Genomic DNA, 57,180 nt, shown 5'->3' on the forward strand with positions numbered 1-57,180 from the left:
GCCGAGTCGGCCCCGGCCGTAGCGGTAGCGGCTGCTGAGTCGGCCCGGCCAGTCCGGGCGACCGGTCGGGTGCCGGACGCGGCCCGCAGCACCCGACCGACCCGCACTGCCGACGAGCTGCTGAACGAGGCCCGCTCGGTCACCGCCGACTGGCCCGATACCGACCTGACGGCGGAGCGCATCCGTAAGGCGCTGCGGACGTCGGCGGAGAAGGCCCGGGGGCTCCGGGACACGCTGCGGGCTGAGCGGGCCGCCGACTGTGAGTCGGAGGCGGTGGCATGACGACCGCGACAACGCCGGTCAAGGCGTTCAGCTTCGGTGGCGGCTGGCAGTCCATGGCCGCGCTCGTCATGGCCGCCACAGGCGACTTGGACTACCGCACGTTCCTGATGGCCAACGTCGGGGACGACTCCGAGCACCCCGGCACGCTGCGCTATCTGCGCCAGTACGCGATGCCGTATGCCGAAGAGCACGGCATCGAGCTGGTGGTCTTGGACCGCGTCATGAAGCGCACCCGCATGGTCCGCACGCTGTACCAGGATCTGACGCGGGAAGGGTCGCGGTCGCTGAAGATCCCGGTGCGGATGTTGAACGGGGCTCCGGGCACCCGCTCGTGCACAGTCAGCTTCAAAATCGAGGTCGTCGGCGACGAGCTCAAGCGCCGGGGCGCCAGCAAGAGCAACCCGGCAACCGTCGGGATCGGCATCAACTTGGACGAGATCGGCCGGGCGAATAAGAGGCGCTGCGAGCCGCATGAGGAGATCGAGTATCCGCTCCTCGAACGCGGTATCCGCCGTATCGACTGCGCGCGCATCATCCGCAGCGCCGGACTGCCCGTGCCACCTAAGTCGTCGTGCTGGTTCTGTCCCTTCCACCGGCCCGAGACCTGGCATGACATGCGCCGCAACGAGCCTGATCTCTTCGAGAAGGCATGTCGGCTCGAAGACCTGCTGAACCGCCGGCGCGATGAGCTCGGCAAGGACCACGTCTACCTGATCCGCTTCGCACGGCCCTTGCGCAACGCCATCCCCGACGGCGTCGACACCCTGCCCTTCGACGACGAGGACACCGGCTGTGACTCCGGCTGGTGCATGACCTGAAGGAGCCACCCATGGACTCCCAGCCCGAGATCGCGCGTGTGGTGCAGCTCCCAGACGGCCGATACGTCTACGCCGACCCGGCCAGCATCGTCCCTGCCCAGCAGACCGGCCCGCAGATCGTGCACCAGCACATCCACCAGGCCGCCCCGGACCGCACGGTCCAGCGCATCGCACTCGGCTCCGGAGTGGGCGCCGGGGCGGTGGCGGCCGGCGTGTACTTCGGCCCGCTGCTCGTCGGCGCCCTGACCGCCATCGCCGCAAACCTGGCCATCCTCGCCTTCCTGGCCGTCGCCCTGACCTGGGGTGTCGTGACGGTCGTGCGCACGGTGGGCGGGGCAGAGGGTGCGGCCGCCGTCAGGAACGTGCGCCGGTCCCGTCGCCGTCGCTGACGTGCTGCCCGATCCGCCCGACTGCTCGGGCGGTGAGGGGAGCCGGACAGACCGGCCCCGGAAAGGCACCCGCCATGGGCAAGCACGAGCCGGAACCCAAGCTGACCGCCGGTGAGAAGGCCAAGGTCACGTACTACGTGGCCCGGATGTGCAAGCGCAGCATCGCCGGCGAGGACGTCCACCAGGCCGACCTGAAGCGCAAGGTCGACCGCGTCATCGAGAACGCCCGCAAGCGCGGAACGAAGAACCGCAGCAAGTAACCCGACCCGAAGGGACCACCGCCATGAACAACATCTTCCGCACCCGGCACCGGATCAGCATCGACGGCATTTACGGCAACTACACCGGCTGGCGCTGCACCTGTGGCGTCCGGGGCCGCGTCTACGGCGGCGCGTACGAGGCCAAGCGGCGCGGTGAGGAGCACGTGCGCAAGTACCGCGCCTGACTTTGCCCCGGGGCGGCCGTCACCCGGCCAAGGAAGCCGGCCGCCCCGGGCCCATCCACGTCCAGCAACAAGGCCAGACAGGAGTACACCAAGCATGGCCGACTCTTCCCGCCCCGTGCACCTGCACCCGGTGCCCGACATCGACGATGCGCCGGCCGCGCCGGTGCCGGTGGACAACCCGAACCTTCCCGAGCCGAAGGTGACCGTCGAGAAGCGCAAGCCGGTGCTCGCCGGGTGGCTGACCAACCGGCGTGACTTCCTGGCCACCGCCCGCCACGCCGGCGCCAACCTCGGATACGCCAGCCTGTACCACGGGGTGCGGCTGCCGGTGTATGCCGGACGGCTGGCCCTAATGTCCCCGCGGGGCGCTTGCCGGTTCATCGCCTCCACCAACCGGTGGGTGTGGGACCGAGAAGCCGCACCGCTTCGGGAGTTCGCCGTCCGTACGGAGGATGTTGAGGAGTACATGCGTCTGGCCCGGTTGCGGTCCGGTCGCATCCGGCTGCGCGGCTTGGTCACCCTTGTGGCGGCCGTCTTCGGGTTCGGGTTCGCCCTGTGGCTCTACGTCCTGGCCCCGGCCTACTTGTACGCGTTCGCCGCCGGCGGCGTGCTGCTGCTCGGGTGCGCCGGCCAGCAGCCCGACGCGCCGGTCGTCGGCCCTGCCGTGCTGAAAACCGAAGTGCAGAAGCTCACCGGGTCGATCGTGCTGCGCGGGCTGGACTCGATCGGCAACGCGAAGATTTCCGCCGCGATCAAGAAGGGCGGGGAGATGAACGGGCTGCGGTTCGTCTCCGAAATCGTCCGCGACGGGCCCGGCTACCGCGCCGACCTCGACCTCCCCTACGGGGTGACGCCGGAGGACATCATGGAGGCCCGCAAGCCCCTGGCCTCCGGTCTGCGCCGCAAGGTCGGCTGCGTGTGGCCCTCCCCCGACCCCAGCGAGCATGAGGGTCGGCTGATCCTGTGGGTGGGGGACAAGCCGATGAACGAGACGACCAAACCGGCCTGGCCGCTGCTGAAGTCGGGGCAGGTCGACCTGTTCAAGCCGGTCGTCTTCGGCAACGACCAGCGCATGCGCGACGTCGCAGTGACGCTGATGTTCGCGGCCGTCGTCGTCGGCTCCATCCCCCGCATGGGTAAGACGTTCCTTATCCGGCTTCTCTTGCTCATCGCCGCCCTGGACCCGCGGGCGGAGCTGCACGCGTTCGACTTCAAGGGCACCGGCGACTTCGGCGCCCTGGAACCGGTCTGCCACCGCTACCGCGCCGGCGAAGACCCCGAAGACATCGCCTACGTCCTGGACGCCCTGCGAGAGTTGAAGGGGGAGCTGCGGCGCCGGGCGAAGGTGATCCGGGAGCTCCCGCGCACGCGCTGCCCGGAGTCCAAGGTCACGCCGGAGCTGGCGAGTGACAAGAGTCTGGGGCTGCACCCGATCGTGGTCGGGCTGGATGAATGCCAGGTCGCGTTCGAGCACGACGAGCACGGCGGCGAGATCGAGGCGATCTGCACCGACCTGGTCAAGCGCGGCCCCGCGCTCGGCATTGTCGCCATGTTCGGCACCCAGCGCCCCGACGCCAAGTCCCTGCCCACCGGGATCAGCGCGAACGCGGTGCTGCGGTTCTGCCTGAAGGTCATGGGACAGCCGGCTAACGACATGGTGCTGGGAACGTCGATGTACAAGGCCGGATACCGGGCCACCATGTTCTCCCGCTCCGACCGGGGCATCTGCTGGATGGCCGGCGAAGGCGACGACCCCAAGATCGTGGCCTCCGCCTTCGTCGACGCGGTCGCCGCCGGGCAGGTCGTGGCCCGGGCGCGGAAGCTCCGCGAGGAGTACGGCAACGTCACCGGTCACGCCATCGGCAAGGGCCCGGAGAAGACCAGCACCACAGACATCCTCGCCGACGTCTTGGACGTCATCCCCGCCGGGGAGAAGGCCGTGTGGTGTGAGCGGATCGCCACCCGGCTCGCGGAGCTGCGGCCGGAGACCTATGGCGGGTGGAAGGGCGAGAACGTCACCGCCGCACTCAAGCCCTGGGGCATCAAGCCCGGACAGGTCTGGGGCCAGACCGACACCGGCGAGGGCAAGAACCGGCGCGGCATCGAACGCACGGCGATCACCGCTGCCATCACACGGCGTGACGCCGACCGGGCCGCTGCCTGACCCGAGCAGCGCTGCTAGACCTAGCACCCACCGCCGCTAGGTCTAGCAGCCCCACTAGCAACCAAAATGCCGCTGATCAGCGAACTAGCGTCTAGCGTCCACCTGCAGCAACCCCCGAAACCCGCCCTTCACCGGGAGGTCACCCCGTCATGCTCACCGCTAGCGTCCTCATCCTGGCCACGCTCGCCGGTTACGCACTGTTGTGCGCGGTCAAGCCGTTCGGGCCCTGCCGCAAGTGCCGCGGCAGCGGCATCCGGGAGGTCCGCAAGGGCTTCAAGATGTGCCGCCGCTGCCACGGTCAGTGCTACCGGCTGCGCGTCGGCCGCCGGCTGCTCAACACCAGCCGCGAGATCCACCGCACTGGCAGCCGCTGATCAAAGTCATGGGACCGGTGATCACCCGCCTAACGGCAGCCTCGCCGTGCAAGGGCTCGCCAGCGCAACCACCGGTCCGTGTCCCCAAGCTTGCGAGCACCCGGGGCCCACGCAGCCTACCCAGCCGCCTCACCCAGCCGTCAAAGGAGCTTCGACATGGCCGTGACCGTCTCCCTCGTCGCCCTCTTCGGACTCGTCCTGTTCTTCCTGTTCCGCTCCCACAGCCTCAGCGCCGGCAGCGCCTTCACCGCCGGCGGGTTCGGCTTCTTCCTCGCCTCCACCGGAGCCGCCGAACCCATCAACCAACTCGTCGCCGCGTTCGTGGACGCCATCCCGGTCCTGTAAGACGGGACAGCATCGCGAAGTCCGCTTACGGCTGGCTGCTCAGGAGCGGCCAGCCGGCAAAGCCTTCGTCGGCCTGGTAGACCAGCTCCACGTTCACCTCGTCGAGGAGGTCCTTCACGTCCGCGGTGGGCTCGCTCGGCAACAGGACAGCGGCGCGCAGAGTCTTGCCGTTCGGGATGTGCCGGCGGTAGTCGGCCAACTGGCCGATCGCCATGCGGACGTTGGCCCGCGTCGTCAGTCCCTTTGCTTCGTACAGGACGTGGTCGGTCGCGTCGTACAGGTCCGGGGTCAGCGCCCCGGGCTCGCCCTTGATGGTGATCTGGAAGCTGTGCGTCTCATGCCCGGCTGCGGCCAGGTGGGCGGCGAACGCCTTCACGAGTTCGCCTTCGCGGCGCAGCACCTTCCGCTGTCCCGCGGGGATGTCTGCGACCGTCTCCGGGGTGCTGTGCTGCTCGGCCTTCTTGACCTTAGTTCCGCTCTGCTTCGGCAGGACGACCGGTGCCGGCACGTCCGCTACAGGGGCGGTGACCTCGATCGCCGTCTGTCCGGCGGCCGGCACCTTGTCGGCCTCCGTCCATGCCGGCGTCGTTCCCTCCGCCGGACGGAAGCGGAAAACGAGCACGTCGCGCATCACGCCGTTCTGGCCGGGCGCGCGCCGCACGTCATACGGCTTGATCGGGTCCAGCACCATCTGGCCGATGTAGCGCTGCTGCATCGCACCGCCGCCCGGAACCCTGCCATGCGCGACGAACAGATGCAGCTCACGCTGCTTCTCCACGTGCGTCAGGATCGACCCATTACGGCCGGACGGCTTCTGGTCCCCGTTCGCCCCGGCACCGGTGTACAGGTACAGCGGCCCGAACTCATCGTCTTCGGCGCGGCCGTCGAAGGTGTAGCCGTACTCCTCGCCCGCGGACGGGTCGGAGTACACGAACACCTTGCCGGCATCGTCCGCGGGTTCGATGCCCTGGAACGTCCCACAGCCGTAGGCCGCCGCGATCGCTTCGCGCGTCGTAATCAGGCCCGGCACAAGATCAACGGTCGTCGTCATGCCGCGACCCTAACCGCCCCCACTGACACCCGCCCCGGAGATTTCCGCGGCATGGCAGAGGGCGGCCCGCGTCTCGCCAAAGCCTCGGGCCGCCCTCATATCCAGCATCCGATCAGAGAACTGGAGACCTCCAGCATGACTCAACGTGCCCTCATCCGGCGAGACCACCGTGCGGTGGCGCTCGAACTGGCTGCGGCCGGTGTGCCGGTCCTGCCTCTGCGAGCCGGAAAGGCCCCCTTCGGCAACTGCCGCCGCTGCCAGGACAACGCCTGCGGCGGCCGGCCGAACATGAAGAACTCCGGACCGTGCAAGTGCCCCGGGCCTTGCCACGGCTGGGCCGCCGCCACCACCGACCCGCACGTCCTCACCTCCGGGCCCTGGCGCCGCGCCTGGCTGCGAGCCGAGGCGGTCGCCTACCACCCGGGCGGGGCCGGTCTGACGGTTGTAGACCTGGACAACGCCGACGCGATCGCCTGGGCCCGCGAGACCCTGCCCACCACACAGACCGTGCCGACCACGCGCGGCGAGCACTGGCTCTACCTCGGTGCCATGCAGTCCGCGAACGCGGTACGGCCGGGCGTGGACATCAAATCCACAATGGCCTACGCCCGGTGGCTCGGGTTCGGCGCCGGCACCATGGCCTACCTGCCGGACGCCGTTCGCGCGCTGGCCGTGAAGAAGCCGTCCACGGTCCGACCAGCGCCGCGTGCCCTCGCCATGCCCGCACGGGCGGACGCCGGGGAATGCCGCCACCGCTCGCCCGCCTATCTGGAGCGTGGCATCGCCATGGCCGAGCAGCGGATCACCCAGGCGTCCAGCGCGGTGCACGTGACCGTGTATCGGACGTTTCTCGCGGTGCTGTCCAGGCATGGCCGGTGCGGCTGCCTGACCGATGCCCACGTCGGGCGGCTCTTCACCGCCGCGCAGGCCAAGGGCGAGACCGCCCGGCACTGCACCGACGCGTGGGCCAACGCCCGCACCGCCCTGGGGATGTGAGCCATGTCCGACGACGAAAAGAACCCCGCTCGCGAGGTCATCACCGACTATGCACAGGCGCACTTCCGGTACTTCCGCACCGCCGACGGCACCGTCTACGCGCAGAGGAACGGCCACCCCGTGGCCCGGCCGATCCGCTCCCAGGGCACCACGGGCAGCCACCGGCAGGAACTCATGGTCGGTCTCTTCCGCGACGGGGTGGGGGTGTTCAACGGCACAGCGCTCAAGGAAGCGCTGGACCTGATTGAAGCGCTCGCGCTCACCGAGGACGTACAGCCGGTTCACATCCGCGTGGCCCCCGGGTTCGACGGCGCCACGTGGCTGGACCTGGGCCGCAACGACGGGCGATCAGTCCGTATCCACCCCACCGGGTGGGACATCGCCGTCCCGGACCCGCGCGAGGTGTGCTGGCGGCGCACCCAGCTCACCGGGGAACTGCCCCTGCCGGCCAAGGACACTGATGGCAAGGGCATCGATCTGCTGCTGAGGCTGTGCAACTTCGCCAACGCGGAGACCGAGTGCCTGGCCATCGCCTGGCTCATCGGCTGCCTCGGCCCCTCCGTTCCCGTCCCCGCCCCGTTCCTCACCGGCCCCCAGGGGGCGGGCAAGTCCACCGCCGGGCGGATGCTCGTGCGGATCATCGAGGGCATGAGCGGCGACCTGCGCCGCGCCCCGAAGGACGAGGAGAACCTGACGGCAGCCGTCGCCGCCGGTTGGGTCACCGCCCTAGACAACCTCTCCCACATGACCCCGGACCTCTCGGACGCCATGTGCTGCATCGTCACCGGCGCCGAAAACGTCAAGCGAGCCCTGTTCACCGATGGGGACGTCTTCCGCGCCCGCTACCGCCGCCCGATGCTGCTGACCGGCATCGACGTCGGCGTCATCCGGCCCGACCTTGCCGAACGTCTCCTTCCGCTGCGTCTGGAGCGTCCGCGTGTGCGACGTACCGAGGCGGAGCTGTGGGTGGAGTACGAACAGGTGCTGCCCGTCATCCTCGGCTCGCTCCTGGACCTGACGGTGAAGGTGCGGGCCGCCGAGGCAGACATCCCGACCGATCTGCGGATGGCCGACTTTGCGCACCTGTGCGCGCAGCTCGACGCCGCGACCGGCTTTGGCTCGCTGGGCGCCTACCGGGCCAGCCTGGACGACCTCAACGACGACGTCATCGAAGGCGACCTCCTCGCACAGACCGTGCTTAAGCACGCCGCCGGCATGACGCCGGGCGCAGAGACGCGGATGACGTCCTCGGAGTGGCTGCACGCCCTCACCGGCCTCTACAGCGGCGAGGAGTGCCGTCCCCTGCCCAAAGGCTGGCCCACCACCGGCAAAGTCCTCTCCGACCGCCTCAAGCGCCTCCAACCCACCCTCGCCGCCCGGGGCGTCCTCATCGACTGGGGCCGCACCGGCACCTCCCGCTACATCGCCATGACCCGCCCACCCACACCCGTCGCACACCAGCAGGAAGCACTGCACTGACCTGCCGCGCCATAACCGTGCGGCGCGGGACAAGCAAGAAGAGCACCGGGCGCCACGCGGTCGTGCTCTTCTTGCAGTTCGGCGGCTCGCCGCCGCCCGATGGTCGCGCCGCGAAGCGGCTCCGCATTCCCTCCCTGAGCCGCACCGCACCACAACAGACACCCCCCTTTGTCCTAAGGGAAGAGACGCTGCGTCATCTGCGTCACCCTGGGGCAGGAAACGGCCCCTGACCAGCCGCAATAAGAGTGACGCAGACGGCGACGGCTGCGTCATCCCGCGTCATCTGCGTCATCGGTGACACAGGCCGTGCGTCACCGATGACGCACCCCACCTCCCGCCGCGTCACAAGAAACCGCAGCTCAGACGCATGACGTGACGCAGATGACGCAGTGACGCAGAAATCCCCACCTCGGACAGGTGCACGCGCGAGCCACCTAATACCGCTTCCGGAGGAGACGCCAGTGCCACCCGACACCGACCCCCGGACCACGCTCCGGGCAGGACTCCCGGACCGCTACCTCACCCCCGACGACATCGCCGAACTCTTCGACGTGCCCAAAGAGACCGTCTACCAGTGGCGCAAGAAGCGCACCGGCCCCCCAGGCTTCCGCGTCGGCAAGCACATCCGCTACGACCCCGCCGCCGTCCATCGCTGGGCCGCCGAGCGCATGGCCGCCGACCAGGCCGCCTGACACCCCCAACTACCGATACGCCACGAGGGCGGGCTGCCCAGCAGCCCGCCCTTTCGCGCCCACGAAGGGACCACCCCTCCATGGCAGGCCACATCCAAGACCGATGGTTCAAGACCGTCACCGGCCCCGACGGCAAGCCCGTCAAGGTCAAGACCGATCGCCACGGATCGGGCCTCCGGTACCGTGCCCGGTACGTCGGCCCGGACGGCACCGAGAAGAGCAAGTCGTTCCGCGACAGGGAATTGCGGCTCGCCAAACAGTGGCTCACGCAGATCGAAGCCGACATGTCGCGCGGCCAGTACATCGACCCGCGCGCCGCGCGGACCACGTTCCGGCAGTACGCGGAACGCTGGGTCAAGACGCACACCGGAGAGATCAACAGTCGAGAGGCTGCGGAGCGTCGTCTGCGGCTGCACGCCTATCCCCATATCGGCTCGCGCCCGCTCGGCTCCTTCAAGCCCGAGCACATCCGCGCCTGGATCGCCGACCTGGAAGCGACCGTGCCGGCCGAGTCGCACCGCCGCATCATCGTCGGCACCGTCTCCGCAGCGCTGAGCGCGGCGGTCGACGACGGGCTGCTCAGCAAGAACCCGTGCCGCGCCCGCACGGTGCAGCTCCCGAAACCGGGCAAGCCGCGCGTCGTCCCGTGGACGGCAGAGCAGGTCTTCGGCGTACGCGCTGCCCTCCCCCGGCGCTACCAGGCCGCCGTGGACGCTGGGGCAGGATGCGGGCTTCGACAGGGTGAGATCTTCGGTCTGGCTGTCGACGAACTCGACTACGTGGGTGGGTGGCTGGCTGTGGGCCATCAACTCAAGCGCATTCGAGGCAAGTACGTCTTCGCCCTACCCAAGGGTGGAAAGGTCCGAAACGTACCGCTGCCGAAGGCGGTGGCCGCCGCCCTTCGGGACCATGTGAAGGAGTTCGAGCCGATCGACGTGACGCTTCCGTGGCGCACGCCTGACGGACCCCTCGTGACTAAGCGGCTCATCTTCAGCGGAGTCGAGGGGAGGCATGTACGCGTGAGCCACTTCAACGATCACCGTTGGAAGCCTGCCTTGGCCGCCGCAGGCATCATCCCCAACCCGGAAGCGGACGAGCGGTACGCGTCGGCACGCGAGCACGGCATGCACGCGCTCAGGCACTTCTACGCGTCCGTCCTGCTGGACGCCGGCGAGAACATCCGGGCCCTGAGTCAGTACCTCGGTCACAGCGATCCCGGGTTCACGCTCAGGACGTACACGCACCTGATGCCGAGCAGTGAGGGGCGGACCCGGAAGGCCGTCGACAGCCTCTATCTGGCGTCGAATCCTCAAGATCACGGCCCAGAGACGGCCCAAGCCGCATGATCCGGCCCCGCCCAGAGCTATACGCCCTGGTCGGGGCCCCGTCACATTAAATCGCGCGGACTTCATCTACAACTGGCCCCTTTCGGGAAACAAGGGCTCCCTCCAGGAGGGCGGCATCCGGGTGCCGACCATCGTGCGCTGGCCCGCCCGCCTCGAAGGACGGCAGGTGAGCGACGAGCCGGTGTTCTCGCCGGACTGGACGGCCACCCTCCTGGAGCTGGCCGGGGCCCGCCCCCACCCCGCGTACCCCCTCGACGGCACCAGCCTCGCCGGCCACCTGCTGCGCGGCGAGACGGTTCCGGACCGGCCGCTGTTCTGGCGGGTGCGCGGGGAGCGGGCGCTGCGGCGGGGCGACTGGAAGTACTACCGCGGCAAGGACGGCCGCGACCGGCTGTTCCACCTCCCGTCCGACCAGCGGGAGCAGGCGGACAGGGCGGCGGCCGAACCGGCCCTGCTCGGCGAGCTGAGGGCCGCGTGGGAGCGGATCGACGCCGGACTGCTCCCGTACCCCGCCGAACGCTGACCCCGCCGCGCCGGGCCGCCGGCCTCCTCCCCAGGGGGTCGGCGCGGCGCCCTTAAGGCACCCCGTCCGCCCCGTCCCGCCGCCCCCACTGCACCGCCAGCACCACCAGGCCCACCGCCAGCCACAGCGCACCCACCAGCAGGGCGGAGGTGGCCGCCTCCGCGACGACCGCGAGCAGCACCACCGCGCCCACCACCGGCAACACCAGGTGCCGCAGCCAGTGCGGCGGCGCCCCCGTCCCCGCCCTCCGCACCACGAACCACCCCACCACGCTCGCGTGCAGCAGGACGAACGCCGTCAGCGCCCCGATGTTCACCACCGACACCAGGTGGTCCATCCCGTCGCCGCGCCGCGCCGCCCACACGGCCGCCACCATGGTGACCGCGGCGGCCAGCAGCAGCGCCACGCGCGGCACCCCCGCGTCCGTACGCGCCAGCACGCGCGGCAGCCGCCGGTCGCGGGCCATCGCGAACAGCAGCCGGCCCGCCGCGGCCTGCCCCGCCAGCGCCGCGAACGCCGCCCCGATCGCCTTGCTCGCCGCCACCAGGTCGTGCAGCCACGCCCCGACCGAGGCGTTGACGGCGTCGTAGAACGCCGAGCCCTGCCGTGCCGGCTCCGCCGCCAGCCGCGCCGACGAGACCGGCTCCAGCAGCGCCACCAGATACGTCTGCGCCATGAACAGCAGCCCCGTGAGAGCCAGGCAGAACAGCACCGCCCGCGCCACCTTCGCCGGCTCCCCGACCACCTCCTCCGCGAACGACGCGATCGCGTCGAAGCCCAGGTACGACAGCACCGCCACGGACACGGCCCCCAGCACCGCGCCCAGGGAGAAGCCCACGTCCCCGGTGAACGGCGACAGCCACCCGCGCTGCGCCCCGTCCCGTACCAGCACCACGACCGCCGACACCACGAACACCAGCAGTACGGCGATCTCCACCGCCAGCACCGCGAACCCGACCCGCGCGGCCGCCCGCACGCCCCACAGGTTGAGCAGCGTGGTGACCACCACCGCGAGCGCCGTCCACACCCACCGGTTCACGGCGGGCACCAGCGCCTCCATGGCGATGCCCGCGAAGAGGTACGCGACGGCCGGGATCAGCAGGTAGTCGAGCATCGCCATCCACCCGGCGAGGAAACCCGGCCCCTCACCCAGCCCCTTGCGCGCGTACGCGAACACCGACCCCGCCCGGGGGGCCACCCGGACCATCTGCGCGTAGCTGAATGCGGTGAACGCCATCGCCACCGTCGCCACCAGGTACACCAGCGCCACGGCACCGTGCGACCGGGCGTCCAGAGTGCCGAAGATGCCGACCGGCGCCATGGGGGCGATGAACAGCAACCCGTAGACCACGAGGTCCCGGAAGCCGAGCTCCCGCCGCAGCCAGGTGTGCCCGCCCGTCCCCCGCGTACTGGTGACCTTGGACATGCGCCCAGTCTCAGCCACCTGGCGGATCTTCGGCCGCTCATACACGCCCTTACGATGGGGGACATGACTGCTACGCCTGCCAGCCCGTCGTCCGACAAGCGCGTCCTCCTCGCCGCTCCGCGTGGCTACTGCGCGGGCGTGGACCGTGCCGTGATCGCCGTGGAGAAGGCTCTGGAGCAGTACGGCTCGCCGATCTACGTCCGGCACGAGATCGTGCACAACAAGTACGTCGTCCAGACCCTGGAGAAGAAGGGCGCCATCTTCGTCGACGAGACGGCGGAGGTCCCCGAGGGGTCCATCGTCATGTTCTCCGCGCACGGCGTGGCACCGACCGTCCACCAGGAGGCCGCCGAGCGCAAGCTCGCGACGATCGACGCGACCTGCCCCCTGGTCACCAAGGTCCACAAGGAGGCGGTCCGGTTCGCGAACGAGGACTTCGACATCCTCCTGATCGGCCACGAGGGCCACGAGGAGGTCATCGGCACCTCCGGTGAGGCCCCGGACCACATCACGCTGGTCGACGGCCCCGAGGACGTCGAGAACGTCACCGTGCGCGACGAGAGCAAGGTCGTGTGGCTCTCCCAGACCACCCTGTCGGTCGACGAGACCATGGAGACGGTCGACAAGCTGAAGGAGAAGTTCCCCAAGCTGATCTCGCCGCCGAGCGACGACATCTGCTACGCCACGCAGAACCGCCAGACCGCCGTCAAGCAGATGGGCGCCGAGGCGGACCTGGTCATCGTCGTCGGCTCGAAGAACTCCTCCAACTCCGTCCGGCTCGTCGAGGTCGCCCTGGGCGCGGGCGCGAAGGACGCCCACCTGGTGGACTTCGCCGACGAGATCGACGAGGCGTGGCTGGAAGGCGTCTCCACGGTCGGCGTCACCTCCGGTGCCTCCGTGCCCGAGGTGCTGGTCGAGGGCGTACTGGAGTGGCTGGCGGGGCACGGCTTCGAGGACGTGGAGATCGTGAAGGCCGCCGAGGAGTCGATCACCTTCTCGCTGCCCAAGGAACTGCGCCGGGACCTGCGCGCCGAGGCAGCCGCCCTCCACAAGAAGCAGTGATCGCCGACGAGAAGCAGTGACCGTCAGCGGCTCCCCGTAACGTTGAGTCCATGAACGTCTTCGGAGTGGACATCGGCGGGTCGGGGATCAAGGGCGCTCCCGTGGACCTGGAGCGCGGGGATCTGGCCGAGCCCCGCCACAAAGTACTGACACCGCAGCCCGCCACACCCGAGGGTGTCGCGGGCTGCGTCGCCGAGGTCGTCGAGCACTTCGGCTGGTCGGGCCCCATCGGCGTCACCTTCCCCGGTGTCGTCACGGGCTCCACCATCCGTACGGCGGCGAACGTGGACAAGGGCTGGGTCGGCGTCGACGCCGCCGCGCTGCTCGGCGACCGCCTGGGCGGCCTGCCGGTCACGGTCCTCAACGACGCCGACGCGGCCGGGGTGGCGGAGATGACCTTCGGCGCGGGACGGGGCCGCAAGGGCACGGTGATCCTGCTGACCTTCGGCACGGGCATCGGGAGCGCGGTCTTCACCGACGGCAGGCTGGTGCCCAACACCGAGCTCGGCCATCTGGAGCTGGACGGCCACGAGGCGGAGAAGCGGGCGTCGACGAAGGTCAAGGACGACAAGGACCTGAGCTGGGAGGACTGGGCCCACCGGGTGAAGAAGTACCTGGACCACGTCGAGATGCTGTTCTCGCCCGAGCTGTTCATCGTGGGCGGCGGCGTGAGCCGCAAGGCGGAGAAGTTCCTGCCGCTGATCAAGGGCATCCGTGCCGAGATCGTCCCGGCGGAGCTCCAGAACAACGCGGGCATCGTGGGCGCGGCGATGGCGGCCGTCCCCCGCTGACCGCCCGCCCCTGGCGCCCTGCCGGCGCCGGGTGGCGCGTCAGCGCTGAGTGACGCGGGCGGCGGCGGTCCGCTGCCGCCGCCCCATGTGCCGCACCTTGCGTACGGAGGTGAGGAGGCCGGCCACCAGCGTGCCGCCGTACAGCCAGCCGGCGTGCACGGCCAGCGCGGTCACCACGGCCATCGTCCGGCCGCCGAAGCCGCCGGTGCCCCCGGCGATCGGTACGACCCCGACGGCGAACGCGATGGGCACGCTGATCGGCGCGGTGACCAGGTCGGCGGCCCGCACCCACAGCGCGGTCAGGGCGCTGACGGGCAGGAACAGCAGCCCGTACACCAGCGGGGAGCCGTCGAACAGCAGCCAGTCCAGGCAGCCGAGCAGGAACATGGTCGCGCAGGCGAACAGCCCGGCGCCGAGACCGGTCAGCCGGGGGCCGGGCAGCCGGCGCAGCGCGAGCACCACGGGCGGCACCGCCCGCCGCCCCGGCCCGCCCCCCGGCCGCCTGGGGCCGCTGCCGGGCTTGCCCCCGGGCCCGCCACCACCGGGGCCGCCCGGGCCGCCGGAGCCGCCACCGGCCCCGCCGGCGGGCCGGCCGCCACCGCTCGGCGCCGGCTTGCCACCCGTCCTGACCGGTGGGCGCGCCGGACGGGTCCCGACGGGGCGGACGGCCGCGCCGTCGACGAGCGCACCCTGGGGCACGGCGCCCGGGGCGGGCGGGGCGGACGGCGGCGCCGACGCGGCCGGGCCCACTGGACCGGCCGGGCCGGGGCCCGGCGGGGACTGGGCCCGCCGCCTGCGCTGAGGGGGGCTGTTCCTGTGCTGCTCCACCTGGACAACGTAGGTCGCCGGGGGCCGGGAATCCGGCATCGGACACGCCCTTTGGGCGACCTTGGCCGAGAGTTCGCCCCGTGGCCGTCACCCGGCCGCCGTCGCTGCCCGCTCCGCCACGCCCGTAAACTGGGGGGTCGGCCCACCATCCTCACTTCTAGGGAAGTCGCCAACGTGTCGCTCACGATCGGAATCGTCGGCCTGCCGAATGTCGGCAAGTCGACCCTGTTCAACGCCCTGACCAAGAACGACGTGCTGGCGGCCAACTACCCGTTCGCCACCATCGAGCCGAACGTCGGCGTCGTCGGCGTCCCCGACGCCCGCCTCACCAAGCTGGCGGAGATCTTCAGCTCGCAGCGCGTCCTGCCGGCCACGGTCGACTTCGTCGACATCGCGGGCATCGTGCGCGGCGCGAGCGAGGGCGAGGGCCTGGGCAACAAGTTCCTGGCGAACATCCGTGAGTCCGACGCGATCTGCCAGGTCATCCGCGCCTTCAAGGACGAGAACGTCGTCCACGTCGACGGCAAGGTCTCGCCCAAGGACGACATCGAGACGATCAACACCGAGCTGATCCTCGCCGACCTCCAGACCATCGAGAAGGTCCTGCCGCGCCTCCAGAAGGAGTCCCGGATCAAGAAGGACGTCGCCCCCAAGGTGGCGGCGGTCGAGGCGGCCAAGGAGATCCTGGAGAAGGGCGACACGCTCTTCTCGCAGGGCATCGTCCAGGGCTCCGAGAAGGCCGAGCTGCTGCACGACCTGCACCTGCTCACCACCAAGCCGTTCCTCTACGTCTTCAACGTCGACGAGGACGAGCTGACGGACGACGCCTTCAAGGACGAGCAGCGCGCCCTGGTCGCCCCGGCCGAGGCGATCTTCCTGAACGCCAAGCTGGAGGCCGACCTCGCCGAGCTGGACGAGGAGGACGCCATGGAGCTCCTCCAGTCCGTCGGCGCCGAGGAGCCGGGCCTCGCGACCCTGGCCCGCGTCGGCTTCGACACCCTGGGCCTCCAGACCTACCTGACGGCCGGCCCCAAGGAGTCCCGCGCCTGGACGATCAAGAAGGGCGCGACGGCCCCCGAGGCGGCCGGTGTGATCCACACCGACTTCCAGAAGGGCTTCATCAAGGCCGAGGTCATCTCCTTCGCCGACCTCGTCGAAACCGGCTCGGTCGCCGAGGCCCGCTCGGCGGGCAAGGCCCGCATGGAGGGCAAGGACTACGTCATGCAGGACGGCGACGTGGTGGAGTTCCGCTTCAACGTCTAACGCCATGGCAACACCTGTGCCCGATTCGCCTGTTGGCGGGTCGGGCACGGCTGTGTGTCCGCGGTGAGTCCTCGATCCCGCGATGCGGTGACATCGTGTGGCAGGACGGCGTGGCGGCGACACGGTCTCAGACCTTGACGACCTCCACGGGAGGGCCGCACAGGAGTGTCAGATCCTCGGGGTCGTCACAAGTACGCCATCGTTGCCGCTCTCGCCGCCATCGCACGGCGCGCCCCAACCGGTCACCGTCGTCACCTGCCTGGACCAGGCCCACGACGGTGCGGTCCTTGCGGTAGAGCTTCGAGAGCCCTTCGCTGTCGGGCAGGGCGGCGTCGGAGGAAGGCGTCCGCGTCGCCACCAGCGCCATGACCACGCTCGAGGCCGACTACGAACGCGTTCACCCGGCCCGCATCACGTGGGTCCTCGTCGGTCTCGAAGTCGGCGACGATCTCCCGCACCTTGTCCATGGCGACCCTCTGTTCGAGAGCCTCGGCGACGGGGGTGTGCATGACGGACCCGAAATTCGTTCGGTCCGCTGGGAGCGAGGCCCGGTGCGGGCGGTGGGAAGATGCGGGGAGAGGCGGGTGAAGCGGGAGTTCGACGCCCTTCCCGTCGCCCGGCTGCAGGACGTCATGCGTCTCGACACGACCTTCTGAGGCCCGCGATCGCACGTGCGGCCAAGGAGAGGCCGGACTCCGGCGAGTCCGGCCCCTTCCATGTTCAGGAGCTGTCCTTTCAGGCGCTCCGGGGAGGCGTGAGCTTGTCGAGGTCGACACTGATGTCGAAGGGCACCGGTCGCTGGAGGACGCCCCGGAAGATGCCGGCGGGCGCGTAGGCACCCGTGGGTTCGTCGAGCTCATACACGTGGACGACGGGTGCGCCATTCTCGTCCTCGATGCACCAGTAGTGCGGGATGCCGGCCTCCGCGTATTTACGGAGCTTGACCGTGCGGTCGCGGTGGGCGGACTCGGGGGAGACGACTTCCACGACGAGCTTCACGTCATCGGGGGCGTACCAGGTGCGGTCGGGATCGTAGGGCAGGTCCGTCAGCAAGAGGTCCGGCTCGGGGCGGTTGCGGGCATCGAGGCGGATCGTCATCTCCCGCTCGACCTCGACGCCGGCCGGTGCCTGCGCCATGAGCGTGGTGGTCAGGGCAGTGAGGAGACGGCCGTGCCAGGACCGCTGGGGCGACATCATGAATACGAGGGCTCCGTCGATCAGCTCCGTGTGGCGCGGCGCCTCGGGGAGGTGATCCAGGTCCTCCGCGAACCAGCCTTCCGCGCGGGGCGGGCGCATCCAGTCGGGTAGTGCGGTCATGGCTTCACGGTAGCGGCTGCTGCGGCGGCGAGCCGGGTGCTGCCCCGGAGCCTGCGAATCACGCCTCGCCGCGGCCGCGCGTGCCTACGGCGCGGGGATGATGCCTCCGTCCAGCGCGTCATGACGGATGCGTTGCGTCAGGGCGAGCTGTTCGCGCAGCAGGCGCTCGTTCTCGTCCAGCCGCTTCATCGTGTCGGCAATGACCTGCTGGGTGGCAAGATCGGGCAACACCACGGGCAGGTCGCCGAGGACATCGAGGGAGATGGTCTTCATCTTCATGCTTCCCGTGGAGTGGGCTTCCAGCCACGTACGTGCCTCCGAACCCCGCAGGTAGGCGGCGAAGTAGTCGGCGTCGAGCTCGGCGGGGGGACGCAGCAGGAAGCACCCTGTGCCGCACACCCAGCCATGTTGTTCCTCACGGACGACGGCGGCTCGGCCCAGTTCTCCCCGGCGCGCCAGGACGACATCGCCGGGGCGGAGGTGGAAGCGCTCCAGCCCCAGGGCCTGTCGCTCGCTGATGCACCGGATGCTCGACGTGCTGAAGCCGCTTCCCGTCAGGTCTTTCGGCATCACGACAGGGACGCCGCCGGCGTCGACGTAGTGGTCGGCGCGAATCAGACTTCCCGACGGTCCCGCCAGCAGCAGGCCCCGGGCCTCGCGTAGCCCTTCTGCGGTGCCCTCCACCAGGCGTCGGAGCGGCACACGCGGGGCCTCCCTCTCGCCGCGCGCCACCCGCTCGCTCCGGTCGAAGCTCTTGCTGAGGCGGGCCGTCGCGCCCGCTGTCGATGCGGCCAGCTCCGCCAGCCCGTCGAGCAGGCGGCGTGTGTCCAGCGCCGCAGCCGGCTGCTCCTGGGCGGGCGCCACGTACAGCCGGGGGTCGAGGAGGCAGCCGTCGTTCTCCAGGATCTCGTCGTGCGAGACCGAGCAGGAGAATCCGGGTTCGTCCGGGGTCGCACGGGGAGACCGCAGCCAGGCGTGGAACCGGCCGCTGATGCGGTCCCTGTCCGCCGGGCCGAGCTCACACGCTCGGCGCGGAGCCTGGGTGCCGAGTCGGCTCGCGTCGATGAAGAGGACGGACTGGGTTTCATCGACGGGGACGTGGCGGGATTTGTCACGGGCGAGTAGCCAGAGGTGCACGGGGACCGTCGTGTGGGAGAAGAGATCGGCCGGTAGTGCGACAACGGCGAGAAGCGCGCCTTCGGCCAGTAGCGCCTTGCGGATCTCCGCTGAGCGACCGCGTGCGGAGGCGGCGCCCGACGGCATGATCACGGCCGCCTTGCCTTTCTCGCTGAGTCGCGTCCACGCGAGTTGGATCCAGGCGAAGTTCGCGTTCGACTCGGGCGGCGGTCCGAAGGGCCAGTCGAGGTGTTCCACACCCTGGACGCGCTGGTTGAAGGGTGGATTGCACAGCACGAATTCGGCCATGCCGTTGCCCGGACTCCGGAAGAGTGACCCGGGATCGGAGGCACGTACCAGGGGCCGGTCGATCCCGTGCAGGGCCAGGTTCAGCATGGCCACGTGGGGATTGCGGTGATCCATGGCGTAGCCCTCGAACGAGGCGCCGTCAACGTGACCCTGCTGTGCGATGTGCCGCGCTGCGGCGGCGAGGAAGCCCCCGGTGCCGCAGGCGGGGTCGAGTACACGATCGCCGGGCTGGGGAGACAGGGATTCCGCGAGCAGTCGCGTGAGCGTGCGCGGGGTGTGGTACTCGCCCGACGGAGCGGCGCTCTCCGCGACGTACCTCTCCAGGAGCAGGTCGGCGACCTCTTCAAGTCCGGCCTCGGCGGCTGTAGGGGGCTGGTGAAGGGCGGCGAGGAAGGCCGCCACCCATGGCAGGTCCTCCGCCTCGCCCTTGTGGGCAAATACGCTCTCCGGATTCCAGGGGCCGAGCACGGGAAAGCGGTCGTGCCGGGAGGCGAGGAAGAGCGCGTCATTCAGGTCCCTCAGCGGTGGATACCCGGTCTGTGCCTCGGCAACGGCTCTCGACCACCGTTTGACCAGTTCCTGACCCGGGTCGTCCGCAGAGTCGAGGAACCTCGCGAGCATCAGGACGGTGAGCATCGCGGTGAGGTCGCGGTCCGTGCTCCGGCCCCGCTGAAAGGGTGCGTACGCCCGCCACAGTCGGTCGACGACCTCTGCGGCGGGTCCACTCACGTCCGTGGTCTCCACTGGGAACTCCTCGCTTGGGCGTTTCACTTCGCTCGGAAGTCATGCACGCGGCTGCCGGGTACCAAGTGAGTGGTACTGCGCAGTGAGGCTGCGCGATCCGATGTCGCCGGAGCCGCGCCAACCGTCCGGCGTTGCCTTCCGATGATTCGTCACCAAGCTAGCAGTGCAAGCCATGTGATGCGTGGCCCTCACGGGCGCTCATCGCTGCGTGCATGGTCAGTGCGCAGCCAGACTGCGCGATAAGGGGCTCGCCTTCTGGCTGCTGGAGGGGTTCGCGGATGAGTCGCTGTGCGGGGGAGGTGGCCGCACGGAAGCCCCTGGGGAGTGACTCACGTCACATCGTCGTGGTGTGTCGTCCCTGTGAGGCGTGGTTACCGACGCCGGCGGCTTTGGGGCGCGGCCGGCCGACGAGTTCGCTGTGCTGTGGGTGCCACGTGCTGAGGAGCGGCTGCGGGGCCGACGTGGAATCGCGATGACGGCGAGGGCGGTCGAGGGTTATGCGGCGGCGCTCCGGCCGATTCGAGGCTCACGATGCCCGCCTGAGTGAGCCATCGGTTCGGCTGGTCGACGAGCAACCGGCGTAGGGCCTGTGGCCCCTCCCCTTGAGGGGGCCGGCAGTCGGCGCGAGTCCGCCGGATGCTCGTACGCACTCGTCGGTGGCGGACACTGCAAAACGGCTGGATTACTGGTCAGCGGTCCGAGGGTGGCTCCGCCGCAGACCAGGGCCATGGGCGGAGCTCCGGCTTCCGACCGGCGTCCGGCCGGCGGCACGCGGGAAGGGGCCGGGCTCCGTGGGGGTCCGGCCCCTGGTCGTGCCGCGGGGCGGCGGGTGACGGGCCGGGCCGGGGTCGGGCCGGGCCGGGGTGCCGGGTGGCGTGCTGGTGGTGGCTTCGGCGGGGCGGCGTCAGACCGAGAGCGGCACCTCGTGGATCTCGTCGGCGGCGTGGCCGGTGCGCTCGTGGATGCGCTGGACGGCTTCGGCCGAGGGGCCGGTGGACAGGCAGTACACCGTGCCCGACTGTGGGTCGGCCCAGGCCCGCTCGAAGTGGACCCCTTCTTCCTTCTCTATGGCGAGGTCCGCCCGGTGCGCCTCGCTGAGCTGCTCGGACGTGATGCCCTTCATTCCTCGGTGGACGTCCATGTAGGTGCCCATGGCTCCCGTACCTCCGCCTGTTCGGTTGCAGCCCCCCTTCCATGCTGCACCCATGGGCGTCCGGCGTCGCGGTGGCCGCTCAGGCCGGGGCCAGACCCGTCTTGGCGCCCGCCCCGCACAGCGGCACCACCGCGCTGCCCTGCCGTGGCGCGGCGGTGAGGGCCGCCCAGCAGGCCACGCCCGTGGGCTCGACGAACAGTCCGCGGGCGGCCAAGTCGCGCTGCGCGTCACGGATCTGGTCCTCCGTCACCGTGAGGAAGGTGCCCCCCGAGTCGCGTACCGCCCGGAGGATCTGCCGGGCGCGCGGGGGGTACGGGATGGCGATGCCCTCCGCGAGGGTGGGCGCCACCGGGGCCGGGCCCGGTACGTCGTCGGCGCCCGCCCGGAACGCCTCCGCGAGCGGTGCCACGGCCTCGGCCTGTACGGCCACCAGGGCCGGGCGTGCGGGGATGAGGCCGTGCGCGTACAGCTCGGCGGTGGCGAGGTCGGCGCCCAGGAGGAGGGTGCCGTTGCCGGCCGGGACGACGAGCGTGTCGGGCAGCCGCCCGCCGAGGTCCTCCCACAGCTCGTACACGTACGTCTTCGTACCGTGCAGGAAGTACGGGTTGAACACGTGCGAGGCGTAGAAGGTGCCCGGCTCGTCGGCGGCCTCCCGGGCGGCCCGCGCGGTCGCCTCCCGGTCCCCGGGGACGACCGCGAGCCGGGCCCCGTGCGCGCGGATCTGCTCCAGCTTCTTCGGCGAGGTGCCCTCGGGGACGTACACCGTGCAGTCCAGGCCCGCGCGGGCGCAGTACGCGGCGACGGCCGTGCCCGCGTTGCCGCTGCTGTCGGCGATCACGCGGCGCGGCGCGAGGCGGCGGGCGAGTTCGGCGAGCATGACGGCACCGCGGTCCTTGAACGACAGGGTGGGCATCAGGAAGTCGAGCTTGGCCGAGACCGTGTCCGTGAGCGGGACGAGCGGGGTGCGGCCCTCGCCGAGGCTGCAGGACGGGCCGGAGAGCGGAAGGGCCTCCTCGTACCGCCACAAGGAGCCGGTCCGGCCGGCGAGCGCGCCCAGGGGGACGGGGGCGGCCGTGTAATCCAGGTCCCAGGGGCCCCGGCATTCGGGACAGCACCAGGTCAGTGACGAAACGGATGATCGGATACCGCACCGGGGGCACACGTAGGCCGTCGTGATCGTCATGGCGGCCAGCATGTCACTTGTATGGCAGGCGTGTTACCGGAGCGTCAGGACCCTTGTGGGATTCCTATGGATCGGTCAACCTTTCGCTCGGTAGCGGTATTTCGGCAACGCCGCGTACACGGCGGCGCTGTTTGTCATGCCTCTGTCAAAACCCCCACAGCAACGCACCACCTATGAGGAGGACCCCTCACATGTCAGTGATGCGTACCCCGCGGCGAAGACTGGCCGCAGCCGGCGCCACCGTCGTCGCCGCCCTCGCGCTCGGCACCCTTTCCGCCCTCCCGGCCACCGCGGCCGCGGCCGCCCCGGAAGGTGTGATCGAGAACGCCGGAGCCCCCGGCGCCATCGCGGGCAGCTACATCGTCACCCTCGACGAGTCGGCCGCCGACGCCGAGTCCAAGGCGGGCAAGGCGGTCGCCGCCCGCTACGGCGCCAAGATCGAGAAGACGTACACCTCCGCCCTCAACGGCTACGCCGTCGCGCTCTCCGAGGCCCAGGCCAAGAAGCTGGCCGCCGACCCGGCCGTCGACTCGGTCGTGCAGAACCGTGTCTTCACCATCAACGGCACCCAGCCGTCGCCGCCGTCCTGGGGCCTGGACCGGATCGACCAGCGCGCCCTGCCCCTCAACCAGAGCTACACCTACCCCGAGCCGGCGGGTGAGGGCGTCACCGCGTACATCATCGACACCGGCGTACGCATCACGCACAGCGACTTCGGCGGACGGGCCTCCTACGGCTACGACGCCATCGACAACGACAACACCGCGCAGGACGGCCACGGTCACGGCACGCACGTCGCCGGCACGGTCGCCGGGTCCGCCTACGGTGTGGCCAAGAAGGCCAGGGTCGTCGGCGTCCGCGTGCTCAACAACTCGGGCTCCGGCACCACCGCGCAGGTCGTCGCCGGCATCGACTGGGTGACCAGGAACGCCGTCAAGCCGGCCGTCGCCAACATGAGCCTGGGTGGCGGCGTGGACTCGGCGCTCGACACCGCCGTGCGCAACTCCATAGCCTCCGGCGTCACGTACGCCATCGCGGCGGGCAACGACGGCCGTGACGCCTCCAGCACCTCGCCGGCGCGTGTCACCGAGGCCATCACGGTCGGCTCGACCACCAGCTCGGACGCGCGCTCCAGCTTCTCCAACTACGGCAGCGTGGTGGACATCTTCGCGCCCGGCTCCTCCATCACCTCCGCGTGGAACAACAGCGACACCGCCACCAGCACCATCTCCGGTACGTCGATGGCGACTCCGCACGTCGCGGGTGCCGCGGCCCTCTACCTGGCGAACAACCGCACGGCCACCCCGTCGCAGGTCGCCACCGCCCTCACCTCCGCCGCCACCACCGGCGTGGTGGGCAACCCGGGCACCGGCTCCCCGAACCGCCTGCTGTACGTGGGTGACGGCGGCACCACGCCGCCGCCCGGCAAGCGCTTCGAGAACACCGCCGACTACGCGATCAGCGACAACTCCACCACCGAATCGCCCATCACCGTCAGCGGTGTCACGGGTAACGCCCCGTCAACTCTCCAGGTGCCCGTGAACATCGTTCACACCTACATCGGTGACCTCCAGGTGCAGCTCATCGCGCCGGACGGAACGGCGTACACGCTCAAGGGCTACGGCACGGGCGGCAGCGCCGACAACATCAACACCACGTACACCGTCAACGCCTCCTCCGAGGTCGCGAACGGCACGTGGAAGCTGCGGGTGAGCGACAACGCGAACTACGACACCGGCAAGATCGACTCCTGGGCCCTCCAGTTCTGAGGCGCCTGAGCGGATGAGGGGAGGCGGTCGTCACCCGGACGACCGCCTCTCCGTTTTCCGCTGATTGACCGTTATGCCCTATTCGACGCCCGCATTCCGCCTCCTGCCGCCGACCGCGTACGATGCGCCAGCCGCGCGCGCATTCGATTCGTCCCGCCCCGACAGGAGCACCGAGAACCGTGGAACCGTCCTCCCAGGGATCGCCCCAGGGATCGCCTCAGGGATCGCCCCAGGGCTGGCCCCCGCCCCAGCAGTCACACCCCGCGGTGCCTCCGCCGTTCTACGGCGCGCCCGGAGCGCCGCAGCCCCCGGCCAACGTCAACGGGCTGGCCATCGCCGCACTCGTCACCGGCATCGTGTGCCTGCTCCCGCCGCTCGGCCTGGTCCTGGGCGCCGTCGCGCTCGGCCGGATCAGGAAGCGGGGCGAGCGCGGCACGGGTATGGCGGTCACCGGCATGATCCTCTCCCTGGTCAGCACGCTGCTGGTGGTGGCCGGTCTGACCACCGGGGCGTTCCGCGACTTCTACGACGGTATGCGGGACGCCGCGGACGAGGTCTCCCGTACCCGCTCGACCTTCGACCTGCGCAAGGGGCAGTGCTTCAACAGCCCCGGTGGCGCCATCGAGGCGGAGGCCGCCAACGTCACGATCGTCGACTGCGCCAAGCCGCACGACGGTGAGATAACCGGCAGCTTCAAGATCACCGAGTTCCGCAAGTGGCCCGGCGACAAGCCGATCGAACCGATCGCCGAGAGGCGCTGCGAGGCGCTGAACACGGCGTACGCGCTGGACACCTGGGCCGTTCCCGACACCGCGTGGCTGTACTACTACCAGCCGAGCAAGGAGAGCTGGGCGATCGGGGACCGCTCGGTGACCTGCGCCTTCGCCGCCGAGAAGGGCAAGCTCACGGGGTCGGTGCGCACGGACGGGACGACCCTGGACCAGCACCAGCTCGCCTTCCTGCAGTCGCTCAACCCGATCGACGCGGCCCTCCTGGAGGAGCCCGAGGCCGATGTCGAGGAGGACCAGCCGGGCAACGTGGCGTGGGCGCAGACGGTCTCGGCGACCGTCACCGGGGCGGCCGCGAAGCTGAAGGCGCACCCGTGGCCGGCCGCCGCGGACAAGCCGGTGGCCGATCTGGTGGAGGACCTGGAGGCGGCCGGCGAGCACTGGGCGAAGATGGCCGCCGCCACGGACCCGGACACCTTCTGGGAGCACTACGAGCCCGCGTACGACGGTCTGCCCACCGACATGGGCCTGGAGGCGCGCGGCGCCCTGAAGCTGGACGTCACGCCGCCGCCGACGGAGGACGGCGGCACGTCCTGAGCGGAGGGCCTCCGGCGCCGACCCGGGGGCCATGCCCACCTTGACCTGGTACTCAAACGGCGGTCATCACTTCGAGTGAAACTCTGGCCCATGCTTGCGGAGTGCAACCCACGGTTGCCAGGCTGTTGCTGTCTGTCAACCTGATGGGAGTGGCCCGTGACCTTCGGTGAGCAGCCCGCTTATCTGCGCGTTGCGAGCGATCTCCGGGAAAAGATCGTGAACGGCTCGCTCCCGCCCCACACCCGGCTCCCCTCGCAGGCGCGCATCCGGGAGGAGTACGGGGTCTCGGACACCGTGGCCCTGGAGGCCCGCAAGGTCCTGATGGCCGAGGGCCTCGTCGAGGGCCGCTCCGGCTCGGGGACGTACGTCCGCGAGCGGCCGGTGCCCCGCCGGATCGCCCGGTCCGGCTACGGGCTGACGAGCGGCGCCAACCCCTTCCGCCAGGAGCAGGCCGCCGACGGGGCGCGCGGCACCTGGGAGTCCAGCAGCGAGCAGGAGCCGGCGAGCGCCACGGTCGCCGAGCGGCTCGGCATCGCGCCGGGCGAGCGGGTCATGCGCACGCGATACGTGTTCCGGGACGCGGGGGAGCCGATGATGCTCTCCACCTCCTGGGAGCCGCTCGCCGTCACCGGGCGGACGCCCGTGATGCTGCCCGAGGAGGGGCCGCTGGGCGGCTGCGGGGTGGTGGAGCGGATGGCCGCGATCGACGTCGTCGTGGACAACGTGGTGGAGGAGGTCGGTGCGCGGCCGGGCCTGGCGGAGGAGCTGCTCACGCTCGGGGGCGTCCCGGGGCATGTGGTGATGGTGGTGGAGCGCACCTACTACGCCTCGGGGCGGGCGGTCGAGACGGCCGATGTGGTGGTGCCGGCCGACCGGTACCGGATCGCCTATCACCTGCCGGTCCGGTGACCCGGGCTGCCGAGCGGGCGTATTGACGGGCAATCAGATCGATGCGGTCCCGCGCAAGGGGGCGCACCCGGCCGGGTGCGCCCCCTTGCCGCACCGGTTTCCTGGCCGGATGCGTACCTCTTTGTGAAAACACGTATCCGCTCAGTGAAGGTCAGGCGTAAGCTCAGGCATATGCGGAGTGCGGTTTCGTGGGGATGGTTAGAAGCGTGCAGGCCGGCGGAGGGTGAGGCGTGATGAGTGAGAGCGGCGCGGTCCTTCCCTGGCTGGTGATCCGGCAGGACGACAACGGCAACCACTACCGGGTGGGCAGGTACGCGACCAGGGACGAGGCGCAGAAGATCGCCGACAGTCTCGATACGCGCGGCAACGAGCAGCTCTACTGGGTGGAGCACGTGGGTCAGCCCGCGAGCTGACCTCGGGCGAGGACGCCGGTCCGGCGCGCGTTACGCTCCGGCGCATGACAGATCGTGTGGTGGTGGCCGGGGCCGTCCTCGACGCGGGGCGGCTGCTGGCCGCACGCCGTAGCGCGCCTGTGGAACTGGCCGGGCGCTGGGAGCTGCCCGGCGGCAAGCTGGAGCCGGGTGAGACCGCGCGGCAGGCGCTCGTGCGCGAGCTGCGCGAGGAGCTGGGCGTGGAGGTGGAGCCGGGCGAGCGCATCCCCGGCGAGTGGCCGCTGGCGCCCGGTTACGTACTCCAGGTGTGGACCGCCCGGCTGGTGTCCGGTGAGCCGCGCCCCTTGGAGGATCACGACGATCTGCGCTGGCTGTTCCGCCACGAACTGGACACCGTCGACTGGCTGGATCAGGACCGTCCCGCCGTGGCCGAGGTGGCCCGCCTCCTCCCCACCGGCACGGCCACCGGCCCCGCCTGACACCGGGTCCGCCCTCCGGCTCTGTAGGGCACCGGGTTCACCCACGGCCCGCCCCGGCGCGGGGTGCGCGGCGAGGCAGCACCTCGGGCGGCCCGCCCGGTCGGGCCCGGCCCGGTCCGGGCCGGGGCCGGTCCGGACCGGGCCGGGCTCCGGGGCCAGGACGGCCCGTTCCCCGGGCGCCGGCCGGGACACCGGCCATGACGCCGATCGTTGCTCCAGTCGTGAACCCCGCGGTGACCCCTGCCGCGACCCTCGGCGTGCCCCCGGCCCCGGCGCGTTCCCGTCCATTCCCCGGGCCCGGCGTCCGGCTGTGACCGGAGGAGCGCGTGGTCACGGTGTACGCCGTTCGTGCCACGATGCGCCCACCGTGGCGATAGCCCGTCCCCAATATCGGGTATGTGCTGATTAACCCACCGAAATTGGACGTGGGTCCTGCCGCTGGGTCTGGGAAGTGGTCGGCGTGATCGACACCGAAGGCGAGTGCGCCGAGTGGACCTTTCCTGCTGAGCTGGACACCGTACGCGCCGCCCGCCACGCGGTCCGCGACACGCTGCGCACCTGGGGGCTGGACGCCACGATCGGCGATGTGACGGTGCTGCTGGTGAGCGAGCTGGTGACCAACTCGCTGCGGTACGCCTCCGGTCCCATCGGCGTCCGGCTGATCCGGCTCCACCCCGGCGAGGAGCCGTTTCCCGCCCAGCCCGCCCTGCTCGTGGAGGTCTCCGATCCGCTTCCGGACGCGCCCTTGGAACGGGCCGCTGGGCCGGACGACGAAGGCGGACGAGGGCTGCAATTGGTCGCCTGTTCCGCCCGCCGCTGGGGGACCCGAAAGGGCAGGTCGGGCAAGACCGTGTGGTTCGAGCTGGCCCTGCCTGGTTAGAAGAGTGAAGGGACAACGATCACCTGCGGGCTCGGCTCAAAACGAACGAGACCACCCTGTGATCGTGAACGTCGTGCCGCCGGGGGCCGTAGTGCTGAATACTGCGGGGATGGCCGGTCCGGTGCGGTGAGCTGGAGGGGACGGTCGCGTGAGCGAGATACCTGAGACGGCGAACAGCGTCATGTGGCAGAGCAGTCCGCCTGGCTCGATCTATGACTACATCAGAGTCGCCTCCTTCTCGATAGGCCCCGACGGGCTGGTCGACCAGTGGAGTCTGCGTGCCACCGACCTGTTCGGCCTCACCGCCGACGAGGTCAGGGGCAAGGACCCGGTCGAGGCCTTCATGCCGGCGGAACTGCGGCCGCGCGGTCACCGCAAGGTGTCCGAGATCCTCGACGGCAAGGAATGGACCGGCCTCGTCCCCTTCCGGATGCCGGGGGAGCGGCGGGCGCGCGGGCTCGCCGAGGTCTATGTGATGCCGAGCGAGACCGAGAGCGGTGAGAAGGCGGCGCTCTGCATCGTCGTCGACGTCCGCGCCCTCCGGCGGATTGAGACGGATCTCGCCGCTTCAGAGGCCATTTTCGGCCAATCGCCCTTTGGCTTTCTGTTGTTCGGTACGGACCTGACGGTCAAGCGCGCCAACCAGCGTTTCGCGACCGTGTTCGGCGGCTCCGCCGACGACCACCGCGGCCGTACCGTCCACGACTACCTCACGCACGCCGAGGCCGAGCGGATGACCGCCGCGCTCAGGCGCGTACTGGAGACCGGCGACTCCGTCACCGACCTCCAGATCGCCGGCGTGGTGCCGGGCGGCACCGAGCGCCGTCACTGGTCGATCAACCTCTACCGGGTGCACAGCGGGTCGGGCCGGCCCGTCGGCGTCGCCGGGCTCGGCATAGACGTCACCCGACGCCAGATCGCCGCCCGCGAGGCCGCCAGCGCCCGCCGCAACCTGGCCCTCCTCAACGACGCCGGCGCCCGCATCGGCAACTCCCTCGACCTGGAGACCACCGCCCGCGAACTCCTCGACGTCGCCGTACCCGGCTTCTGCGACCTCGCCTCCGTGGACCTCCACCAAGGGCTGCTCACCGGCGACGAGGCACCACCGGGCCGGGCCGACGGCGCCAGCGCCGAACTGCGCCGGGTCGCCTTCGCCAGCGCCGTCTCCGACGCCCCGCTGGTGAACCCGGCCGCCACCGCCGGGTGCTGCGAGACCACCCCCATAGACGTCGGCGCCGTCCACCGCTACCCGTTCAACTCGCCCTGCGCGAGCGCCCTGCGCACGGGCCGGCCGCACACCCTGCCCGGTGCCGAGGGGAGTCTCGTGCAGTCCACCCTCGTCGTGCCGATGGTCGCTCACGACACCGTCGTCGGACTCGTGCAGTTCTCCCGCACCAAGGGCAGCGAGCCCTTCGGCGAACGGGACCGGGCGCTCGCCGTCGAGCTGGCCGCCCGCGCCGCCGTCTGCATCGACAACGCCCGCCTCTACCGCCGCGAGCACGAACGGGCCCTGATCCTCCAGCGCAGCCTCCTCCCGCCCGGCGACCCGGAGGCGGCCGGCCTGGACATCGCCTGCCGTTACCTGCCCGGCAACACCGCCACCGAGGTCGGCGGCGACTGGTTCGACGTCATCCAGTTGCCCGGCCACCGCACCGCCCTCGTCGTGGGCGACGTCATGGGGCGGGGCCTGCGGGCCGCCGTCGCCATGGGGGAACTGCGCACCGCCGTACGCACCCTGGCCCAGCTCGACCTGGAACCGGCCGAGGTCCTCTCCCACCTCGACGAGATCGCACGGGGCCTCGGCACCCCCACGGGCGGCGGACAGGCGTCCCGCGTCGCCACCAAGGAACACGGCCCGGAGCTGTCGGAGGTCTACCTCGCGACCTGCCTCTACGCCGTGTACGACTCGGTCACCCGCCGCTGCACGTTCGCCAACGCCGGCCACCTGCCGCCGGTGCTCGTCGAGCCGGGCGAGGCGGCGCTGCTGCTGGACGTGCCGCCCGGGATGCCCCTGGGTGTCGGTGGCGAACCCTTCGAGGAGGTGGAGGTCGACCTCCCCGAGGGCGCGCTGCTCGCCCTCTACACCGACGGGCTCGTCGAATCACGCGACCACCCCCTCGACGAGGGCATGCAGGCCTTCCGCAGCGCGCTGACCGACGCGGGCCGGCCGCTGGAGGACGTCTGCGACCACGTCCTCAACACCCTCGACACCCGGCACGGCGAGGACGACATCGCGCTGCTGATGGCCCGTATCCAGGGACTGCCCGCCGAGGCCGTGGGCGACTGGCGGCTGCCCCGCGAGCCCCGCTCGGTGGGGCGCGCGCGAGAGCTCGCCCGCGCCCAGCTCATCGCCTGGGACCTCGAACCCCTCGTCGACACGGTCGAACTCCTCGTGAGCGAGCTCGTCACCAACGCGCTCCGGTACGGCGAGGGCGAGATACGGCTGCGGCTGCTGCTCGACCGCACCCTCGTCTGCGAGGTGTGGGACGCGGGCCTCGTCCAGCCCCGGCGGCGCCGGGCCCGCGACACCGACGAGGGCGGCCGCGGCCTCCAGCTCGTCGGCCTGCTCAGCGCGGGCTGGGGCTCCCGCCGTACGCCCCGGGGCAAGACGGTCTGGTTCGAACTGGCCCTCCCGGACGGCGAGGCCACGACCGAGCCGACCGTCGACCAGCTCCTGAGCATGTTCTGACGGAACCCCTCCAGGACCGGTGAGCAGGCCACCCGGTAGCGGTCCGGCCCACCGGTGCCGGACCGTGCGGGTCAGGCGGCCGCTTTGAGCGCTGCCAGGCGCGCTTCGATCTCCGCGCGGTCGCCGAGCCCCTCGAGCTGCTCGAACTGGGCGTCCAGCGAGGACGCGGCCAGTTCCTGCTTGCCCAGGGCCTTCGCCTCCTCGCGTCGTACCTTGTCCTCGAAGCGGCTCAGTTCGCTCGTCGGGTCCATCAGGTCGATGCTCCTGACCGCGTCCAGCATGCGGTTGTGAGCACGGGCGGACGTGGCGCGGGCCACCAGCTCGTCGCGCTTCGCCCGCAACTGGGTCAGCCTCCCCTTCATCTCCTCCAGTCCGGACCTGAGCTTCTCCACCACCTCCCGCTGGGAGGCGATGGTCGGCTCGGCCGCCCTCGCCTCCTTCTCCGACTGGAGCTGCCGGCCCAGGGCCACCTTCGCCAGGTTGTCGAACTTGTCCGCGAGGGCGGGCCGGTCCGAGCCGCGCAGCTCGTCCGCCTTCCTGCTGGCCGCCCTCGCCTTCTCGCCCCACTCCCGGGCCGCGTCCACGTCCTCCTGGTGGTCCTGCTCCAGCAGGCGCAGATTCCCGATGGTGGCCGCCACCGCCTGCTCGGCCTCGGTGATGTGCGAGGAGTAGTCGCGGATGAGCTGGTCCAGCATCTCCTGCGGGTCCTCGGCCTGGTCCAGCACGGCGTTGACATTGGCCTTCGCGAGCTGGGCGACCCGCCCGAGGATGGTCTGCTTGGTCATGGCACGTCTCCTTGTGCGTCCGATACGAGAAAGGGAGCGGGTCAGAACCGGCCGCCACCGCCCAGCCGCCCGCGAGTGCCCCCGCCACCGAAGCGGCCGGGCCCGCCGCCTCCGGCCGCACCCCCGCCCGACCCGCCACCGAAACCCCCGCCATGGCCCAGCCCTCCCCGTCCTCCGCCACCGAACAGTCCGCCGAGGAGGATGCCGCCGAGCACCGCGCCACCCAGCCCGCCGCCACCTCCTACCTCTGATACACCGCCCGGCCCCATCGCGTTCCCGTACCCGCCCACGTCCTGCTCGGCCAGACTCCGCGCCTGCCGGGCGAGGACGTCCGCCCGCCGCGCCTCCGCCAGCGCGCCCCGCGCGTCACCCGGCCCGCCCGCCGGCCCGCCCTCCGTGCCCTCCGCCGCAAGCTCCCGCGCCCGCTCCAGCCGGCGGTGGGCCTCGGCCAGCCGGGTCCGGGCCTGGGCGCCCACCGCCCCGCGGTGCGTGGCGATGTAGTCCGCCGCTGCCTCGACGGCCGAACCAGCCGTGAGCATCACCCGGTCGAGGAGCGCGCGTGCCCGCCGGGCGCCCTGCTCGTGCTCCCGCGCGCCGGCCAGGGCCTCGTCCAGCGCGGCGTCCGCCTCCTCGACCCGCCGCAGCGCGTCGACCGGGTCGTACCGCCCGCTCTCCACCGCGCTCCGGACGTCCGCGACGACCGACTCCGCGCGGGCCGACCGGCCCCGCAGCCCGGCGGTCGGCACACCGTCCGCCGCGCCCTCCAGCAGACCGCCGGCGTCGGCCAGATCCGCCTCCGTGTCGGCGAGCGCGGTCGGCAGCCTGCCCGCCGCCTCCGCCAGTTCCCGCGCGCGCCGGTCCACGGCGGCGACGAGCCGGGCCGCCTGGTCGAGGGCGCCCTCCGCGGCCCGCACGTGCACCGCCGCCGTGGCGTTGTCGTCCCCCTCCACCGCCTCCCGCGCCCGCTCCAGGTTGGCCGAGACGAACAGGAGCCGGTCCCTGGCCCGACCGACACCGTCCGCCACTGGCGCTGCGGCCGACTCCGCGTACCGCTCGCGCAGCGCGACGAGCGTCGCCTCCGCCAGGTCCGCCCCGCCGCTCACCTCACGCAACGCGGACTCCGCCGCCGCGAGGGCCTCCGGCGCCGTCCGCTCCAGGGACCGCAACCGGTCGAACGCCTCCGCCTCCGCGTCCAGGCGCCGGTCGGCCTCGCCGCAGCGCGCGACGATCTCCTCCAGCATCCGGCGGCGGGACGCCTCGTCCTCCGGGAACGCGTCGTCGAGCCGCTGACGCACCCGGAACGCCGCGGTCAGCTCGCCCTTCGCGTACGCCAGCGCCTCGGCGAAGGGCTTCGCCGCCTCGTCCCCGAACTGCGCCACCGCGAAACCGAGTTCCTCCTCGCTGGTGCGTACGGCGTCGTCCGTGTCGACGAGCACCCGCTGGGCGCGGGCGTCGAGCTCGTCCACCGGGGTCTCGCCCGGCCGGGCGCCACCGGGCCCCCAGGGACCCCGCCCGCCGTGCGGCGTGGTGCGCGTCGAGGCCCGCCGGCGTCGCTTGGCAAAGGTGTACGCGGCGACCGCGCCGGCTCCCACGACCAGCACCACCGGGAGCACCAGGTCACTGGCCGACGCGTCCCCGCCGCCCGGGTCCGCCGGACCCGGTGTGACGTCGGGAGTGGGCACCGGCCGCCCGGCCAGCACCGCCTCGTACCCCCGGGCGGCACCGATGGCCGCCCCCGCCCAGTCGTTCTGCCGCAGCGCCGGCTCGACGGCGGTCCGCGCGACCTCGTCGAGCTGTGTCTGAGTGAGGCCGGAGGCGGGATCGGCGGAGTACCCGTACCGGCGGTCGTGCGTCGCGACGGCCAGCAGTACGTCGTCGCCCCCGAGGCCGTTCCGCACCGCCGTGGCGTCCGCCCAGTCCCGCGGTGAGCGGCCCGAGAAGTCGCGCACGTAGACGACGAAGAGCTGCACGCGCCGTTCCTCGTAGAGCTCGTCGAGCGCCCGGCCGACCTCCCGCTCCCTGCCCTCCAGGGCCGCGACCGTGTCGGTGACCTGGCCCTGCCGGGACAGGTCGGCCGGGTCGTCGGCGTGCGCGGGGGAGTGGGCGGGCAGGAGCGGCCACCACCCCGCCACCAGCGCACCGAGCAGGGCGGCGAGGAAGGCCCGGGTGGCTCTCCGTGTCACATTCGTGAGGCTATGTCGGTGTATGTACGTGCGCGACCCGGCATCGATCGTCACTGTCAGTGAGGGCCACTAGGGTGGAGATCGTTCGGACTTACTGACGGGGGGCGTGGGATGAATGTGCGAGCGCTGAGGGCGAGACTGGCGAGCCCCAGGCTGAAGTGGCCCCGGCGGATCGCGTCGGTGCTGGTGCTGCTGATCGTGCTGCCGCCGCTGGCCGCCTGGGCCGCGCTGCGGATGAACTACGCGGGGGACGTGCAGGAGGGGACGAAGACCCGCGGCAAGGACGCCATCTGGCTCGGGCACGCCTGGGTGGACGGGCGGAAGAAGGACGCCGACCTGGCCGCGTTCGCCGCGCGGATCAAGGGGACCGGCATCCGGGACCTGTACGTCCACGCCGGGCCGCTGGAGCACGACGGGTCGCTGCCCGCCGCGCGGTATCCGCGGGCGCGGTGGCTGATCGACTCCGTGCACCGCACGATGCCTGGCATACGGGTGCAGGCGTGGCTCGGCGACGTGCTGGCCACCGAAGGACCGGACGGGCTGCGGCTGGAGCGGGCCGAGTCGAGGGCCGCCGTCGTGCGCTCGACCCGGCAGATTCTGGACGCGGGCTTCGACGGCGTCCACTTCGACCTGGAGCCGCTGCTCTCCGACGACCGTCACTACCTCTCGCTCCTCGACGACCTGGGCGAGGTGACGCGGGCCCGCAAGGTGCCGCTGTCGGTCGCCGCGCACCAGATAGACCCGCTGCCGGCGGCCCACGCCGTGAACGGCGCGCTGAGCGGCAGCGAGAAGTGGTGGTCGCAGGAGTTCTTCGGGGAGGTGGCCCGGCGCGTCGACCAGATAGCCGTGATGTCGTACGACACCTGGATGCCCCTGGAGGGCATGTACGGCGGTTACGTCGCCCAGCAGACCTCGCTCGCGCTGGAGGTCACGCCCGAGGGCACCGACCTGCTGATGGGGCTGCCGTTCTTCCACGAGGACGACCTGGGCCACCACGAGTCGGCGGAGACCGTCGCGGCGGCGGTCCGCGGCACCAGGCTGGGCCTGGGGCGCACGGACCGCGACCGGGAGCGGTTCGGGGTCGCGCTGTACGTCGACTTCGCGGCCAAGGAGGAGGACTGGGCGGCGTACAAGAAGGGCTGGCACTAGCCCGGCCCGGCACCGCCTGCCGCCCGAGCCCGGCCCGGCACCGCAGGCCGCCCGGCCGACCCGGCCCGGCACCGCCGCCCGGCCCGGGCCGCCCGCCCGGTCCGGGCCGGGCTCAGGCGCCGCCCTAGGGCTTGCGGCGGGTGATCTTGTTGCCGAGCCAGACCAGGGGGTCGTACTTACGGTCCACCGCCCGCTCCTTCAGCGGGATCAGCGCATTGTCGGTGATCTTGATCTGTTCGGGGCAGACCTCCGTGCAGCACTTGGTGATGTTGCAGTAGCCCAGCCCGTGCTCCTCCTGCGCCGTGCGCTTGCGGTCCAGGCCCGCCTCGGCCGCCGCGTCCAGGGGGTGCATGTCCAGTTCGGCGACGCGCATCAGGAAGCGCGGACCGGCGAAGGCGGTCTTGTTCTCCTCGTGGTCCCGGACCACATGGCACGTGTCCTGGCACAGGAAGCACTCGATGCACTTGCGGAACTCCTGCGGGCGCTCCACGTCCACCTGCTGCATGCGGTACTCGCCCGGCGCCACCCCCGGCGGCGGGACGAAGGAGGGCACCTTCCTGGCCTTCTCGTAATTGAAGGACACGTCCGTCACCAGGTCCCGGACGACCGGGAAGGCCCGCAGCGGGGTCACGGTGATGGTCTCGTCGCGCGAGAACACCGACATCCGCGTCATGCACATCAGCCGCGGCCTGCCATTGATCTCGGCACTGCACGAGCCGCACTTGCCCGCCTTGCAGTTCCAGCGGACCGCCAGGTCCGGGGCCTGGGTGGCCTGGAGCCGGTGGATGATGTCGAGGACGACCTCGCCCTCGTTCACCTCGACGGTGAAGTCCTTCAGGCTCCCGCCGTCCAGGTCGCCCCGCCACACCCGGAAGCTCGCGTCATAGCTGGTCACTCGTAGAGCTCCTCTTCGGCGAGGTACTTGACCAGCTCCTCCTTGTCGAACAGGGCGAGCAGGTCGGAACGGATGGGTTCGGTCGTCGTACGTTCGAGGGTGATCTGGCCCTCGTCGGAGTCCGGGTCGGCGAGGTGGCACAGCAGGTTCACCCGGCGCCACTCGCGCTCCATCTCCGGGCAGTCCTCCCGGGTGTGGCCGCCGCGGCTCTCCGTGCGTTCCAGCGCGGCGCGCGCCACGCACTCGCTGACCAGCAGCATGTTCCGCAGGTCCAGCGCCAGGTGCCAGCCGGGGTTGAACTGCCGGTGCCCCTCGACCCCCGCGCCCTGCGCCCGCAGCCGCAGCTCGGCCAGCGTCCGCAGGGCCCGGCGCATCTCCTCCTCGCGGCGGATGATGCCGACCAGGTCGTTCATCGTCTGCTGGAGCTCCTGGTGGAGGGTGTACGGGTTCTCCGGCCGCTCGCCCGCCCCGGTGGGACTGTCGCCGCTGAACGGCCGCAGTGCCTCCGCCGCCGCCGCGTGCACCTGGGCGTCGACCAGCACCGGCCGGGCGTCCAGCCCGCCCGCGTACCGGGCCGCGTGCAGCCCGGCCCTGCGGCCGAAGACCAGCAGGTCCGACAGGGAGTTCCCGCCCAGCCGGTTGGAGCCGTGCATACCGCCCGCGACCTCACCGGCCGCGAACAGCCCCGGCACACCGACCGCGGCGGCCGTGTCCGACTCGACGGCGACGCCACCCATCACGTAGTGACAGGTCGGGCCGACCTCCATCGCCTCGGCCGTGATGTCGACGTCCGCCAGCTCCTTGAACTGGTGGTACATCGACGGCAGCCGGCGCCGGATCGTCTCGGCCGGCATGCGGGTGGACACGTCCAGGAAGACCCCGCCGTGCGGCGACCCGCGCCCGGCCTTGACCTCGGAGTTGATCGCGCGGGCGACCTCGTCGCGCGGGAGCAGCTCGGGCGGGCGGCGGTTGTTGTCCGGGTCCTCGTACCAGCGGTCGCCCTCCTCCTCCGACTCGGCGTACTTCTCCTTGAAGACGTCGGGGATGTAGTCGAACATGAACCGCTTGCCCTCGGAGTTGCGCAGCACCCCTCCGTCGCCGCGCACGGACTCCGTGACCAGGATGCCCTTCACCGACGGGGGCCAGACCATCCCGGTCGGGTGGAACTGCACGAACTCCATGTTCACCAGCGGCGCGCCCGCCAGCAGGGCCAGGGCGTGGCCGTCGCCGGTGTACTCCCACGAGTTGGACGTCACCTTGAAGGACTTGCCGATCCCGCCGGTCGCGAGGACCACCGCCGGCGCCTCGAGCACGAAGAAGCGGCCGGACTCCCGCTCGTAGCAGAAGGTCCCGCAGACCCGGTCGCCGTCCTTGAGCACGCGGGTGACCGTGCACTCCTGGAAGACCTTCAGCCGGGCCTCGTAGTCCCCGAACTCGCGGAAGTCCTCCTGCTGGAGGGAGACGATCTTCTGCTGGAGCGTACGGATCAGTTCCAGGCCCGTCCGGTCGCCGACGTGGGCCAGACGCGGGTACTCGTGGCCGCCGAAGTTGCGCTGCGAGATGCGGCCGTCCTTCGTCCGGTCGAAGAGGGCGCCCCACGTCTCGAGCTCCCACACCCGCTCCGGTGCCTCGCGCGCGTGCAGCTCCGCCATCCGCCACTGGTTGAGGAACTTCCCGCCGCGCATGGTGTCGCGGAAATGGACCTGCCAGTTGTCACCGGCGTTGACGTTGCCCATGGAGGCGGCGATGCCGCCCTCGGCCATCACGGTGTGGGCCTTGCCGAACAGTGACTTGCAGATCACGGCCGTACGGGCGCCCTGTTCGCGCGCCTCGATGGCCGCCCGCAGCCCCGCCCCGCCGGCGCCGACCACGACGACGTCCCACTGTTGCCGTTCCGCTTGCGTCATCGGACACCTTCCCTTTTCAGAACAGCCTCGGATCCTCGAAGGCGCCGGTCGCGAGCAGGTACACATAGAAGTCGGCGAGCGCCACACTGATCAGCGACGCCCATGCCAGCAGCATGTGACGGGCGTTCAGCCTGCCGACCCAGCTCCACATCCGGTAGCGCACCGGGTGCTTGGAGAAGTGCTTCAGGCGGCCGCCGACGATGTGCCGGCAGGAGTGGCACGAGAGCGTGTACGCCCAGATCAGCACGATGTTGACGAGGAACACCAGTGTCCCGAGGCCCATGTGGCCCCACTCGTAGGACGCGTCGCGGAAGGTCAGCACGGTGTCGTAGGTGAGGATTCCGGCGACCGGCAGCGCGGCGTAGAAGAAGTACCGGTGGATGTTCTGGAGGACCAGCGGGAAGCGGGTCTCCCCGGTGTACTTCTTGTGCGGCTCGGCGACCGCGCAGGCCGGCGGCGACGCCCAGAAGCCCCGGTAGTAGGCCTTGCGGTAGTAGTAGCAGGTCAGCCGGAAGCCGAGCGGGAAGATCAGGATCAGCAGGGCGGGGGACAGGCCCCACCAGCTCCCGAAGATCTCCCAGTTGGGGCCGTCCTTCATGGGCGCGCAGTTCTCGGCGAGGCAGGGCGAGTAGAACGGCGACACGTAGGGCGCCGCGTAGTAGTCGCTGTTCGCGAAGGCGCGCCAGGTCGAGTAGACGATGAACGCGAGCAGTCCGGCGGCGGTGGCGGCGGGCGCCAGCCACCAGCGGTCGGTGCGCAGGTGGGGCGCCGTGATGGTGGCGCGGGTCGGGCTGTGCACGCCACCGGAACCGGGGCGGGCGGCGGTGGCGCTGTCGGGTGGTTGTTCGGTGCCTGTGGCCAACGGGGTCTCCTAGGGCGCGTGCCGGTCGTGGCGCGTGCCGGTCGGTGAGGGCGGGTGCCGGTCGGGTGCCGGCCGGTGGTGGCTCGCTGCAGGCCGCGCCGCCCGTGCCGCGGTCGCACGCGCGCGTGCGGGGCGGTACCGGTGCGCCCCGGCAAGGCGGCGCGCCCCGGCACGGTCGGTGCGCCCCGGCACGGTCGGTGCGCCCCGGCAAGGCGGCGCGGAGGGCGGCGGCTGGACGGCGCGGAAGGCGGCGGGCGCGGGTGCGCGGAGGCGGGCGCGGCCGGGCGGTGCCGGGCCGGAAGGCTCCGGGCGGGGCCGGCCGACGGGACGGGTGAGTCCGGCGCGGCGGGGGTCGGCCCGGCGCGGCGGGGTACGGTCCCGTCCGCGCGGCGACCATGCCGGGTCGCGGCGCGGTACGGGCCGTACGGCCCGCGTACGTCTCCGGTCCGGCGACACGGCACGGCGGTCGGGTGGGCGGACAGCGGGGCGCCCTTCGACGGACCGCCCCGCACCAAGAAACGCACCGCCCCGCGCCCGCCATGGGCATAAGCGCACCGGCGCGCCCCCGTACCGCACCGTCCACCGGCGCGCCGTCCCGTACCGCACCGCCCACGGCGCCGTACCCGTCAGGGGGCTCGGCGGTCCCGCGCGCCCAGGCCCTCGTCGTCCGAGTCCGTCCACAGGGAGCTGTCGTACGGCGTGTCCGGGATGGTCACCATGCCGTCGGGCCGGCCGACCGCCATGGGAACGGGTTTCCCCTCCCGCTGCTGCGTGAGGTTCCGTTCGAGCTGGATGACCGACCGGGCCAGTTCCTCAAGACGGCGCTTGACCTCTGTCAGATCTTCTTCGAGTGACATGAATTGCCCTCACTTCCGCAATAGCGGGTGGCAAACACGCGCCTGAGAGTGTCGCGCGTCACATCCCCCATTGTGAAGCCATGTGCGCCGATTCCACTCTCCCGTGGCTTGGGCCGCACGGGTGGTGTTTGCGCCCAGTGCCGCCGTGTCGCCGTCACAGGGGCCCGCCAATGCATTTCAGTGTATGGGCAATAGGTGTGATCATCTCCAAATTCAACAAAACAGATAAATTCCACAAAACAGGACGAAGAGGTACAAGACATGTCCCACGTCGGCGCCCCTCGGGGGAGGACATGCTCCCGGGGCCCCCGTTCGCGCACGCTCCGGTCCGCCGTCCTCCTCACCACCGGCGTACTCGCCGTCTCCGTACTGAGCGGATGCAGCTCCTCCGAGGAGGAGAGCGACGCCAAGGCCGTCCCGCAGGACATCGCCCCCGCCGGGCGCGACAAGGTCGCCGACGGCGGCACACTGCGCTGGGCGGTCGACACGATGCCGACCACGCTCAACGCCTTCCAGGCGGACGCCGACGCCACCACGGCCCGGGTCGCCCAGGCCGTCCTGCCCAGCCTCTTCACCCTCGACGAGCGCGGCCGGCCCCAGCGCAACCCCGACTACCTGGAATCCGCCGAGGTCGTCGAGCGCGAGCCCAAGCAGGTCGTCCTGTACAAGCTCAACCAGCAGGCGGTGTGGAGCGACGGCCGGGAGATCGGCGCGCCCGACTTCGTGGCCCAGTGGCAGGCCCTCAGCGGCAAGAACTCGGCGTACTGGACCGCCCGCAACGCGGGCTACGAGCGGATCGAGAAGATCGAGCGCGGCGCCGGCGACCTGGAGGTGCGGGTCACCTTCAACAAGCCGTACGCGGACTGGCGCGCCCTCTTCTCGCCGCTCTACCCCAAGGACGTCATGGGGACGCCCGCCGCCTTCAACGACGGCGCCCGCGCCAAGCTGGCGGTGACGGCCGGTCCCTTCCAGCTCAAGGGCGTCGACGCCCGCGGCGGTACGACCACGCTCGTGCGCAACCCGCGCTGGTGGGGCCAGCCCGCCAAGCTCGACGCGATCGTGCTGCGTGCCGTGCCGCGCTCCGGCCGCGCCACCGCCCTCGCCACGGGCGCGCTCGACCTGGCCGAGATCGACCGTGCCACGGCGGACCGGATCGCCCGCGCGGCCAAGGGCGCGGCCAAGGAGGCGCACGGTCCCGGCACGGGCACGGCCGCGCCGGCCCCCGGGGCGGCCGTGCCCGCACCCGGCTCCGACCCGGTGAAGGCGCGGCTCGAGCAGGCGGCGCGCCTGAAGAACCAGCAGGTGATCGCGGCGTACGCGGCCGAGCAGAAGGCGCTGCGCGGCTACGTGGTCCGCAAGTCGCTGGAGCCGGCGTACACGCAGCTCGCGCTCAACGGGGAGAACGGCCCGCTCTCCGACGACCGGGTGCGCCGGGCCGTGGCCCGCGCCCTGGACCGCCAGGAGCTCGCCGACGCGGTCCTCAAGCCGCTGGGGCTGCCCGCGCACCCGGTCGGCAGCCATCTCGCGCTGGTCGGGCAGCAGGCGTACGCCGACAGCAGCGGCGCCCTCGGAGGCCAGGACACCGAGGAGGCCCAGGAGCTGCTGGCCGACGCGGGCTGGACGCGGGGCGGGGCCCGCAAGCCCGCCGCCCCCAAGGACGGCGCGAAGGCGGGCGCCCAGGCCTCGCCGGGCACGGGCGGGAAGAACGGCGGCAAGGCGGACGTACCCTCCGACGAGGGCCTCTACATCGTCGGCGACGACAAGCCCGCCATCGGCAACGACGGTCCGGCGGGCACGCACGTGCTGGCCCCTGCCCCCGCCGCGGCCGCCCAGGTCGTCGCCCTGCACCGCCAGGCGGAGAGCCAGGCCCAGCAGGAACGTCACGCCGGGCGCCCCGCGGACCACCGGGCGCACCAGGGCGAGCGCCCCGCCGGCGCCCTCGACGAGGCCGGCACCGGCGCGGCGGAGCAGCCCAAGGCCCAGGGCGGCGGTGCCCCCGGCGCCTATGCCCCCCGGGGAACCGCCGTTCCCGCCCCGGCCGCCCCGGCCGCCCCGGCCGCGGCGGGCGAGGTGGCCGCCGGACCGCTCGGCAAGGACGGCGAGCCGCTCACGCTCCGCTTCGTCCTCCCGGCCGGCCAGGACTCGGAGCCGCTGAGGACCGTCGGCGACAAGATCTCCCGGATGCTCGGCCGCATCGGCATCGGCACCGAGATCGTCAAGGTCCCCGACGACAGCTACTTCAAGGACCACATCGCCTCCGGCGACTACGACCTGGCTCTGTACTCCTGGCCCGGCACGGCCTTCCCCGCCACCGACGGGCGGCCGATCTACGCCAAGCCGCAGCCCGCCGCCGACGGCTCGCTGCTGGTGGAGCAGAACTACACCCGGGTCGGCACGGACCACATCGACCAGCTCTTCGACCAGGCGGCCGCCGAGCTGGACGAGAAGGCGGCCCGTGACCTGCTGAAGCAGGCCGACGCCCGGATCTGGGCCGCGGCGGGCTCCATCCCCCTCTACCAGCGCCCGCAGCTCGTGGCGGCCAAGCCGCAGGTGCTGAACGCCGGGGCGTTCGGTTTCGCGAGCCCGCGCTACGAGAACATCGGTTTCGCGCGGAAGTAGGGGAGCGGGAGGGCGTCCGCCCGACAACCCGCCCAGGCAACCTCAGAAGTCGCTCAAGTCACTTGCCCGCCGGTGCCGCCGGCGGGCAAGCTCGCGAGCGGACCATGACCCGGGCCACCCCCACGCACCCCCAGTGCACCGCAGTACACGTACCTGTTCGAGCCTTTTCGATCTTCTCCGGATGGGCCGGGAAGCCTTGCGCGCGTCGGCCCCGTACCATGGACAGAGCCGTGGCGCGTCCGCCCGGCGGGCGTACGAGGAACAAAGAGACGCCGCACCCACGATCCGAGAGAAGCGCCAGCCACCCATGCCCACGCGCCACGACATCCGTAACGTAGCCATCGTCGCCCACGTCGACCACGGCAAGACGACCATCGTCGACGCCATGCTCAAGCAGGCTGGTGCCTTCGCCGCCCACCAGCTCGACTCCGTCGACGACCGCATGATGGACTCGAACGACCTGGAGCGTGAGAAGGGCATCACGATCCTCGCCAAGAACACGGCGGTGAAGTACCACCCCAAGGACGGCGGGGCGCCCATCACGATCAACATCATCGACACCCCCGGCCACGCCGACTTCGGCGGCGAGGTCGAGCGCGGTCTGTCGATGGTGGACGGCGTCGTGCTGCTCGTGGACGCCTCCGAGGGCCCGCTGCCGCAGACCCGCTTCGTGCTCCGCAAGGCGCTCCAGCGCCGGATGCCGGTCATCCTCTGCATCAACAAGACGGACCGCCCGGACTCCCGGATCGACGAGGTCGTCAACGAGACCTACGACCTGTTCCTGGACCTGGACGCGGACGAGGAGCAGATCGAGTTCCCGATCGTCTACGCCTGCGGCCGTGACGGCATCGCGTCGCTGACCAAGCCGGAGGACGGCACCGTCCCGGCCGACTCCACCAACCTGGAGCCGTTCTTCTCCACCATCCTGGAGCACATCCCGGCCCCGGTGTACGACGAGGAGGCCCCGCTCCAGGCCCACGTCACCAACCTGGACGCCGACAACTTCCTCGGCCGTATCGCGCTGCTCCGCGTCGAGCAGGGCGAGCTGCGCAAGGGCCAGACGGTCGCGTGGATCAAGCGCGACGGCACCATCTCCAACGTCCGCATCAGCGAGCTGATGATGACCGAGGCGCTCACCCGCAAGCCGGCCGAGGTGGCGGGCCCCGGTGACATCTGCGCCGTCGCCGGTATCCCGGACATCATGATCGGCGAGACGCTGGCCGACCCGGAGAACCCGATCGCGCTGCCGCTGATCACGGTCGACGAGCCGGCGATCTCGATGGTCATCGGTACGAACACCTCGCCGCTGGTCGGCCGTGGCGCCACCGGCAAGGGCGCGGACAACAAGGCGGCCGTCAAGGACCGCAAGGTCACCGCCCGCCAGGTGAAGGACCGCCTGGACCGCGAGCTGATCGGCAACGTCTCGCTGCGCGTCCTGGACACCGAGCGCCCCGACGCCTGGGAGGTGCAGGGCCGCGGTGAGCTGGCGCTGGCCATCCTGGTCGAGCAGATGCGCCGCGAGGGCTTCGAGCTGACCATCGGCAAGCCGCAGGTGGTCACCAAGGAGGTCGACGGCAAGGTCCACGAGCCGGTCGAGCGCATGACCATCGACGTGCCCGAGGAGCACATGGGCGCCGTCACGCAGCTCATGGGCGTCCGCAAGGGCCGCATGGACAACATGTCGAACCACGGCTCCGGCTGGGTGCGCATGGAGTTCGTCGTGCCGTCCCGCGGCCTCATCGGCTTCCGTACGGAGTTCCTGACGCAGACGCGCGGCACGGGCATCGCCCACTCCATCCACGAGGGCCACGAGCCCTGGTTCGGCCCGCTGCAGACCCGTAACAACGGCTCGCTGGTGGCCGACCGTTCCGGCGCGGTCACCGCCTTCGCGATGACGAACCTCCAGGAGCGCGGCGTCCTCTTCGTGGAGCCCGGCACCGAGGTGTACGAGGGCATGATCGTCGGTGAGAACTCCCGCTCCGACGACATGGACGTCAACATCACCAAGGAGAAGAAGCTCACGAACATGCGGTCGTCCTCGGCCGACTCGTTCGAGGCGATCGTCCCGCCGCGCAAGCTCTCGCTGGAGCAGTCGCTGGAGTTCTGCCGCGACGACGAGTGCGTCGAGGTCACCCCGGAGGCCGTGCGCATCCGCAAGGTGAACCTGGACCAGCGCGAGCGCGCCCGCGCCGCCTCCCGCGCCAAGAACGGCTGATCCGGCGCGGCGGCCGGCTCCCGGCCGCCACCGGCTCCCGGCCGCCACCGGGCGGGCGCCGGCTCCCCGTGGGCCGCTCCGGCCGCCACCAGGGCCGTCGGCGCCCCGCGCGGAGCCACCCTTCCCGGTGTGCGGCTCCGTGCGGCCGCCGCGGCCGTCGCCATGGGCGTCGAACTCCCCGTCCGGGGGAGGGGTCAATCCCCTCCCTTGGACGGGGAGTTTTTTCTTGGTTCCGGTGGGGCAGGCATGCCGCGCCGGAAGGCCTTGCCGGGGTGCCGTCCGGGCCCCCGCACCGGTCGGCGGACGGGGGTGCACGCTGACCGCGCGTCAAAGCGTTTTCGCCGGCGAAGCGTCCGCATATCGACCGTCGCTCTCCGGAACATGTGTTAACGGTCCGTTTCGCACGTGTCTGTCTGTGCTCGCTTTGTCCGGATTTCGGTCTTCGGGGCCTTGGTGATGTTGCCAAAACGAGACCCTTTAAGTGTGGTTTACGGCCCGGACGTACTTAATAGTTGGCTCCATTGAGCTCGGGTCAATGGGTCACGCGCTGTGGGGAGCGCCGACTCACGAGCACACTCGGGGCACTTGAGTCATCGCCGTCAGGGGTGTCGGCGTGCAACCTCGAAGTGCCCCTCTTGTAGTGACAAGTGGACTCATGAGGAGGAACCCATGCGCGGTGCCAAGAGCGCCAAGTGGGTCGCGGGCGCGATAGTCGTCGCCCTGGCAGCCACGGCCTGTGGCGGTGGCGGTAGCGACAGCAAGGCCAACGGTGCCAAGCAGATCGTGATGGAGCTCGGCGAGCCCCAGAACGGTCTGATTCCGTCGAACACGTACGAGTCCGAGGGCTCCGAGGTCATGAACGCCCTGTTCACGGGCCTCGTGCGGTACGACGAGAAGAACGAGACCCAGCTCGACATGGCGGCGTCGATCGAGACCAAGGACAGCAAGGTCTGGACGATCAAGCTCAAGGACGGCTACACCTTCCACAACGGTGAGCCTGTCACCGCGCAGTCCTTCGCGGACGCCTGGAACTACGGCGCCAACCAGGACAACACGCAGGAGACGAACCCGCTCTACAACAAGATCGACGGGTACGCCGACCTGAACCCGGGCGAGGGCAAGAAGCCCGCGACCGACAAGATGAAGGGCCTGAAGGTCGTCGACGAGAAGACCCTCGAGGTCACGCTCACGGCGCCGTTCTCCGCCTTCAAGACCATGCTGGGCTTCAACGCCTTCTACCCGCTGCCGAAGGCCTTCTTCAAGGACCCGAAGGGCTTCGAGACCGCGCCCATCGGCAACGGCGCGTTCAAGATGGACGGCAAGTTCGTCCGCAACCAGCAGATCAAGACGGTCAAGTACGACAAGCACCCCGACGCCGCCGAGATCAAGATCCCGGGCGTCACCTTCAAGATCTACAACAACCAGGACACGGCCTACCGTGACCTGCTCGGCGGCCGCGTCGACATCATGGACACCGTTCCGCTGTCCGCGATGACCACCGCCGCCAAGGACCTCGGCGACCGCTACATCCAGGGCACCGACTCCGGCGTCGGCTACATCGGCTTCCCGATCAAGTACAACAAGGCCTACGCGAAGCCGGAGCTCCGCAAGGCGATCTCCCAGGCGATCGACCGGAAGGCGATCACCGAGAAGATCTTCGTCAACACCCGTACGCCGGCGGACGACTTCATCAACCCGCTGGTCCCGGGCTACCGCAGCGGTGCCTGTGGCGCGCCCTGCACCTTCGACCCGGCCGCGGCCAAGAAGGCCTTCGACGCCGCGGGCGGTCTGCCAGGCAACAAGATGGAGCTCGGCTACAACGCCGACGGCGGCCACAAGGACTGGATCGAGGCCGTCGCGGCCCAGCTCGAGAAGAACCTCGGCGTCGACGTCACCGTCAAGCCGTTCGAGCAGTTCCAGACCATCCTGAACGACCTCGGCGACAAGAAGTACAGCGGCGCGTTCCGCCTGGCGTGGTCCATGGACTACCCGCACCCGGAGAACTACCTGCGCCCGGTCTTCTCCGAGGACGCCATCGAGCACGGCTCGAACTACTCCGGCTACGTCAACCCGCAGGTCGAGAAGTTCCTCGACCAGGGCGACACGGCCACCACCGAGGACGCCGCGATCAAGGCGTACCAGCAGGCTGACGACCTCATCCTGAAGGACATGCCGTACATCCCGGTGTACTTCTACAAGCTGAACGCCGGCCTCAGCAAGAACGTCAAGCCGGGCGTGCGGATCGACAACATGACCCAGATCGACTGGACCACGGTGAACCCCGCCTGACGGTTCGAAGGATCTCGGTAAGGAGATCCTGACAGCAGTGGGGGTGACGGGGTGTACCCCGTCACCCCCCTTCTGCCGTCCCGTTGTCGTTACCCCTCACCCGGTCCGGGGCCCTTCGCTGTGCCCTCCCCGGTATCCGTACAACTGGAGACCTGATGGGTCGTTATGTGATCAGGCGTCTTCTGCAGGCGATACCCGTACTGCTCGGCGCGACAATTCTTATCTACTGCCTCGTCTTCCTGCTGCCCGGCGACCCCATCCAGGCGCTGGCCGGCGAGAAGAAGGCAGACCCGAACATCACTGCCATCCTGCGGGAGCAGTACCACCTCAATGACCCGCTCTACCAGCGGTACTGGTACTACATCTCCGGCGTGCTGACGGGCGATTTCGGCACCGACTTCACCGGCCGGCCGGTGGCCGAGATCATGAGCGAGACGTTCCCCGTCACGCTCAACCTGGCGGCCATCGCGTTCGCCGTCGAGGCGGTCATCGGTATCGTCGCGGGCGTCTTCGCGGCGCTGGGCCGCGGCAAGTTCCTCGACAACGTCGTGCTGCTGTCGACCCTTCTCCTGGTCTCCGTCCCGGTCTTCGTACTGGGCAACGTGCTCCAGCTCGTGCTCGGCGTCAAATGGGCCATCGCGCCCATCAGTTACGACTCCGAGGACATGACCACCCTCATCCTGCCCGCCGTGGTGCTCGCCTCCGCGTCGCTCGCGTACATCACCCGTCTGACGCGCACCTCCATGATGGAGACCATGCGCGCGGACTACGTGCGCACCGCCACCGCCAAGGGTCTGAGCCGGTCCCGGGTCATCGTGCGGCACGCCCTGCGCAACGCCATGATCCCGATCGTCACCTTCCTCGGTGTCGACCTCGGCGCCCTGATGGGCGGAGCGATCATCACCGAGCGCATCTTCAACATCCCCGGCATCGGCGGCACGCTCTACCAGGCCGTGTACCTGCGCCAGGGGACGACCGTCGTCAGCATCGTCACCGTGCTCGTCCTCGTCTACATCGCCGCCAACCTGATCGTGGACCTGCTCTACGCCGTGCTCGACCCGAGGATCCGCTATGCCTGAGAACACCTCCGCCACCGTCGAGGAGAGCGCGGTCCCCGTCGCGACCGCGCCCGGCAGCGCCGTCAAGGGCACGAAGAAGGACAAGCCCGAGCGGGTCGCCAGCATGTGGAGCGACGCCCGTCGCGACCTGATGCACAACTGGGTCTTCCTGGTCTCCGCCGTACTGATCCTGGCCCTGCTGGTCATCGCCGCGTTCCCGGGCCTGTTCACCAGCGGGGACCCGTACGCGAAGGGCTTCTGCGACCTGTCGAACTCGGTCGTCCCGCCGAGCGGCGCGCACTGGTTCGGCTTCGACGTCCAGGGCTGCGACATCTACACGCGGACGATCTACGGCACCCGCAACTCGATCATCGTGGGTGTGCTGACCTCCGTGCTGACCACGCTGGTCGGCTGCGTCCTCGGCATGGTCGCCGGTCTGCGCGGCGGCTGGCTGGACGTCCTCGTCTCCCGCTTCACCGAGATCTGGTTCGCCATCCCGACGATGCTCGGCGGTCTGCTCGTGCTGGCCATGCTCGGCACCGGCAACGTCGTCACCGTCTCCCTGATCATGGCGGTGCTCGGCTGGCCGCAGCTCTTCCGCATCATGCGCGGTTCGGTGATCACCAACAAGCAGAACGACTACGTCATGGCGGCCCGTGCGCTCGGTGCCGGCGGCTGGCGCATCGCGATGCGGCACATCCTGCCGAACGCGCTCGCTCCGGTGATCGTGGTCAGCACCATCAACCTCGGCGTCTACATCTCGGCCGAGGCGGCGTTCTCGTACCTCGGCATCGGCGTCCAGTCCCCGAACATCTCCTGGGGCCTGATGATCAGTGACGGCCAGGACCGCTTCCTGAGCGCCCCGCACATGGTGCTCTTCCCGTCGCTGTTCCTGAGCGTCACGGTCCTGGCGTTCATCATGCTCGGCGAAGCAGTGCGCGACGCCCTCGACCCCAAGCTGCGCTAGGAGGGCGTACGTTGACCACCATCGACAAGAAGACGAGCGCGACCGGCGCTCCGCTCCTCGAAGTGCGCGACCTGCACGTCGAGTTCCACACCCGGGACGGCGTCGCCAAGGCCATCAACGGCGTCAGCTACAGCGTCGACGCCGGCGAGACCCTCGCCGTCCTCGGCGAGTCGGGCTCCGGCAAGTCGGTGACCGCCCAGGCGATCATGGGCATCCTCGACATGCCGCCCGGCCGCATCCCCAAGGGCGAGATCCTGTTCCACGGCGAGGACATGCTGAAGATGTCCGCCGAGGAGCGCCGCAAGATCCGTGGCCGCCGCATCGCGATGATCTTCCAGGACGCGCTCTCCGCCCTGAACCCGGTGCTGTCCGTCGGCTACCAGCTCGGCGAGATGTACCGCGTCCACCTGGGCATGTCCCGCAAGGACGCCAAGGCCAAGGCCATCGAGCTGATGGACCGGGTGAAGATCCCGGCCGCCGCGGCGCGGGTGAACGACTACCCGCACCAGTTCTCCGGCGGTATGCGCCAGCGCATCATGATCGCCATGGCGATGGCGCTGGAGCCGGACCTGATCATCGCGGACGAGCCGACCACCGCGCTCGACGTGACCGTCCAGGCCCAGGTGATGGACCTGCTCGCGGAGCTCCAGCGCGAGGAGAACATGGGCCTGATCCTCATCACCCACGACCTCGGCGTCGTCGCCGACGTCGCCGACAAGATCGCGGTGATGTACGCGGGCCGGATCGTCGAGCAGTCGCCGATCCACGACCTGTACAAGCGCCCCGCGCACCCCTACACGCGTGGCCTGCTCGACTCCATCCCGCGCCTGGACCAGAAGGGCCAGGAGCTGTACGCGATCAAGGGCCTGCCGCCCAACCTGATGAAGATCCCCACGGGCTGCGCCTTCAACCCGCGCTGCCCCAAGGCGGACGACATCTGCCGTACGGAGATCCCGGCCCTGGTGCCGGTGACGGAGCAGGACGGCGGCGAGCTGCCGGGCCGTGGCAGCGCGTGCCACTTCTGGAAGGAGACGATCCATGGCTGAGCTCAGGAAAGAGGACGAGGCCGTGGACGCGACCCCGAACGTCACCGAGGTCGAGACGGTCGACGTGGCGAGCGAGACCGCCGCGGTCGCCGCGATCGAGGCCCCGGTGGAGCGCGGTGAGCCGATCCTCCAGGTGCGGGGCCTGGTCAAGCACTTCCCGCTGACCCAGGGCATCCTGTTCAAGAAGCAGGTCGGCGCGGTCAAGGCCGTGGACGGGGTCTCCTTCGACCTCTACCAGGGCGAGACGCTCGGCATCGTCGGCGAGTCCGGCTGCGGCAAGTCCACGGTCGCCAAGCTGCTGATGATGCTGGAGACGGCGACCGCGGGCGAGATCTTCTACAAGGGCCAGGACATCACCAAGCTGTCCGGGCGTGCGCTGAAGGCGGTGCGCCGGAACATCCAGATGGTGTTCCAGGACCCGTACACCTCGCTCAACCCCCGCATGACGGTGGGCGACATCATCGGTGAGCCCTTCGAGATCCACCCCGAGGTGGCCCCCAAGGGCGACCGGCGCCGCAAGGTGCAGGAGCTGCTCGATGTCGTCGGTCTGAACCCCGAGTACATCAACCGCTATCCGCACCAGTTCTCCGGCGGCCAGCGCCAGCGCATCGGCATCGCCCGCGGCCTGGCGCTCAACCCCGAGATCATCATCTGCGACGAGCCGGTGTCGGCGCTGGACGTCTCCGTCCAGGCGCAGGTCGTCAACCTGATGGAGAAGCTCCAGGACGAGTTCAACCTCTCCTACCTCTTCATCGCGCACGACCTGTCCATCGTCCGGCACATCTCCGACCGCGTCGGCGTGATGTACCTCGGGAAGATGGCCGAGATCGGTACGGACGTACAGATCTACGACCACCCGACGCACCCCTACACGCAGGCGCTGCTGTCGGCCGTCCCGGTGCCCGACCCGGAGGCCCGCGAGGGCCGCGAGCGGATCATCCTCACCGGTGACGTCCCGTCGCCGGCGAACCCGCCGTCCGGCTGCCGCTTCCGCACCCGGTGCTGGAAGGCGGAGGACAAGTGCGCCACCGAGGTGCCGCTGCTGGCGGTCCCGGAGCGTTTCCAGGGCTCCGACACCCCGGCGGCTCACGAGTCGGCGTGCCACTTCGCCGAGGAGAAGGACGTCGTCCACGCGGCGTAGGGCGAGACCGTACGCGTACGAAGGTGCCCCGGCCCCCCGGCCGGGGCACCTTCGCGTCTCCGGGTGCCGGACCCACCCGCGGGTTCCCGGTCGCGCAAGCGGGTGGTGCCGTGCCCGGACGGGCGGGTACAGCGTGCGTGAGCGCCCCGTATGGGGTGGTATGTGGGCCTAGCCGAGTGCGGGACCACGACCAGGGGAGGCAGCCATGCGCCGAGCCGCCACGCACGCCCGGTGGGCCGTGGGCGCGGTGGCTGCCGTCCTCGCGGCCGGTGGCTGCGCCGGCGGAGCCCGTGGCGTGGGTGGCCCCGACGGGATCATCAGCTCCTCCTGGGGCGACCCGCAGAACCCGATCGAGCCGGCCAACACCAACGAGGTCCAGGGCGGCAAGGTCCTCGACATGCTCTTCCGCGGCCTCAAGCGCTACGACCCGGAGACCGGTGAGGCGCGCGACATGCTCGCCGAGAGGATCGAGACCACCGACTCGAGGAACTTCACCATCACCCTCAGACCGGGCTGGTCGTTCAGCAACGGAGAGCCCGTCACCGCCAGGTCCTTCACCGACGCCTGGAACTACGGCGCCCACATCGACAACAAGCAGGCCAACGCCCCCTTCTTCAGCGACATCGCCGGCTACGAGGACGTCCACCCCGCCTCCGGCCCCGCCAGGGCGAAGACCATGCGCGGACTGGTCGTCAAGGACGACCGCACCTTCACCGTCGCCCTGCGCGACACCTTCTCCACCTGGCCCGAGACCCTGGGCTACCAGGCGTTCGTGCCGCTGCCCCGGGTGTTCTTCACCGACCACGACGCCTGGCTCACCAGGCCCGTCGGCAACGGCCCGTACACCGTGGAGTCGTACACCAGGGGCAGCAACATGAAGCTGCGCCGCTGGGACGGCTACCCGGGCGGCGACAAGCCCCGCAACGGGGGCGTCGACCTCGTCGTCTACACCGACAACAACAGCGCGTACACCGACCTGATCTCGGGCCACCTCGACCTCCTGGACGACGTGCCCGCCCAGCAGCTCAGGAACGTGAAGGGCGACCTCGGCGACCGGTACATCAACCAGCCCGCCCTCATCATCCAGACGCTGGTCTTCCCGCTCTACCGCCCCGAGTGGAACAGACCCGGCATGGAGAAGGTCCGCCGCGGCCTGTCCATGGCGATCGACCGCGAGGAGATCACCCGGCAGATCTACCAGGGCACCCGTACCCCCGCCAAGGACTGGACCTCGCCCGCCCTCACCCGGGACGGCGGCTACCAGGAGGTCTGCGGCGACGCCTGCCGCTACGACCCCGCCGCGGCCAGACGGCTCATCGAGGAGGGCGGCGGCCTGCCCGGCGGCAGGCTGACGCTCACCTCGAACGTCGACACCGGCTCCCACCGCGCCTGGATGGACGCCGTCTGCAACAGCGTCAACAACGCCCTCCGCGGCACCGTGTGCACCGTCAACCCCATCGGCACCTTCGCCGACTTCCGCAACCAGCAGACCCAGGCCCGGCTCACCGGCCCCTTCCGCTCCGGCTGGCAGGCCGACTACCCCCTCATCCAGAACTTCCTGGAGCCGCTCTACCACTCCGGCGGGTCCTCCAACTACGGCAAGTTCCGCGACAAGGACTTCGACGGCCTCGTCGACAAGGCCAACCGCGAGACCGACCAGCCCAGGGCCGTCCAGGACTTCCAGGCCACCCAGCGCGTCCTCGCCGCCCGGATGCCCGCCATCCCCCTCTGGTACCAGAACGGCAGCGCCGGCTACTCGGAACGGCTCTACGACGTGACCCTCAACCAGTTCAGCGTTCCGGTCTACGACCGGATCAAGGTCCGCTGACCCCCGAGCCACCGGAGCCCTGATGGGACGCTATGTGATCCGGCGACTGCTCCAGATGATCCCGGTGTTCATCGGCAGCACGTTCCTCATCTTCTTCATGGTGTACGCGCTCGGAGACCCGGTCGCGGCCCTGTTCGGCGACAAGGCGCCCGACCCCGCCACCGCCGCCCGCATCCGCGAGGACCTCCACCTCGACCAGCCGCTGTGGAAGCAGTACCTGCTCTACATGGGGGCCATCTTCCAGGGCGACTTCGGCACCGCGTTCAACGGCCAGAAGGTCACCGAGCTGATGGCCTCCGCCTTCCCCGTCACCCTGCGGCTCACCCTCGTCGCCATCGTCCTCGAGGTCCTCATCGGCATCACCCTCGGCGTCATCAGCGGCCTCAAGCGCGGCCGCCCCGTCGACACCGGGCTGCTCGTCCTCACCCTCGTCGTCATCTCCGTCCCCACCTTCGTCTCCGGCTACCTCCTCCAGTACCTCTTCGGCGTGAAATGGGGCTGGGTCCGCCCCTCCGTCTCCGCCGAGGCCCGCCTCGACGAGCTGCTCCTGCCCGGCCTCGTCCTCGCCCTGGTCTCCCTCGCGTACGTCACCCGGCTCAACCGCACCTCCATCGCCGAGAACGTCCGCGCCGACTACGTCCGCACCGCCGTCGCCAAGGGCCTGCCGCGCCACCGGGTCATCACCCGCCACCTGCTGCGCAACTCCCTGATCCCGGTGGTCACCTTCATCGGCGCCGACATCGGGTCCCTGATGGGCGGCGCGATCGTCACCGAGCGGATCTTCAACATCCACGGCGTCGGCTACCAGCTCTACCAGGGCATCCTCCGCAACAACGCGCCCACGGTCGTCGGCTTCGTGACGATCCTGGTGATCGTCTTCCTGCTGGCGAACCTGATCGTCGACCTGCTGTACGCGGTCCTGGACCCGAGGATCCGTTATGTCTGAACCCCGCGACCCCCACGACCACCCCCCGGACGTCATCGCCCCCACCGGCGCGGGCGGCGCGATGGACCTGGCCATCAGCGAGGCGGAGACGCTGCGCACGGTCACCGGCAAACCACGCAGCCTGTGGTCCGACGCCTGGCACCAGCTCCGCCGCGACCCGGTCTTCCTGGTGTCGGCGGCCCTCATCGTCCTGCTCGCCCTGATCGCGCTCTGGCCCCAGCTCCTGACCAGCGCCGACCCGCTCCACTGCGACCTGTCCAAGTCCCAGGCCGGCCCCGCCCCCGGCCACCCCCTCGGGTACGACACACAGGGCTGCGACGTGTACACCCGTACCGTCCACGGGGCCCGCGCCTCCATCACCGTCGGCGTCTGCGCCACCCTCGGCGCCGCCCTGCTCGGCAGTCTCCTCGGCGGGCTCGCCGGGTTCTTCGGCGGCTGGTGGGACGCGCTGCTGTCCCGGGTCACCGACGTGTTCTTCGGCATCCCCGTCGTCCTGGGCGGCCTGGTGTTCCTGTCCGTGGTCACGGGCTCCACCGTCTGGCCGGTGGTCGGCTTCATCGTGCTGCTCGGCTGGCCGCAGATCGCCCGGATCGCCCGTGGCGCGGTCATCACCGCCAGGCAGCACGACTACGTCCAGGCCGCCCGGTCCCTCGGCGCCGGCAGCGGGCGGATGCTGCTGCGGCACGTGGCGCCCAACGCCGTCGCGCCGGTCATCGTCGTCGCGACCATCGCGCTCGGCACGTACATCGCGCTCGAGGCCACCCTGTCCTTCCTCGGCGTCGGGCTGCGGCCGCCCACCGTCTCCTGGGGCATCGACATCTCCAACGCCGCCCCGCAGATCCGCAACGCCCCCCACATGCTGCTGTGGCCGGCCGGCGCCCTGAGCGTCACCGTGCTGGCGTTCATCATGCTCGGCGACGCGGTGCGCGACGCCCTCGACCCGAAGCTGAGGTGAGACGTGCTCCTCGACGTGCGCGACCTGTACGTGGAGTTCCGCACCCGGGACGGAGTGGCCAGGGCCGTCAACGGCGTGACGTTCTCCGTGGACGCGGGCGAGACGCTCGCCGTGCTCGGCGAGTCGGGCTCCGGCAAGTCCGTCACCGCCCAGGCCGTCATGGGCATCCTCGACATGCCGCCCGGCCGGATCACCGGCGGCCAGGTCCTCTTCCGGGGCCGGGACCTGCTGACGCTCAAGGAGGACGCCCGGCGCCCGGTGCGCGGCGCCGAGATGGCGATGATCTTCCAGGACGCGCTGTCGGCCCTCAACCCCGTGCTCAGCGTCGGCGACCAGCTCGGCGAGATGTTCGTCGTCCACCGGGGCATGTCGAAGAAGGACGCCCGCGCCAGGGCCGTGGAGCTGATGGACCGGGTCCGCATCCCCGCCGCCCGCGAGCGGGCCGGCCAGTACCCGCACCAGTTCTCCGGCGGAATGCGCCAGCGCATCATGATCGCCATGGCGATGGCCCTGGAGCCCGCCCTCATCATCGCCGACGAGCCGACCACCGCCCTCGACGTCACCGTCCAGGCGCAGATCATGGACCTGCTCGCCGAACTCCGGCGGGAGATGGGCACCGGACTCGTCCTGATCACCCACGACCTGGGCGTCGTCGCCGACGTCGCCGACCGGATCGCCGTCATGTACGCCGGGCGGATCGTCGAGACCGCGCCCGTCCACGCCCTCTACAAGCGCCCCGCCCACCCCTACACCCAGGGCCTGCTCGACTCCGTCCCGCGCCTGGACCACAAGGGCCGGGAGCTGTACGCCATCAAGGGCCTGCCACCCAGCCTCAGCGCCATCCCGCCGGGATGCCCCTTCCACCCGCGCTGCCCGCGCGCCGGGGACGTGTGCCGGGTCGAGTCGCCGCCGCTGTACCAGGTCGACGACGAGCGGGGCAGCGCCTGCCACTTCTGGAAGGAGACGATCGATGCCTCCCCTGCTTGAGGTGCGCGACCTCGTCAAGCACTACCCGCTCACGCGCGGGGTGCTGTTCAAGAAGCAGATCGGTGCCGTCAGGGCCGTCGACGGCGTCTCCTTCGCCCTCCACCCCGGCGAGACGCTCGGCATCGTCGGCGAGTCCGGCTGCGGCAAGTCCACCGTCGCCAGGATGCTCGTCAGCCTGGAACGGCCCACGTCCGGGCGCATCCTCTACAAGGGCGAGGACATCACCAGGCTGTCCGGGCGTGCGCTGAAGGCGGTGCGCCGGAACATCCAGATGGTGTTCCAGGACCCGTACACCTCGCTCAACCCCCGCATGACGGTGGGCGACATCATCGGTGAGCCCTTCGAGATCCACCCCGAGGTGGCCCCCCGGGGCGACCGGCGCCGCAGGGTGCGGGAGCTGCTGGAGGTGGTCGGGCTCAACCCCGAGCACATCAACCGCTACCCCCACCAGTTCTCCGGCGGCCAGCGCCAGCGCGTCGGCATCGCCCGCGCCCTGGCCCTGCGCCCCGAGATCATCGTGGCCGACGAGCCCGTCTCCGCCCTCGACGTCTCCGTCCAGGCGCAGGTCGTCAACCTGCTCCAGGGGCTCCAGGACGAGTTCGGGCTGAGTTACGTGTTCATCGCCCACGACCTGTCCGTCGTCCGGCACATCTCCGACCGCGTCGGCGTGATGTACCTCGGGCGGATCGTCGAGACCGCGACCGACACCGGGATCTACGACCGCCCCACGCACCCCTACACCCAGGCACTGCTGTCGGCCGTCCCGGTCCCCGACCCGGACGCCCGGGAGCGGCGGGAGCGGATCCTGCTCGCCGGTGACGTGCCCTCGCCCACCGGCGTCCCGTCCGGCTGCGGCTTCCGCACCCGCTGCTGGAAGGCGCGCGAGCGGTGCGCGCTGGAGGTGCCGGAACTCGCCGTCCCGGCGGCCTTCCGTGACGCGGACACCCCCGCCCGGCACCCCTCGGCGTGCCACTTCGCGCAGGAGAGACAGGTCGTCCCGGCCGGCACCCCGGGGCAAATGGGCTGATTGCCCCTCAATTCCGTTAACAAGCAGGCAACTTCCCCGACCCCGTACCGATATACGGACGCGCCAGTCTGGACAGCGTACGGCCGTGCGGGTGCCGTGGACCGGCCGGGGCGCACCAATCCCGCCCCGGCCGGTCGCCGTCCTAGACGAGCCCGAGCGACCGCTTCAGGAAGTCCACCTGGAGCAGCAGCAGGTTCTCGGCCACCTGCTCCTGCGGCGTCATGTGCGTCACCCCGGTCAGCGGCAGCACCTCGTGCGGCCGGCCCGCCGCCAGCAGCGCCGACGACAGCCGCAGCGTGTGGGCCGCCACCACGTTGTCGTCCGCCAGCCCATGGATGATCATCATCGGGCGGGCCGGGTTCTCCGGCGCCGACAGACCGTCGTCCGTGACCAGCGAGTTCACCGCGTACACCTCCGGCGCCTCGTCCGGCAGGCCCAGGTACCGCTCCATGTAGTGCGTGTCGTACAGGCGGAGGTCGGAGATGGGCGCGCCCGCCACCGCCGCGTGGAACACGTCCGGCCGCCGCAGCACCGCCATCGCCGCCAGGTAGCCGCCGAAGGACCAGCCCCGCATCGCCACCCGGCTCAGGTCCAGCGGGAAGCGGTCCGCGAGGCCGTGCAGCGCCTCGATCTGGTCGTCCAGCGTCAGGGTCAGCCGGTCCTTGATCGCCTTCTCCCAGCCCGGGGAGCGGCCCGGCGCGCCCCGCCCGTCCGCCACGATCACCGCGAAACCCTGCTCGGCGAACCACTGGGAGGTCAGGTGCGGATTGTGCGCCGCCACCACCCGCTGGCCGTGCGGCCCCCCGTACGGGTCCAGCAGCACCGGCAGCGGCCCGTCGCCCTCCCGGTGGTCCCGCGGCAGCAGCACCGCGCACGGGATGCGGTGCGCGCCCGCCTCCGTGAGCGTCAGGCGCGGCGACAGCAC

Annotated in this window: 50 protein-coding genes and 2 pseudogenes (2 of these 52 running past the window's edge); 37 read left to right on the forward strand and 15 right to left on the reverse strand. The window is 70.8% G+C overall.

Features of this window, described 5'->3' with window-relative positions; genetic code table 11:
- The 8 genes from E2B92_RS20410 to E2B92_RS20440 form a co-directional block, all read left to right on the forward strand.
- On the forward strand, nt 1–282 hold the final stretch of the coding sequence (locus E2B92_RS20410; protein WP_126883686.1) for a DUF2637 domain-containing protein. It extends 585 nt beyond the left edge of the window; only the last 282 of its 867 coding nucleotides appear in the window; the start codon falls outside the window, past its left edge; it ends in the stop codon at nt 280–282.
- The gene (locus tag E2B92_RS20415; RefSeq protein WP_126883685.1) at nt 279–1,100 is read left to right on the forward strand and encodes a phosphoadenosine phosphosulfate reductase; all 822 of its coding nucleotides are present in this window, start codon (nt 279–281) and stop codon (nt 1,098–1,100) included. The genes E2B92_RS20410 and E2B92_RS20415 overlap by 4 nt, the downstream gene beginning before the upstream one ends.
- Nucleotides 1,101–1,111: 11 nt before the next feature.
- Entirely contained in the window at nt 1,112–1,489 is a 378-nt protein-coding gene (locus tag E2B92_RS20420; protein WP_126883684.1) for a DUF6251 family protein, read from the forward strand.
- Nucleotides 1,490–1,563: 74 nt separating this feature from the next.
- Nucleotides 1,564–1,749: a DUF6257 family protein gene (locus E2B92_RS20425; protein ID WP_126883683.1), complete on the forward strand. Its 186-nt coding sequence runs from the start codon at nt 1,564–1,566 to the stop codon at nt 1,747–1,749.
- Between the two features lie 23 nt (nt 1,750–1,772).
- Nucleotides 1,773–1,934, forward strand: coding sequence for a hypothetical protein (locus E2B92_RS32715; protein ID WP_160159767.1), 162 nt, complete (start codon nt 1,773–1,775; stop codon nt 1,932–1,934).
- A gap of 94 nt (nt 1,935–2,028) precedes the next feature.
- A complete protein-coding gene (locus E2B92_RS20430) occupies nt 2,029–4,098 on the forward strand; it encodes an FtsK/SpoIIIE domain-containing protein (protein ID WP_126883682.1) in 2,070 nt (689 codons plus the stop codon).
- Between the two features lie 149 nt (nt 4,099–4,247).
- Nucleotides 4,248–4,472: a hypothetical protein gene (locus tag E2B92_RS20435; protein WP_126883681.1), complete on the forward strand. Its 225-nt coding sequence runs from the start codon at nt 4,248–4,250 to the stop codon at nt 4,470–4,472.
- A 156-nt stretch (nt 4,473–4,628) separates the two neighbouring features.
- Entirely contained in the window at nt 4,629–4,817 is a 189-nt protein-coding gene (locus tag E2B92_RS20440; protein WP_126883680.1) for a hypothetical protein, read from the forward strand.
- A 25-nt stretch (nt 4,818–4,842) separates the two neighbouring features.
- On the opposite strand, the gene E2B92_RS20445 is transcribed toward E2B92_RS20440, so the two are convergent.
- Entirely contained in the window at nt 4,843–5,868 is a 1,026-nt protein-coding gene (locus E2B92_RS20445; RefSeq protein ID WP_126883679.1) for a hypothetical protein, read from the reverse strand.
- 135 nt (nt 5,869–6,003) lie between these two features.
- On the opposite strand from E2B92_RS20445, the gene E2B92_RS20450 reads away from it, so the two are divergent.
- From E2B92_RS20450 to E2B92_RS20470, 5 genes and pseudogenes are all read left to right on the forward strand, one after another.
- Nucleotides 6,004–6,864 carry a bifunctional DNA primase/polymerase gene (locus E2B92_RS20450; protein WP_126883678.1) on the forward strand — a complete coding sequence of 287 codons (861 nt, stop codon included), beginning with the start codon at nt 6,004–6,006 and terminating at the stop codon, nt 6,862–6,864.
- Nucleotides 6,865–6,867: 3 nt separating this feature from the next.
- Nucleotides 6,868–8,343 carry an ATP-binding protein gene (locus E2B92_RS20455; protein WP_126883677.1) on the forward strand — a complete coding sequence of 492 codons (1,476 nt, stop codon included), beginning with the start codon at nt 6,868–6,870 and terminating at the stop codon, nt 8,341–8,343.
- Between the two features lie 461 nt (nt 8,344–8,804).
- Nucleotides 8,805–9,035: a helix-turn-helix domain-containing protein gene (locus E2B92_RS20460; protein WP_126883676.1), complete on the forward strand. Its 231-nt coding sequence runs from the start codon at nt 8,805–8,807 to the stop codon at nt 9,033–9,035.
- An 80-nt stretch (nt 9,036–9,115) separates the two neighbouring features.
- Nucleotides 9,116–10,381 (forward strand): tyrosine-type recombinase/integrase, encoded by a 1,266-nt coding sequence (locus E2B92_RS20465; protein ID WP_126883675.1) that lies wholly within the window; start codon nt 9,116–9,118, stop codon nt 10,379–10,381.
- Nucleotides 10,382–10,442: 61 nt separating this feature from the next.
- Nucleotides 10,443–10,904 (forward strand): annotated as a pseudogene (locus tag E2B92_RS20470) (twin-arginine translocation pathway signal protein); the annotation flags it as partial.
- Between the two features lie 52 nt (nt 10,905–10,956).
- Here E2B92_RS20470 and E2B92_RS20475 read toward each other — a convergent pair.
- Nucleotides 10,957–12,330: an APC family permease gene (locus E2B92_RS20475; protein WP_133087634.1), complete on the reverse strand. Its 1,374-nt coding sequence runs from the start codon at nt 12,328–12,330 to the stop codon at nt 10,957–10,959.
- 63 nt (nt 12,331–12,393) lie between these two features.
- Between E2B92_RS20475 and E2B92_RS20480 the strand changes: the two genes are divergently transcribed.
- Nucleotides 12,394–13,392, forward strand: coding sequence for a 4-hydroxy-3-methylbut-2-enyl diphosphate reductase (locus E2B92_RS20480; protein ID WP_126883674.1), 999 nt, complete (start codon nt 12,394–12,396; stop codon nt 13,390–13,392).
- Nucleotides 13,393–13,442: 50 nt separating this feature from the next.
- Entirely contained in the window at nt 13,443–14,183 is a 741-nt protein-coding gene (gene ppgK / locus E2B92_RS20485) for a polyphosphate--glucose phosphotransferase (protein WP_133087629.1), read from the forward strand.
- Between the two features lie 39 nt (nt 14,184–14,222).
- On the opposite strand, the gene E2B92_RS34155 is transcribed toward ppgK, so the two are convergent.
- On the reverse strand, nt 14,223–15,011 hold the full coding sequence (locus E2B92_RS34155; protein ID WP_443070291.1) for a DUF6542 domain-containing protein: 789 nt from the start codon (nt 15,009–15,011) through the stop codon (nt 14,223–14,225).
- A 174-nt stretch (nt 15,012–15,185) separates the two neighbouring features.
- On the opposite strand from E2B92_RS34155, the gene ychF reads away from it, so the two are divergent.
- Entirely contained in the window at nt 15,186–16,274 is a 1,089-nt protein-coding gene (gene ychF, locus E2B92_RS20495) for a redox-regulated ATPase YchF (protein ID WP_126887767.1), read from the forward strand.
- Between the two features lie 127 nt (nt 16,275–16,401).
- Here ychF and E2B92_RS20500 read toward each other — a convergent pair whose 3' ends face one another.
- Nucleotides 16,402–16,641 carry a hypothetical protein gene (locus E2B92_RS20500; RefSeq protein ID WP_126887766.1) on the reverse strand — a complete coding sequence of 80 codons (240 nt, stop codon included), beginning with the start codon at nt 16,639–16,641 and terminating at the stop codon, nt 16,402–16,404.
- On the opposite strand from E2B92_RS20500, the pseudogene E2B92_RS33990 reads away from it, so the two are divergent.
- Nucleotides 16,598–16,720: pseudogene (locus tag E2B92_RS33990) on the forward strand (DNA-binding protein); the annotation flags it as partial. The gene E2B92_RS20500 and the pseudogene E2B92_RS33990 sit on opposite strands and share 44 nt — an antisense overlap.
- Before the next feature lie 289 nt (nt 16,721–17,009).
- Here E2B92_RS33990 and E2B92_RS20510 read toward each other — a convergent pair.
- From E2B92_RS20510 to E2B92_RS20525, 4 genes are all read right to left on the reverse strand, one after another.
- Nucleotides 17,010–17,591: a Uma2 family endonuclease gene (locus E2B92_RS20510; protein ID WP_126887765.1), complete on the reverse strand. Its 582-nt coding sequence runs from the start codon at nt 17,589–17,591 to the stop codon at nt 17,010–17,012.
- Nucleotides 17,592–17,675: 84 nt separating this feature from the next.
- Entirely contained in the window at nt 17,676–19,760 is a 2,085-nt protein-coding gene (locus E2B92_RS20515; RefSeq protein ID WP_235023898.1) for a type I restriction-modification system subunit M/S, read from the reverse strand.
- A gap of 904 nt (nt 19,761–20,664) precedes the next feature.
- Nucleotides 20,665–20,913 carry an SCO4226 family nickel-binding protein gene (locus tag E2B92_RS20520; protein ID WP_126887764.1) on the reverse strand — a complete coding sequence of 83 codons (249 nt, stop codon included), beginning with the start codon at nt 20,911–20,913 and terminating at the stop codon, nt 20,665–20,667.
- A gap of 79 nt (nt 20,914–20,992) precedes the next feature.
- Nucleotides 20,993–22,096: a threonine synthase gene (locus tag E2B92_RS20525; protein WP_399432213.1), complete on the reverse strand. Its 1,104-nt coding sequence runs from the start codon at nt 22,094–22,096 to the stop codon at nt 20,993–20,995.
- A gap of 191 nt (nt 22,097–22,287) precedes the next feature.
- On the opposite strand from E2B92_RS20525, the gene E2B92_RS20530 reads away from it, so the two are divergent.
- The 7 genes from E2B92_RS20530 (at nt 22,288) to E2B92_RS20560 (ending at nt 30,539) form a co-directional block, all read left to right on the forward strand.
- Nucleotides 22,288–23,865 carry a S8 family peptidase gene (locus E2B92_RS20530; RefSeq protein WP_126887762.1) on the forward strand — a complete coding sequence of 526 codons (1,578 nt, stop codon included), beginning with the start codon at nt 22,288–22,290 and terminating at the stop codon, nt 23,863–23,865.
- A gap of 266 nt (nt 23,866–24,131) precedes the next feature.
- Nucleotides 24,132–25,190 (forward strand): DUF4190 domain-containing protein, encoded by a 1,059-nt coding sequence (locus E2B92_RS20535; protein WP_160159768.1) that lies wholly within the window; start codon nt 24,132–24,134, stop codon nt 25,188–25,190.
- A gap of 156 nt (nt 25,191–25,346) precedes the next feature.
- Nucleotides 25,347–26,099, forward strand: coding sequence for a GntR family transcriptional regulator (locus E2B92_RS20540; RefSeq protein ID WP_126887760.1), 753 nt, complete (start codon nt 25,347–25,349; stop codon nt 26,097–26,099).
- 233 nt (nt 26,100–26,332) lie between these two features.
- The gene (locus tag E2B92_RS20545) at nt 26,333–26,512 is read left to right on the forward strand and encodes an SPOR domain-containing protein (protein ID WP_126887759.1); all 180 of its coding nucleotides are present in this window, start codon (nt 26,333–26,335) and stop codon (nt 26,510–26,512) included.
- Between the two features lie 44 nt (nt 26,513–26,556).
- Nucleotides 26,557–26,970 carry a (deoxy)nucleoside triphosphate pyrophosphohydrolase gene (locus E2B92_RS20550; RefSeq protein WP_126887758.1) on the forward strand — a complete coding sequence of 138 codons (414 nt, stop codon included), beginning with the start codon at nt 26,557–26,559 and terminating at the stop codon, nt 26,968–26,970.
- A gap of 451 nt (nt 26,971–27,421) precedes the next feature.
- Nucleotides 27,422–27,850 (forward strand): ATP-binding protein, encoded by a 429-nt coding sequence (locus tag E2B92_RS20555; protein ID WP_126887757.1) that lies wholly within the window; start codon nt 27,422–27,424, stop codon nt 27,848–27,850.
- Between the two features lie 148 nt (nt 27,851–27,998).
- Entirely contained in the window at nt 27,999–30,539 is a 2,541-nt protein-coding gene (locus tag E2B92_RS20560; RefSeq protein ID WP_126887756.1) for a SpoIIE family protein phosphatase, read from the forward strand.
- Between the two features lie 71 nt (nt 30,540–30,610).
- Here E2B92_RS20560 and E2B92_RS20565 read toward each other — a convergent pair whose 3' ends face one another.
- Complete coding sequence (locus tag E2B92_RS20565; protein WP_126887755.1) at nt 30,611–31,324, reverse strand: PspA/IM30 family protein; 714 nt, start codon at nt 31,322–31,324, stop codon at nt 30,611–30,613.
- 41 nt (nt 31,325–31,365) lie between these two features.
- Nucleotides 31,366–33,507 carry a TPM domain-containing protein gene (locus tag E2B92_RS20570; RefSeq protein ID WP_133087630.1) on the reverse strand — a complete coding sequence of 714 codons (2,142 nt, stop codon included), beginning with the start codon at nt 33,505–33,507 and terminating at the stop codon, nt 31,366–31,368.
- A 111-nt stretch (nt 33,508–33,618) separates the two neighbouring features.
- On the opposite strand from E2B92_RS20570, the gene E2B92_RS20575 reads away from it, so the two are divergent.
- The gene (locus E2B92_RS20575) at nt 33,619–34,656 is read left to right on the forward strand and encodes a hypothetical protein (protein ID WP_126886132.1); all 1,038 of its coding nucleotides are present in this window, start codon (nt 33,619–33,621) and stop codon (nt 34,654–34,656) included.
- Nucleotides 34,657–34,780: 124 nt separating this feature from the next.
- On the opposite strand, the gene E2B92_RS20580 is transcribed toward E2B92_RS20575, so the two are convergent.
- From E2B92_RS20580 to E2B92_RS20595, 4 genes are all read right to left on the reverse strand, one after another.
- Nucleotides 34,781–35,551, reverse strand: a complete 771-nt coding sequence (locus tag E2B92_RS20580) for a succinate dehydrogenase/fumarate reductase iron-sulfur subunit (protein ID WP_126886130.1) — start codon at nt 35,549–35,551, stop codon at nt 34,781–34,783.
- On the reverse strand, nt 35,548–37,458 hold the full coding sequence (locus E2B92_RS20585) for a fumarate reductase/succinate dehydrogenase flavoprotein subunit (protein ID WP_126886129.1): 1,911 nt from the start codon (nt 37,456–37,458) through the stop codon (nt 35,548–35,550). The genes E2B92_RS20580 and E2B92_RS20585 overlap by 4 nt, the downstream gene beginning before the upstream one ends.
- A gap of 16 nt (nt 37,459–37,474) precedes the next feature.
- Nucleotides 37,475–38,320 carry a hypothetical protein gene (locus tag E2B92_RS20590; protein ID WP_126886127.1) on the reverse strand — a complete coding sequence of 282 codons (846 nt, stop codon included), beginning with the start codon at nt 38,318–38,320 and terminating at the stop codon, nt 37,475–37,477.
- 626 nt (nt 38,321–38,946) lie between these two features.
- Nucleotides 38,947–39,177, reverse strand: coding sequence for a hypothetical protein (locus E2B92_RS20595; protein WP_126886126.1), 231 nt, complete (start codon nt 39,175–39,177; stop codon nt 38,947–38,949).
- A gap of 261 nt (nt 39,178–39,438) precedes the next feature.
- Between E2B92_RS20595 and E2B92_RS20600 the strand changes: the two genes are divergently transcribed.
- From E2B92_RS20600 to E2B92_RS20655, 12 genes are all read left to right on the forward strand, one after another.
- On the forward strand, nt 39,439–41,796 hold the full coding sequence (locus E2B92_RS20600) for an ABC transporter family substrate-binding protein (protein WP_126886124.1): 2,358 nt from the start codon (nt 39,439–39,441) through the stop codon (nt 41,794–41,796).
- A 307-nt stretch (nt 41,797–42,103) separates the two neighbouring features.
- Nucleotides 42,104–44,011, forward strand: coding sequence for a translational GTPase TypA (gene typA / locus E2B92_RS20605; RefSeq protein ID WP_126886122.1), 1,908 nt, complete (start codon nt 42,104–42,106; stop codon nt 44,009–44,011).
- A gap of 669 nt (nt 44,012–44,680) precedes the next feature.
- The gene (locus tag E2B92_RS20610; protein WP_126886120.1) at nt 44,681–46,300 is read left to right on the forward strand and encodes a peptide ABC transporter substrate-binding protein; all 1,620 of its coding nucleotides are present in this window, start codon (nt 44,681–44,683) and stop codon (nt 46,298–46,300) included.
- Nucleotides 46,301–46,455: 155 nt separating this feature from the next.
- Nucleotides 46,456–47,379 (forward strand): ABC transporter permease, encoded by a 924-nt coding sequence (locus E2B92_RS20615; protein ID WP_126886118.1) that lies wholly within the window; start codon nt 46,456–46,458, stop codon nt 47,377–47,379.
- Complete coding sequence (locus tag E2B92_RS20620) at nt 47,372–48,325, forward strand: ABC transporter permease (RefSeq protein ID WP_126886116.1); 954 nt, start codon at nt 47,372–47,374, stop codon at nt 48,323–48,325. Before E2B92_RS20615 ends, E2B92_RS20620 begins: the two co-directional genes overlap by 8 nt.
- Before the next feature lie 11 nt (nt 48,326–48,336).
- The gene (locus tag E2B92_RS20625) at nt 48,337–49,371 is read left to right on the forward strand and encodes an ABC transporter ATP-binding protein (protein ID WP_126886114.1); all 1,035 of its coding nucleotides are present in this window, start codon (nt 48,337–48,339) and stop codon (nt 49,369–49,371) included.
- Nucleotides 49,364–50,512, forward strand: coding sequence for an ABC transporter ATP-binding protein (locus tag E2B92_RS20630; protein WP_126886113.1), 1,149 nt, complete (start codon nt 49,364–49,366; stop codon nt 50,510–50,512). The genes E2B92_RS20625 and E2B92_RS20630 overlap by 8 nt, the downstream gene beginning before the upstream one ends.
- Nucleotides 50,513–50,717: 205 nt before the next feature.
- A complete protein-coding gene (locus E2B92_RS20635; RefSeq protein ID WP_126886111.1) occupies nt 50,718–52,340 on the forward strand; it encodes a peptide ABC transporter substrate-binding protein in 1,623 nt (540 codons plus the stop codon).
- Between the two features lie 22 nt (nt 52,341–52,362).
- Nucleotides 52,363–53,286 (forward strand): ABC transporter permease, encoded by a 924-nt coding sequence (locus tag E2B92_RS20640; protein WP_126886110.1) that lies wholly within the window; start codon nt 52,363–52,365, stop codon nt 53,284–53,286.
- Nucleotides 53,279–54,241, forward strand: a complete 963-nt coding sequence (locus tag E2B92_RS20645) for an ABC transporter permease (RefSeq protein WP_126886108.1) — start codon at nt 53,279–53,281, stop codon at nt 54,239–54,241. Before E2B92_RS20640 ends, E2B92_RS20645 begins: the two co-directional genes overlap by 8 nt.
- A gap of 3 nt (nt 54,242–54,244) precedes the next feature.
- Entirely contained in the window at nt 54,245–55,228 is a 984-nt protein-coding gene (locus E2B92_RS20650) for an ABC transporter ATP-binding protein (protein ID WP_126886106.1), read from the forward strand.
- Nucleotides 55,212–56,255 (forward strand): ABC transporter ATP-binding protein, encoded by a 1,044-nt coding sequence (locus tag E2B92_RS20655; protein ID WP_133087631.1) that lies wholly within the window; start codon nt 55,212–55,214, stop codon nt 56,253–56,255. The genes E2B92_RS20650 and E2B92_RS20655 overlap by 17 nt, the downstream gene beginning before the upstream one ends.
- Nucleotides 56,256–56,397: 142 nt before the next feature.
- Here E2B92_RS20655 and E2B92_RS20660 read toward each other — a convergent pair whose 3' ends face one another.
- Nucleotides 56,398–57,180, reverse strand: the end of a protein-coding gene (locus tag E2B92_RS20660) for a S9 family peptidase (protein WP_126886101.1). 1,344 nt of this gene lie beyond the right edge of the window; 783 of the gene's 2,127 nt are visible here — the last part of the coding sequence; its start codon lies beyond the right edge, outside the window; it ends in the stop codon at nt 56,398–56,400.

The organism is Streptomyces sp. WAC05374, assembly GCF_004353505.1.
Taxonomy (GTDB): Bacteria; Actinomycetota; Actinomycetes; order Streptomycetales; family Streptomycetaceae; genus Streptomyces.

What these genes read in the sequence shown, in the direction of transcription:
- E2B92_RS20420 (WP_126883684.1), top strand. Translation starts at nt 1,112, where the DNA reads ATGGACTCCCAGCCCGAGATCGCGCGTGTGGTGCAGCTCCCAGACGGC.
- E2B92_RS20520 (WP_126887764.1), bottom strand. Translation starts at nt 20,913, where the DNA reads ATGGGCACCTACATGGACGTCCACCGAGGAATGAAGGGCATCACGTCC.
- E2B92_RS20600 (WP_126886124.1), top strand. Translation starts at nt 39,439, where the DNA reads ATGTCCCACGTCGGCGCCCCTCGGGGGAGGACATGCTCCCGGGGCCCC.
- E2B92_RS20430 (WP_126883682.1), top strand. Translation starts at nt 2,029, where the DNA reads ATGGCCGACTCTTCCCGCCCCGTGCACCTGCACCCGGTGCCCGACATC.
- E2B92_RS20415 (WP_126883685.1), top strand. Translation starts at nt 279, where the DNA reads ATGACGACCGCGACAACGCCGGTCAAGGCGTTCAGCTTCGGTGGCGGC.
- E2B92_RS20450 (WP_126883678.1), top strand. Translation starts at nt 6,004, where the DNA reads ATGACTCAACGTGCCCTCATCCGGCGAGACCACCGTGCGGTGGCGCTC.
- E2B92_RS20615 (WP_126886118.1), top strand. Translation starts at nt 46,456, where the DNA reads ATGGGTCGTTATGTGATCAGGCGTCTTCTGCAGGCGATACCCGTACTG.
- E2B92_RS20575 (WP_126886132.1), top strand. Translation starts at nt 33,619, where the DNA reads ATGAATGTGCGAGCGCTGAGGGCGAGACTGGCGAGCCCCAGGCTGAAG.
- E2B92_RS20440 (WP_126883680.1), top strand. Translation starts at nt 4,629, where the DNA reads ATGGCCGTGACCGTCTCCCTCGTCGCCCTCTTCGGACTCGTCCTGTTC.
- ppgK (WP_133087629.1), top strand. Translation starts at nt 13,443, where the DNA reads ATGAACGTCTTCGGAGTGGACATCGGCGGGTCGGGGATCAAGGGCGCT.
- E2B92_RS20545 (WP_126887759.1), top strand. Translation starts at nt 26,333, where the DNA reads ATGAGTGAGAGCGGCGCGGTCCTTCCCTGGCTGGTGATCCGGCAGGAC.
- E2B92_RS20475 (WP_133087634.1), bottom strand. Translation starts at nt 12,330, where the DNA reads ATGTCCAAGGTCACCAGTACGCGGGGGACGGGCGGGCACACCTGGCTG.
- E2B92_RS20565 (WP_126887755.1), bottom strand. Translation starts at nt 31,324, where the DNA reads ATGACCAAGCAGACCATCCTCGGGCGGGTCGCCCAGCTCGCGAAGGCC.
- E2B92_RS20525 (WP_399432213.1), bottom strand. Translation starts at nt 22,096, where the DNA reads ATGACGATCACGACGGCCTACGTGTGCCCCCGGTGCGGTATCCGATCA.
- E2B92_RS20530 (WP_126887762.1), top strand. Translation starts at nt 22,288, where the DNA reads ATGTCAGTGATGCGTACCCCGCGGCGAAGACTGGCCGCAGCCGGCGCC.
- E2B92_RS20435 (WP_126883681.1), top strand. Translation starts at nt 4,248, where the DNA reads ATGCTCACCGCTAGCGTCCTCATCCTGGCCACGCTCGCCGGTTACGCA.
- E2B92_RS20445 (WP_126883679.1), bottom strand. Translation starts at nt 5,868, where the DNA reads ATGACGACGACCGTTGATCTTGTGCCGGGCCTGATTACGACGCGCGAA.
- E2B92_RS20645 (WP_126886108.1), top strand. Translation starts at nt 53,279, where the DNA reads ATGTCTGAACCCCGCGACCCCCACGACCACCCCCCGGACGTCATCGCC.
- E2B92_RS32715 (WP_160159767.1), top strand. Translation starts at nt 1,773, where the DNA reads ATGAACAACATCTTCCGCACCCGGCACCGGATCAGCATCGACGGCATT.
- E2B92_RS20620 (WP_126886116.1), top strand. Translation starts at nt 47,372, where the DNA reads ATGCCTGAGAACACCTCCGCCACCGTCGAGGAGAGCGCGGTCCCCGTC.
- typA (WP_126886122.1), top strand. Translation starts at nt 42,104, where the DNA reads ATGCCCACGCGCCACGACATCCGTAACGTAGCCATCGTCGCCCACGTC.
- E2B92_RS20640 (WP_126886110.1), top strand. Translation starts at nt 52,363, where the DNA reads ATGGGACGCTATGTGATCCGGCGACTGCTCCAGATGATCCCGGTGTTC.
- E2B92_RS20455 (WP_126883677.1), top strand. Translation starts at nt 6,868, where the DNA reads ATGTCCGACGACGAAAAGAACCCCGCTCGCGAGGTCATCACCGACTAT.
- E2B92_RS20425 (WP_126883683.1), top strand. Translation starts at nt 1,564, where the DNA reads ATGGGCAAGCACGAGCCGGAACCCAAGCTGACCGCCGGTGAGAAGGCC.
- E2B92_RS20595 (WP_126886126.1), bottom strand. Translation starts at nt 39,177, where the DNA reads ATGTCACTCGAAGAAGATCTGACAGAGGTCAAGCGCCGTCTTGAGGAA.
- E2B92_RS20550 (WP_126887758.1), top strand. Translation starts at nt 26,557, where the DNA reads ATGACAGATCGTGTGGTGGTGGCCGGGGCCGTCCTCGACGCGGGGCGG.
- E2B92_RS20635 (WP_126886111.1), top strand. Translation starts at nt 50,718, where the DNA reads ATGCGCCGAGCCGCCACGCACGCCCGGTGGGCCGTGGGCGCGGTGGCT.
- E2B92_RS20630 (WP_126886113.1), top strand. Translation starts at nt 49,364, where the DNA reads ATGGCTGAGCTCAGGAAAGAGGACGAGGCCGTGGACGCGACCCCGAAC.
- E2B92_RS20585 (WP_126886129.1), bottom strand. Translation starts at nt 37,458, where the DNA reads ATGACGCAAGCGGAACGGCAACAGTGGGACGTCGTCGTGGTCGGCGCC.
- E2B92_RS20655 (WP_133087631.1), top strand. Translation starts at nt 55,212, where the DNA reads ATGCCTCCCCTGCTTGAGGTGCGCGACCTCGTCAAGCACTACCCGCTC.
- E2B92_RS20480 (WP_126883674.1), top strand. Translation starts at nt 12,394, where the DNA reads ATGACTGCTACGCCTGCCAGCCCGTCGTCCGACAAGCGCGTCCTCCTC.
- E2B92_RS20465 (WP_126883675.1), top strand. Translation starts at nt 9,116, where the DNA reads ATGGCAGGCCACATCCAAGACCGATGGTTCAAGACCGTCACCGGCCCC.
- E2B92_RS20610 (WP_126886120.1), top strand. Translation starts at nt 44,681, where the DNA reads ATGCGCGGTGCCAAGAGCGCCAAGTGGGTCGCGGGCGCGATAGTCGTC.
- E2B92_RS20510 (WP_126887765.1), bottom strand. Translation starts at nt 17,591, where the DNA reads ATGACCGCACTACCCGACTGGATGCGCCCGCCCCGCGCGGAAGGCTGG.
- E2B92_RS20500 (WP_126887766.1), bottom strand. Translation starts at nt 16,641, where the DNA reads ATGGCGCTGGTGGCGACGCGGACGCCTTCCTCCGACGCCGCCCTGCCC.